The following is a 57,671-nucleotide window of genomic DNA, read 5'->3' as shown; positions in this document are numbered from 1 at the left end:
TCAGACTGCGTTTCAGATTACCGCGCTGGCGCTGGGCCTTAGCCTGATTACCGTGCTGGCAGTATTACGTACCGATCTGCTGGATCGCTGGCAGCAGCAATTGCCGGAAGGTACGCCAAACCAGTTTGTCTATGGTTTACCACCGTTTGATATGCCAGAGTTTCAGGCGCAACTTGAACAGCAGGGCTGGCACAGTACGCCGCTGTACCCAAATGTGCGCGGGCGGCTGGTGGCCAAAAACGATCAGCCCTTTGCAGAAGCGCTAATCCAGCACAATAATTCGCTCCGACGTGAACTGAACCTGACCCAGGCCGAACGCTTTCCGGCCGATAACCTAATTGTGGCCGGACAGGAACAGTTTAGTCAGGTCGGGCAGGTTTCGGTTGAAGCCAATACTGCGCAAGAACTGGGCATTGAGATTGGCGATACGCTGACCTTTAGTTTGCCAGAAGGCTTGTTGCAGGCCAAAGTCATTAATCTGCGCAGCGTGGAATGGGAAAGCTTTAGTCCGAATTTCTTCTTTATTTTTTCACCGCAAACCATGGATGAAAATGCCGGCAGCTATCTGGGCAGTTTCTATGTGCCGGAGCAGGACCGGCCGGCACTGGTGCAGCTGATCCAGCAGTTTTCCAATACCGTATTTATTGATGTCAGTCTGATTCTGGAAGAGATTAAACGGATTGTGAATGTGTTGGTACAGATTATTACCATTCTGGCAGTGTTGGTGGCCGTGTCCGGGATTCTGGTGCTGATTGCCTGTTTAAACCTGCTGATGGATGAGCGGAAACGTGAAGTGGCCTTGCTGCGTTCTTTTGGTAGTTCCAAGCAGAAACTAAAACGGATGATGAGTCTGGAAATTGGCCTGATTGGCGGAATTGCCGGAGTGGTGGCCTGTCTGTTTGCCGAGGTGATTAGTGCGATTGCCAGTTACCGGATGGAACTGGCAATTCAGCCACACTGGGAAATCTGGCTAATCTTGCCGGTTGTAATGACTTTATTGTGTGCTTTAATTGGGCGTTATCGGCTTAGTTATTTATCGGATATTCCGCCTTTGCAAAGTCTGCGAGAGATGAATCAATAAGTTTCATCTCTGCATTAAAATGGTGGGGTATGCGTTACAGCTGCAATTGCTGGCGCATCATCTGTAGAATTTTCTGCCACAGCGGGGCAAGCATCTGTACCTGTTGCAGACAGTACTGATAAAACAGCCAGCTGATGATGGCGGCGCCGGTCAGCGCCAGCAGTGAAAACAGCGCTGACTTGTGCAGCTTCTGGCCGATGTACCAAAGTGCTGCCAAGGCTGCACCCATCACCATGCCGCCAATATGTGCGGCATTGTTAATTCCGCTAATCATAAAGCCCATAAACAGGTTCAGGCCCATCACCAGTAACAGGGTTTTCTTATCCAGCAGAAAACGCTGTTTTGGCAGGCGTGGCAATAATGATAAAACCGTCAGGGAAGCACCCAAACCCATCACCGCACCGGATGCACCAGCGCTCACACTTGGCAGTAAATCCGGGCTGGTCAGGCCATGCACGAGAATCTGTAAGGAATCCTGAATCTGTAAATAGCCACTGAGCAGGCTGCCCATCAGTCCGGCCAGTACATACAGGCCTAAAAAATACGGCCGGCCAAAAAGCTGTTCGGCCACGCTGCCAAAAATATACAGGGCCCACATATTCAGCATCAGGTGAATCATGCCAAAATGGAAAAACATGCTGCTGAACAGACGCTGCGGCTGTTCGAGAAAGGTCAGGGGAGCATAGTCGGCGCCCCAGAGAATCGCATCTCGGGTGCTGGGCTGGCTGGCATCGACACCGGTCAGGATTTGCCAGGCAAATACACCAATATTGAGGGCAATCAACAGGGCCGTCAGCCACCATAAATGCGTTTCGGGTTTACGGTGAATCAGCGGCGGTGAATATTCAGACATGCTATTTTTATACAATGATGATTTATTTCGTTATAAGCTTAACACGAAAAATTCACGTCTCAGGAGCCCCAAGCTGACATGAAAGCTTTTATTGTCCGTACCTTATTAATTCTTGTCAGTCTGTTTTTATTGATCCAGTTGTGGATTTTCTCGAGTCTGGCCTGGTGGCGAACCCAGCCGGTACAAAGTACCATGATGATGCGCCTGGACTACTGGTCAGATACTTCCCAGCCTATCCGGCATGAATGGCGTGACTATGACCAGATCAGTGAATATCTGAAAAAAGCCGTGGTCGCTGCCGAAGATGGCAAGTTTATGCAGCATCATGGCTTTGACTGGGAAGGTATTCAGCATGCACTAGAACGTAATAAAGATCAGGGTCAGGTGGTGGCTGGCGGTTCGACCATTTCCCAGCAGCTGGCGAAAAACCTGTTTTTATTTAACCAGCGTTCGTTTTTGCGTAAAGGTCAGGAAGCCATTGCGACCTGGATGATGGAACGCATGTGGAGCAAGCAGCGGATTCTGGAAGTGTATTTAAACTCGGTAGAGTTTGGCGACAATATTTACGGTATTGAGGCGGCGACCCAGCATTATTTTGGCAAGTCTTCACGCAGCCTCAGCCGTGAAGAAGCGATTTTTCTGGCTGCGATTTTGCCGAATCCAAAATATTATCAGGACAACCGTTCCGGTCGTGGTTTGGAGCCGCGTAAACGTATGATCCGTAAATACATGCGTTACAGCGAGATTCCTTGAGTTGTAAAATTGAAAAAAAGCCCACAGCAGTGGGCTTTTTTTATGAAATTGTCACAAAATTGAAGCATACTTATGAATAGTGAATACTTGAGAAAAAGTCATAGGGTGCATATGAATACGGCAGCGAGCGCGACCCCTGCGCAAATAGACTATACCTATAATGATCGATACATCAATCGTGAGCTTTCTATCCTTGATTTCCATTTGCGCGTGCTGGAGCAGGCAGTCGATCCTTTGCATCCGTTGCTGGAACGTATGAACTTTTTACTCATCTTTTCACGTAACTTAGATGAGTTTTTTGAAATTCGTGTTGCAGGCGTCATGGAGCAGCTGGATCTGGGCAATGAAAGCCGTAGCCCGGATGGTCTGACTCCAAAACAGGTGCTGGAGCAGATTTCACAAACTGCGCATACTGCCATTGAGCGCCAATACCGTATTTTAAACCAGGAAATTCTGCCTAAACTGCGTGAAGAAGACATCTGTTTCTTGCGCCGTGGTGAACTAACGCCAGCCCAATCGGCCTGGGTGAAAAAATATTTCCAGGAACAGGTGGCACCGGTCTTAACCCCAATCAGCCTGGACCCGGCCCATCCATTCCCGCGTCTGGTCAATAAAAGCCTGAACTTTATTGTAACGCTGGAAGGGAAAGACGCTTTCGGTCGTCAGATTGACTTGGCCGTGGTGCCAGCACCGCGCTCTTTACCACGTGTGGTGCGTTTACCAGATGAACTGACCGGTGGTAAAGAACATCACGTGATGCTGTCTGCAATTATTCATGAGCATGTATCGGACCTGTTCCCGGGCATGACTGCGACTGGCTGTTATCAGTTCCGTGTCACCCGTAATGCCGATTTGGCCTTAAACGAAGATGTCGAAGATCTGGCCAAAGCGCTGAAAGGCGAGCTGAACTCCCGCCGTTTTGGCCGCGCGGTGCGTCTGGAAGTGACCCAGAACTGTCCGCAACCGATTTATGAATATCTGCTGAATGAGTTCGATCTGCATGAAGATCAGCTCTATAAAGTGGATGGCCCGGTGAATCTGGCGCGTTTATTGTCTAACTTTAAACGTCCACATTTACGTTATGACTCACATACGCCAGTGATTCCGAAAGTGTTGAAAAAATCCGAGAATATTTTTTCGGCCATGCAAAAGCAGGATATCTTGCTGCATCATCCGTTTGAATCCTTTGCCCCGGTGATTAACCTGCTGCGTGAAGCGGCGCGTGACCCGCAGGTACTGGCAATTAAACAGACCCTGTACCGTAGTGGTGCCGATTCTGAAATCGTACAAGTCTTAGCGGAAGCGGCGCGTAATGGTAAAGAAGTGACCGCGGTCATTGAGCTGCGTGCGCGTTTTGATGAAGAATCCAACATTGCTGTGGCCAACGTGCTGCAAGAAGCTGGCGCGGTGGTGGTCTATGGCATTGTCGGTTATAAAACCCATGCCAAAATGATTCTGGTGGTGCGCCGTGAAAACAACAAGCTGGTGCGTTATGTGCATTTGGGCACCGGTAACTATCATGCCGGTAACGCGCGGATTTATACCGACTACGGCTTGCTCACCACCGACAAGGAACTCTGTGAAGATGTACACCGTATTTTCCAGGAACTGACCGGCATGGGCAAAATGGCCAAGCTGAAAAAGCTGTTACATGCGCCGTTTACCCTGCATACCCAGCTGATCAACTTTATTGATGATGAAATTGCCAATGCTAAAGCCGGTAAACCAGCACAAATTATTGTGAAGGTGAATGCCTTAACTGAAATGCAGCTGATCAATAAACTGTATGAAGCTTCCCAGGCTGGCGTGCAGATTGACCTGATTATCCGTTCGATTTGCTGCCTGCGTCCGGGCTTGCCGGGGTTGTCGGAAAATATCCGGGTACGTTCCATTGTCGGCCGATTCCTGGAACATACCCGCGTGTATTACTTCAGCAATAATGGTGATGCACGTATTTACTGTTCAAGTGCTGACTGGATGGACCGTAACCTGTTTAACCGGGTTGAAGCCTGCTTCCCGATTGAAGATCCGGCACTGAAAAAACGTATTTATCAGCAAGGTCTGCAAATTTATCTGCAAGATAACCAGCAGGCGTGGCTACTGCAGGGAGATGGTACCTGGATTCGTGCGCAGGCCGCAGAAGGTGAGCCGGCTTCCAATGCACAGCGCACCCTGATCGAGATGATTCAGTAAGCGAAGCAAGCCTGACATTTAAAGAATGTCAGGCTTTTATCCGCTAAAAAAATAAGGAGCTGATGCTCCTTATTTTTATGGGTATTGAAGAACTTAGCTGTGCGAGATTTTTTGCAGAATTTGCAATAACACATCAAATTCGCTTTGCAGCGGAGTACTCTTACGCGTTACTAAGGCCAGGGTACGGGTAGGTGCCGCGTCAATCTGTTTCACCACCAGCTCTGAATTGGCCTGAATCATATTGGTATGAATGGCAATTTCAGGCAGTAAGGTAAAGCCGAGGTTGGCTGATACCATTTCCACCAGAGTTGGTAGTGAGCTGGCTTTTAAACGATGATCATTTTTACGCTCGCCAATCGGGCAGGCACTTAAGGCATGATCACGCAAGCAGTGGCCTTCTTCCAGCAGCATCAGGCGAGACAGGTCCAGATCTTCTAAAGATTTGGCCTGAGCCGAGTGTGCATCGGATTTATGGTGGACCAGTACCAGATTTTCTTTGGCAATTTCAGCAACTTTCAGACTGCGGGTATCAAACGGTAGCGCCAGTAACACCATATCCAGGTTACCGTGTTCCAGTTTTTCTACAATTTTTTCACTTTGTGCTTCATGCAGGTGTAACTGGATTTTTGGCAGTTGCTTATGCACTTCATCTAACAGCTGCGACAAAATGAACGGTGCAATGGTTGGAATTACACCTAAATGCAGGTCGCCGGTTAAGGGCTCGCTCATTTCACGGCTTAGACGCATCAAGTCCTGCGCATCAGCCAATAGAACACGCGCTCGGGCTACAACTTGTTCACCGAGAGGAGTCAAACGTACATTCTGGCGATCGCGTTCAACCAATACGCCACCCAATAAGCGCTCTAACTCCATGATTCCGCCCGACAATGTCGATTGAGTCACGAATGAACGGCGCGCCGCTTCTGTAAAATGCAACGTTTCAGACAGTGTAACGAGGTATGACAGCTGTCTTAAGGATGGTAATGCAGCCATAGTGTCCTAATGCTTATAATTTAAAGTGATGAGCAAATAATTCGCTAAGATATGGAATGAAATGCGGAGGGATATCATGCCCCATTCCTTCAATTAATTCAAATTTAGCGTCAGGTATTGCTTTCGCAACAGCCTTACCATGTGCAGGTGGAAGTAAGCGGTCACGAGAACCATGAACAACCAGCGTGGGCTGTTGGATCTGCTTGTCCAGACTGCGCAATGAGCCTGTACATAATATTGCTAAAAACTGCTGAAGTACACCCGCTGGATGGTAACTTCGCTGATATAATTTACGGGCGGTCTGTACCGCTTCCATTTCATTCAGATAACCTGGCGAACCAATCACTTTAAACAGTTTCAGGCTGTGGTTAATAATGCCTTCTTCATCATTGGATGCCGGCTTGCCCACTAGGCTGAACAGCTGTTTCGGGAAAGGAGGCGGTAGGAAAGGCTGGTTGTTGCTGGTAAACAATAGTGCCAGTTTTCTGACCTTGTCCGGATAGCGGGCCGCCAGAATCTGTGCAATCATGCCGCCCATTGAAGCGCCAATCACATCAACCTGTTCCAGCTCCAGTTTATCAATCAGCAGGGCCACATCATCGGCCATATCATACAGGTTATAAGGCGCCCCCTGATTTTCTAAACCCAAGGCAAAACGGCCCATCAGTTTTAGGGTATTCAGGCGCTCGCCCTGATGGCGTACTTTAGAGGACAGGCCAATATCGCGGTTATCAAAACGGATGACCCGAAAGCCTTGGTCAATGAGTGACTTGCAGAAAAAGTCTGGCCAATACAGCAGCTGTGCACCCAGTCCCATGACCAGTAAAATGGTCGGATTGCCAATTTCGCCGCCCATTTCGACATGCAATTCAATGCCATTGCCCAAGTCGACTTTGGTTTCGTGCATAAAACTGCTGTAAGGTGAAACATTTAACCGCAAACTATTCATTCTTATATTCCTTTCTTCAAGGTGAGCGCGCACCCCTGATGGATTAAAGCGCTAAACTGCCGCTGGAATCAAGTCAGGAACAAGTTTACTTAAAGCCAGGCGCTGTTTGCCGGCTGTTGGCCCGAGCAGCACAAAGCCGCGTAAGGTGGCAGAGCTGTCAAAGGCTTTGGCAATCATGCCATCGTCCAGTTCTTCATTTTGCCAGGTCACTTCCACATCTACCGGGGCCGGTAACACGGTTAATGGTGCCGCCGGGGTTTTCACTGCAACCGGCATAGCCGGGTAGTGCACTTGTGTGGTTTCACCATTTAAGGTTTTGGCCAGGGCACGTGCCTGCTGCATGATTGGCATGACATACGGCAATAAAGTCCCGTTGACTTCAGCGCAGTCGCCCACTGCATAAATATCAGCCAGGTTGGTTTCTAGTAAGCCATTGGTGAGCACGCCGCGACTGGTATGAATGCCAGCTTCTTTGGCTAAAGTAATATTCGGCTGTAAACCGACGGCGGACAGTACCACATCAGCGCTCAGGCTACGGCCATCGGCCAGTGTCACCAGATAATCACCCTTATCCAGTTTCGATACTTTATCGACCGTGGTGCCCAAGACAAAATGAATCCCAGTTTCTTCCAGGTTCTGTTTAAATGCAGTGGCAATAAATTCAGGCAATAAACGGCCCAGCGGTTGAGGTGCCAGATCAATCACCGTGACTTGATGCTCGGTATTTTGCAGGTCATTGGCAAATTCACAGCCAATCAGGCCCGCGCCTAAAATCACCACACGTTTATCCTGACGCGCTGCCAGCTGTTCGCGGAAGGCTTTATAGTCATTTAAATTATTGACCACGTGAATATCATCACTGCCATCACCTGAAATGGCCAGACGAATCGGGTTGGCACCGACTGCCAGGACCAGTTTGGCATAGGCTTGCTGGCTTTCGACGCTATCTTTCTCTAAAGTCAGCAGATGCTGCTCGGCATCAATGGCTTTGACCCAGGTATGCACTTCAATACGCATATTCAGCTGCGAGCCCATTTTCGCGGCATCCCCCAGCGCAATCTGTTCGGGTGCTTTTTTGCCGGCCAGAGCATTGGAGAGGGTGGGTTTTGCATAGTTGATTGCATCATCTGCGCAAATCATGACCAGTTCCTGTTCAGGGTTCAGTTTGCGAAATTCACGGGCGACTGTATAGCCAGCCATACCAGAACCAATGATGACAATCGGATGCATTATTTTCTCCATAAAAGGTTGAGCATAAGTTTCAAGACATAAAAAAAGACCATGCAGTTATGGTCTTCGAGGCGTACTTAGATTTCGACCATTTCAAAATCGACTTTAGATACGCCACAGTCCGGGCAGGTCCAGTCATCTGGAATATCTTCCCATTTGGTGCCCGCGACGATGCCATCTTGCGGCCAGCCTTCTGCCTCGTCATAAATCCATCCACAAACGATGCATTGATACTTTTTCATTTGACTCTCCAAAAGCCGATCTTCAATAAACCTGACCGGCAAAAAATTCCCTAACCAGCATGACTCAGTTGATATGATTTTAACACTTCATATTCGCTTAAATTTTTACGCAGTTATGAGGTTAAAGTAAAGTAAATATCGGAGTCTAATGCTTCATTTCTAAAGCTGAATGGCTAAGAAGGACAAAATTTATCTTTAAAATCTCAAACATTGCATAGTGTCGGACAATATGCACACTAAAAACCAGCGCAAATCTTTTCAAAATATATGAGAGATCACCTAAATTTCGACTAAAGTCGGACAGCTATTTTTGCTTAAATAGGCTATTCTATAATTAGGATAATCTATATTGGTTATTTAGTATAAAAATACCAATAATAAAAACAATGATTTACTAATTTTAATCGGGTTTTATTTAAACCTGAAGGGCGGACTTTGGCTGGTCTTCGCGGTCAAGACGCTGTAAAATTCACCTATTCTTTTTAATCTCTCTACGATCTCCTTATGAGCAAGCTGTCTACAACGTTGTGGTCTCACATTCGTACTGTCCAAAACTTTCCTAAAGCCGGTATTTGTTTTTATGACTTGACCCCTTTATTCATGAAAAATATTGGTCCGTTGACAGATGCTTTAATTGAAAGTATTCCTGCAGAAAAACTGGCTGAAGTAGATAGCTTTATTGCGGTAGAAGCACGTGGTTTTGTGCTGGCCAGCCTGTTGGCACAGCGTACTGGCAAGGGCTTATTGCTGGTGCGTAAAGCCGGTAAATTACCACCACCGGTAGTGGGTGTGGGTTATAGCCTGGAATACGGTCTGGACCGTCTGGAAATGGCGGCGGATGTCACCGGTCAGAAAGTTATTATTGTGGATGATGTATTAGCGACTGGCGGTACCTTAAAAGCAGTGAAACAACTGGCGGAAAAATGTCAGCATGAAATTCTGGGTGCGAGCATTTTCCTGGATTTACCAGATTTACACGCAGATTTGGGTCTGAACATCTGGTCGGTACTGGATGAACGCTCTAAGCCGATGGAAGCAGTTGCTTAAGTCTGAGCACTACCCTGTGAAACATAGAAAGCCTTGCCGAGTGCAAGGCTTTTTTATTTGTGCAGTGATTGCTGTTCCAGTTGCCAGATTAAAGGATTGATATTTTCCGGACACACCAGTCGATGATGACCGCCTTTAAAAGCATGAATTGGCATGTAATTTTCCAGCTGGGTTTGTACCCAGTGCATGTCCAGCTGTTCATCGCCGAGTTCCAGATAGGCCAGCTGCGGAATATCATGGTCCAGTTCCTGTTCGGAAATCTGCGGATAGTCCGGTCGAAAGTCGGGCTGTAAACTCGGATTGGCAATGACACAGGGAATACCATGCAGCGCCGACATCTTTAAGGCCCAATAGCCGCCGAGGCTATGTCCGACAATAATTTCAGGCTGGATTTTAACAATAATATCGTTATAGAAACTGGCCACCGTCTGGTAGTTCAGATTGCGATAATCCACGGTAATACAGTATTTTTTATCTGCGCAGATGGCATGAAACTTACTCGATTCACGTGAGGAATCCAGCCCATGCAGAAATAGGATTTTCGAGGTGCATCTATTCATTGTTTTCATTCACACTCAAGCATCTATTGAATAGTTGAAAAGTTCCCTTTTCAATTAATTTCTCCTGCTTATTGTAAGAGTGGTGGCGCAAGAAAGAAGTTAGCTATTGGTCTAACAGTTCAGCAAAAGGCGAGGTGCTGTTTAGCAGAGGTTTAGAAAATGAAAAAAATGGCTTAGGATTCAGCAGAGCATACGAAAAGCCAAATAAATCTGCTATGCTATTGCACTTCATTTTTTAGTAATTTTCGAGGCAGAGATGACGCAACCAAACGCTCAGTCGACTTCTGAACCCACTATTTCCGAAAACGATTTAATTGCACAGCGTCATGCCAAGTTAAAGCAAATCCAAGAAAAGGCTCAGGAAAGCAACAGCAGCCCATGGCCGAACACCTTCAAGCGTGAACATTACGCGCAAGATTTACAAGAACAGTTTGCCGACAAATCTAAAGAAGAAATTGAAGGCGGCGATAAGGTGTATGTGTCGGTGGCTGGCCGTGTCATGCTCAACCGTGGTTCGTTTATCGTAATTCAGGACATGACCGGTCGTATCCAGCTGTATGTGGCCCGTAAAGAACTTAGCCCTGAAACCTTGGAAACCATTAAAGGTTTGGACCTGGGCGATATTATTGCTGTTAAAGGTTATATCGGCCGTTCAGGCAAAGGCGATTTATATGTGCATATCGAGCACTTTGAATTGCTGACCAAATCGCTGCGTCCATTACCAGACAAGTTCCATGGCCTGACCGATACTGAAGTGAAGTATCGTAAGCGTTATCTGGACCTGATTGTAAACGAAGAAACCCGTAAGACTTTTGAAATTCGTGCCAAAGTGGTATCGGGCATCCGTGCGTTTTTAACTGAAAAACGTTTCATGGAAGTTGAAACCCCAATGATGCACGTGATTCCAGGTGGTGCATCGGCGCGTCCATTTGAAACCCATCACAATGCGCTGGATATGCCATTGTTCCTGCGTATTGCGCCAGAACTTTATTTAAAACGTCTGGTGGTGGGCGGATTTGAACGCGTGTTCGAAATTAACCGTAACTTCCGTAACGAAGGTGTATCGACCCGTCATAACCCGGAATTCACCATGATTGAATTCTATCAGGCTTATGCAGACTACAAAGATTTGATGGAATTGACCGAGCAGATGCTGGAGAAACTGGCCATCGACATCTTGGGTTCGACCGATGTGCCGTATGGCGATGAAGTGTATAGCTTCAAAGGTCCGTTCAAGAAAATCTCGATGTTTGATGCGATTCTTGAGCACAACCCGCAATTCACGCCTGAAAACGTCAATGACCGTGAATTTCTGGCCAACTTCGTACAAAACGAACTGAAAGAGCAGGTAAAACCGGGCTTTGGTTTAGGCAAGCTGCAAACCATCGTGTTTGAAGAAACGGTTGAAACTCAACTGCGTCAGCCAACCTTCATTACTGAATACCCCGCAGAAACCTCACCGCTGGCTCGCCGTAATGATGAGAACCCGCACATCACTGACCGTTTTGAATTCTTCATTGGTGGTCGTGAGCTGGCAAACGGCTTCTCAGAGTTAAATGATCCAATTGATCAGGCGGAGCGTTTCCAGGCACAGGTGGCTGAGAAAGATGCTGGTGATGATGAAGCGATGCACTACGATGCAGACTTCGTTGAAGCACTGGAATATGGCTTGCCACCTACAGCAGGTGAAGGGATCGGGATTGACCGTCTGGTGATGTTATTCGCCAATGCACCAAGTATCCGTGATGTGATTTTGTTCCCGCATATGCGTCACAAGAACTAAAATCTGCTACATCAAATAACCCGCGAATCTCGCGGGTTATTTTTTTGTTTGAGTATCATCAAGCTATACGTAAAGCACAGATCAGAAGAATCGCTTAGATTAAACTGGTCTGAATACGCACTTTCATGTTCAGGCTTTGCTGCACAATAAAGGATTTCATCCACTGCACCTGTTCACCCATTGGATTGGTTTTGACTGCGGTGTCGAGGAAGGCCAGTTCCGGGCGCTGGAACAGTTGCTGTTCAATGGCCTGTTCCAGCTGGCTTGAGGTGGAGGCCAGTGGCATGCTGACCAGATAAAAGGCCTTTGGATAATTATAAAAGGCATACATCAGGTTAAAGGCTTTCTGGTCACCTTTTAAATTGCCGGCACCAATTTCATAACCGCGATCCTGATTACTGTGGGTCAGACCAATCAAAAACTCGATATTATGGTCCGAAAGTCGTAGACCAAATTGCAGCCCGATCTGATCGGCACTGAACTCGTGCTGGACAAAGGTATTTAGTGCAGAACCATCTTCATCAAACGCTTCCTGCAACACCAGCATGTGCTGCTGATGCTGATACAGAAAGCCGGCAAGCTGCGCCTGTTCCAGCTGGGCTTTTAAGGTGGCTAAATCGTAATGACTATAAGGCATGGGAGCAATCAGAAAAAATTAAAATTTGTTTTATTTTAGGTGTTTCACTTGGAAAATGAAGCGATCTATTAGAGCTTTTAACAATAACTCAATAGATAGAAGTGAGCATAAAAACGGCGACTGGAAAATAGTGATCAGGCTAAAAATAAGCGATGCTGTGCAGGGTATGAGTAAACTTTGATAGCAATATCAGTAATCCTGTATATGACGTTTTTGCATATTAATATAATAAAACAAGCAATAGTACAGATAACTAAATCTCTATAATGAATATAAATTTTATAAAGTGTAATAAGTACACGTTGATTTAAGCTGGTGTTGTCCATGTCATTAAATGAGGAAAGACTTACTCATCTGAAACAGCTTGAAGCTGAGAGTATTCATATCATCCGTGAAGTTGCTGCCGAGTTTGAAAATCCGGTTATGCTGTACTCGATTGGTAAAGATTCTGCGGTGATGCTGCATCTTGCCTTGAAAGCCTTCTATCCTGCAAAACTTCCATTCCCTCTGTTACATGTCGATACAGGCTGGAAATTCAAAGATATGATTGAATTCCGCGACAACATGGCCAAGAAACATGGTTTTGATCTGATTGTGCATCAGAACCAGGAAGGCCGTGACGCCGGAATCAATCCATTTGATCATGGTAGCTCAAAATACACCGACATCATGAAAACCCAGGGGCTGAAACAGGCGCTTGATAAATACGGTTTTGATGCTGCATTTGGTGGTGCGCGCCGTGACGAAGAAAAATCACGTGCCAAAGAGCGTGTCTATTCTTTCCGTGATTCCAAACACCGTTGGGACCCGAAAAACCAGCGTCCAGAACTGTGGAATCTTTATAACGGTAAGGTCAACAAGGGCGAAAGTATTCGTGTGTTCCCATTGTCGAACTGGACCGAGCTGGACATCTGGCAATACATTTATCTCGAGCAGATTCCAATTGTTCCATTGTACTTTGCTGCTGAACGTCCAGTGGTAGAACGTAGTGGTACACTCATTATGGTTGATGATGAGCGTATGCGTTTACATGAAGGCGAAGTACCACAAATGAAATCGGTACGTTTCCGTACACTTGGCTGTTACCCACTGACCGGTGCAGTTGAGTCAGGCGCAGATACCTTGCCTGAAATTATTCAGGAAATGTTGCTGGCCACCAGCTCGGAACGTCAGGGTCGTATGATTGACCATGATGAAGCCGGCTCGATGGAGAAGAAGAAGCAAGAGGGCTACTTCTAATTTCTCCCGACCTCTCTTTAGACAAGAGAGGAAATTCCCTCTGGGTAAAAGGGGGATACAGGGAGATTAAACCGGTTTCTAAAGAATTTGTGGAGTTTGAGCAATGTCTCATCAATCAGAACTCATTAGCCAAGATATTTTGGCCTATTTAAAACAGCACGAAAATAAAGACTTATTGCGTTTCCTGACCTGCGGTAACGTCGATGATGGTAAATCGACCTTAATTGGTCGTCTGCTTTATGATTCAAAACTGATTTATGAAGATCAGTTGCAAGCGGTAACCCGTGACTCGAAAAAAGTCGGGACGACAGGGGATGCACCTGACCTGGCTTTACTGGTCGATGGCCTGCAGGCAGAACGTGAGCAGGGTATTACCATTGATGTGGCGTATCGCTATTTCTCGACTGAAAAGCGTAAGTTCATCATTGCCGATACCCCGGGACATGAGCAATATACCCGTAACATGGCCACTGGTGCATCAACTGCGGATCTGGCGATTATTTTAATTGATGCACGTTATGGCGTGCAGACCCAAACCCGTCGTCATACCTTTATTGCCAGCCTGCTGGGTATTAAGAACATTATTGTTGCCATCAACAAAATGGACCTGGTGGAATTCTCTGAAGCGCGCTTTAATGAAATTCAGGCGCAATATAACGAGTTCGTGAACCAGCTTGGTGACCGTAAACCGGCCAATATCATTTTCACGCCAATTTCTGCCCTGAATGGCGATAACGTGGTGAACAAGTCGGCCAATACTCCGTGGTACAGCGGCGAAACTTTGATGGAAACGCTGGAAAACGTGGAAATTAGCCGGACTTCAGGTAAAAACGAATTCCGCTTCCCGGTGCAATATGTCAACCGTCCAAACCTCGACTTCCGTGGTTTTGCTGGCACCATTGCTTCGGGCGACATCCGTGTGGGTGATGAAATTGTCGCGTTGCCATCAGGCAAACGTTCTACCGTCAAAGACATTGTAACTTTTGATGGCAATTTGGAACGTGCTTTTGCCGGTCAGGCGGTTACCCTTACCCTGAATGATGAAATTGATATTTCACGCGGTAACCTGCTGGTCAAAGCGGGCGATCAACCGGAAATTTCACGTTCTGCACGCGCAACTGTGGTGTGGATGAATGATCAGCCACTGGTCAAAGGCAAGCTGTACAACATTAAGCTGGGTACACAAACTGTTCCTGCCAAAATTGCTGAGATTAACTACCGTGTAAACGTGAATACGCTGGAAAAAACCCAGGTAGAGCAGCTGGAACTGAACGCGATTGCTGATGTTCAGATCGAGTTTGATGCGCCAATGGTATTTGACCGTTATCAGGACAGCCGTTATACCGGCTCGTTTATTTTCATTGACCGTTTAAGCAACGTGACCGTTGGTGCGGGTATGGTGGAAGCGGCGGTAGAATGGACTGCGCATGATGAACCTGTGACTGCGGAAGATCGTGCTGCCCGTTTAGGTCAAAAACCTGCTGCGGTGACTGTCACTGCACAAGCACTGGAAAATGCACAAGCGCTGGAAAGCCTGCTGATTCAGCAAGGTGTAGTTGCAATTGCAAAAGCGGGTCTGAATGCTGCTCAAGTGGCATTACTTCGTGAAACTGGTGTTGTGGTGGTCACCGATGTTGCTGAAGGCACTGACGTAAGCTATGGCACCGAAGCCGTTGAAGAACTGGCTGAGAAAATTGTGGAGCTGGTTCGTCTATAAGACTGGACTGGTTTAAAAACCCGTCTGATTGGCGGGTTTTTTTTATTGTGTAGAAGAAAATTATATTGATATGTTTTTTAAATAAGTCCAAAGTGATAAATTAAATATTAATTAAAAAATAAGTTTAAAATTTGAGCATAAAATGAAAATTGTTATATTTTTACTAGTGTCTTGTGTATTGGTATCTTGTAGTAAAACAAAACAACAAGTATTGAATGAACTTAATAGTAATGTTGAAGAACATTGTGTTCACTTTTCAGATGGTGCTTTTTGGGGGTGGTATGGTGCAATCGCTTCTATTAAAAGAGGTATAACTGAACCAAATTTAGAGTTGTATGAGTCGTTTGGGCGTAGTTTTACATCAAAAACTAAACTTGAGCAGGGTGGTTTAACCGTAGAAGAACAAGTGGAAATTAGAAAGGAAGACGATAGTAGGATTAAAGGCTTTAATTATGGATTCAGAGAAGCTATCGATTATATGGAGAAAACGAAAGACATTAATATGACATCTATAATGAGAAAATATAGTAGCTCAAATATGACAGAGGTATATAAGAGAAGTTGTATAAATACTAATCTAGAGCTTAACAGAAAGAGGGTTGATTTAGAATTTGTAAATTGAGATTTGAATTTTAATTGTCGTAATTCTGTTTCAAGAGACTGTAAATTAAATTATGTAATTGCCTGAATTTGCTATGTTTATATTCACATCGGAGTCAGGTAATATGATGAACGAACAAAAACTAAAAGACCTTGCAGTAGAATTTGCTAAAGGAATCAAAAAGCGTAAAGTGTTTCCAACATATGATTCTGTACGTAAAGTAATTTATTTGGCGATTGATACAGCATCTAAAAAGTGGAATATGCCTATTCGCGATTGGCGTTTAGCTATTAGCCGTTTTATTATTGAATTTGGTGACCGCCTAAGTGATCACCTTTAATTTATGAAAAGCAATTACACAAAATTATTTACAGGCTCAAGCACATGCACCATTTGCCCAATCATCAACTATCTCGAAGAACAACAATATACCCAAGTCCAAATCACTGAGGACGAGCGTAAGCAGTATCACATTACGCAAAAAGGGCTAGACCAACTCCAATATCAGCAATAAGCCTTAAACAGAGTGTTATGTCGCTTGAATGCACGTCATCACATCCCAAACGATGCTGAATACGTGTTGACATTAAAAATTGCTATGGAAAGCCTAAAAGGTGTGTTACGTGAGAACTTACAACGTGCACCTCTGAGCCCTGAACACATCAGCCAAATTGCCAAAGAAATACAGCAAGCCGCTGTAAACATCAAAAAGCTTGCAAAGAGCGAGGAGAAAGCAAGAACACATTTAAATTTCACCCGAAACATATGACTTGGCTGATGGCTCTTTGTCTCTCATGTATTATGAGTAGTGCAATTTCATGTTTTAACCTTCTGTTGAATAAAGGTTTGGTCGACGGATTTTTCTCTATTTGGATGTACGCTTGGTGGTTATCGTGGCTTATGGCTTTCCGTTTGATTTTAGGAGTGTTGCCATTGGTACGTAACACACTACTGAAATTTTCAGATGTGCCGAAGTAGGAGACAAGTCATCATTTCATAGCATGATGGAAGTACCTCATACATAAGTCCGATGTAGCTTCATTTCGCATGCTAACTATGTTCAAATAAGTCCAAGATATATGAAATACAGAGATTAGGGAAAGAAATCATGTCGCAAGCGACGATGCAGCAGGTCATTATTACAGAACCAGGCGGCCCGGAAAAACTGGCCTATGAAAGTGTGGCTATTCCGACACCAGCAGCCAATGAGGTGCTGGTTAAGGTTCATGCCTTTGGTTTAAACCGCCCGGATATCTTGCAGCGCCAAGGCCTCTATCCAATGCCGAAAGGGGTAACGCCTGTGCCGGGGCTGGAAGTGGCCGGTGAAGTGGTAGCGGTAGGCGAAGAGGTCAGCAAATTTAAAGTCGGCGATAAAGTTTGTGGCCTGACCAATGGCGGTGGCTATGCAGAATATTGTGTGGTTCCGGAAAGCCAGACCCTGACCATTCCTGAAGGCTTGAGTTTTGTACAAGCTGCGGCTATTCCGGAAACCTTCTTTACCGTATGGGCCAACGTGTTCCAGATGGGGCAAGCCAAGGCTGGCGAAACAGTACTGGTCCATGGGGGTAGCAGCGGTATTGGTACCACAGCGCTGATGTTATGTAATGCGCTGGGCATGAAAACCTTTGCCACTGTCGGTTCAGATGAAAAAGTACAGGCTATCTCCCATCTGACCACCGCCATTAACTACAAGACACAAGATTTTGAGCAGGTGATTAATGAACAGACTGACAATGGCGGCGTCGATGTTATTTTAGATATCGTTGGTGCACCTTATCTGGAACGTAACCTGAACCTGTTACGCCGTGATGGTCGTCTGGTTTATATCGCGTTCTTGGGCGGTGCCAAAGCCAAAGATGTGAAACTTGGCCCGATTATGATGAAGCGCCTGACCATTACCGGTTCGACCATGCGTGCGCGTAATACTGCAGAAAAAGCTGAAATTGCCCAAGGCTTGCAAGACACAGTGTGGCCATTATTGAGCAAAGGTGAATGTCTGCCGATGATTTTTAAAACCTTTAAATTTGATCAGATCCAGGAAGCGCATGCGGCCATGGATACCGGTGATCATATTGGCAAGGTTGTGGTAGAAATTATTTAATTCGGCATCTAAAAAAGACCGGCTATAGCCGGTCTTTTTTATGCTTATCTCAAGTTAGTACATTGACGTTTATTACTTAAACTGTACAAGTTTTACTAAAAATTAAAATATATGTGATGTATTTGACACAACCTGTCGAAACTGTGTTGTACATTAGCCCACATCCAAAACAGACATCATAAAAATAAACTGGATATTTCAATGAAGAGACAGAGGGCAGAATCATGAGAATTTCATCTACAGCATATACCACCACCCAGAATATACGTGCTTTAAGGCGCATTCATCGGGCCATTATCCGTCAAAAAATAGGTCTGGCAGATATCCACCGGGTGTATAGTGCCATGCTGCATTTAGAGCGTTATGTTGATCGCCTAGATCAGAATAAGCCTTAAGTCTAAGCTGAATGCAGTCTTGTGATACGTATTTTGATTTACTTTTACATTAAATGTATTTAAAGTCTTGGTCTAATTATTTATATGATTTTTATTTAATAAATTTTAATTTACGGCTATTTAATTGATAGAAAAAACAGTGCCTTAAAACAGCACCATGAGGGTATCATGAAGTGTGTTACTTCAACACATGAACGACTGGCCGAACGGCTGGTCAGTATTTTAACCAAACTCAATGTAGGGCATCAGCTGAGTATTCCGGAACTGGCCCAGGAATTTAAAGTCAGCACCCGCACCATTGAACGTGACTTTGATCGGCTGAATGCCTATCTACCTTTATTGCAGGACAAACGCAGCAAAAAATACTATCTTGATGCTTCCTATTTGGGACGGTTTAAACTTCAGGATATCCAGAACTTTGCCCAGTTGTCGGGCATTAGCGATCTTTATCCCTCGCTGGATATTTCGTTCCTGCGTGAGCTGATGGATCATCGTGCCAATCTGGTGTTTTCCGCCAAGGGCTATGATTATGAAGACAGCAGCCAATATGCCGAACATTTTAAAACCCTGACCCAGGCCATTCAGCAGCGTCAGTACATTGGCTTTATCTATAAAAACAAGTCCCGTCGGGTGCAGCCTTATCGCCTGATTCATCATCATGGTAACTGGTAACTGGTATCTGGCTGCGGTGCATTCGGATACCTTAAAAGTGTATCGCCTGAGCCTGATTGAGCAGATTGAACTCAACTATGAACTGGACCCGTTTGAGCATGATCCGGCTATTCTGCAACAGTTGGAAGATGAAGAAGGTATCTGGTTTGGTCATGAACAGCAGGAAGTGCATTTATCGGTTGCGGCAGATGCCGCGCTGTATTTTAAACAGCGCCGGCTGTTTCCAAAGCAGCAGATTCTGGAAGAAAAGCCATGTGGCAGCCTGTTGATTTCCTGCCAGATTCGCCATCATATTCAGCTTTATCCGCTGGTACGCTACTGGATTCCCTATGTCAAAATTGTAGCGCCGCTGCATTTACAAACCGAGCTGGAGCAGAGCCTTAGCCATTATCTGCATTAATTCGTATTGTGGGTATGCATTTGAGTTTTGATGACCATTAAGACTGGCCTCTTATTCCTGCCATAATTGCTACGGAATCTGTCGAGCTTTAAGTGAAATTATGCGAAAATAGCGTTTTACTTTTTGCCCAAGGCTATTTCATGATTGACCAGTCTCCTGAATCTTTAAGCGATATTGAAATTATAGACATCCTTCAGAGTATGAAGAATGATGTGCTCAATAGCGAAGCCAAAGAGATTATCCGCAAAGGCGGAAAAGTGGGACGTCAGGAAGCGCATAAACAGGCCTTGGTGGCATTACATCAATCTTTTGAAGAAAAATTTGTTGAAGCGGTGACGCTGGCATTGAGCCTGAATGAAGCCCAGGCCAAAAAAATCCGCTATAAAAAAGACCGGATTCGTATTTTAAAAGCCCGTCAGATTGATTATCTGGCCATTGATGGCGCAGAAACCGCCCAGGTGCTGGCACAAATTGCACAAGCCATTGTCCGTGAAGATGCGATTGTGACCCATGACCTGCACAATATTTTCCCGTTCTGGAAAGAAGGTTGGCCAATGGTGCAGTTCGACAGCGCCTATAAAATTCTGGAAGATGATATTGCCATTCACTATCAGGCGGTGCTGGATGAATTGCTGCGTCAGTTTTAAGTGAATTGCTGCATGAAAAAAACCTTCTAGAGTCTAGAAGGTTTTTTTATCGCTCTTGATTAGAGAAAGATAGATTATTCCTGTTCCGGCGGTTGGTTATTTTCCAGTAAACGTGTCACCAACAGCTGGTCAATTTTAAAATGATCGACATCGACAACTTCAAATTTATAACCGCCATATAACACGGTATCGGCTGGACGCGGAATCTTGCGCAGTTGATACATCATAAAACCGGCCAGAGTTTCATAGTTTTCTTCATCGGGCATCTCTTCAATTTCAAGCGCATGTTTCATGTCTTCAATTGGAGTACTGCCATCAATCAGCCATGAATTATTATCACGTTTAATAATCTGCTGTTCTTCTTCAATAGGGGTTACCCAGTCGCCCATTACGGTAATCATAATATCGGACAGGGTAATGACGCCGACCACCAGTGCATATTCATTAATCACCACCGCAAATTTTTCTTTGGTCGAGCGGAAGCGGTCCAGCACTTCAGACAGAGTCAGGGTATCGGGGATGGTGAGTACATTACGAATGGTTGATTCATTCAGCTGGTTAATTTTCTGGTTATTCAGAATCCGCACCAGAATGTCTTTGGCATCGACATAGCCAATCACCTGATCAATATTTTCATTACAGACCAGAAATTTGGAATAGGGAAATTCGGCCAGTTTCTGGCGAATGCTGTCTTCGGCTTCATTTAGGGTAAAGTACACCACATTTTCACGCGTGGTCATGCTGGATGGGACATTACGTTCTTCCAGTTCAAACACGTTTTCAATAAAGTGATGTTCCTGTTTTTGCAACACACCCGCTTGGGCGCCGGCATCCATCACTGCGGAAATATCATCAAAGGTAATATTGTCATCGCGGATGGTATTGACCTTAAATAGCCGGAACAGCATATTGGCGATGGCATTAATAAACCAGGCCAGTGGTTTGCAGACGGTAATAAACACCTGCACCGGATTGATCACGGAAATGGAAATTTTCTCTGGTGCAATCATGGCCAGGCGTTTCGGCATCAGGTCGGCAAACAGAATAAATAAAGAGGTGACCAAGGTAAAAGACAGCGCAAAGCTAAGGGTTTCGGCCCACGGTCCGGTATAGAAACGGGTGACAAAATCGTAGAAATACGGGCGAAAAGCACCTTCACCTAAAATACCGCCTAAAATGGCAATCGCATTCAAGCCAATTTGCGAGGCGGCAAAAAAGTCTGCCGAGTTTTCCTGTAAATCCAGCACTTTTTGCGCACGTTCATCTCCGGCTTCAGCCAGAATTTTTAATTTGACCTTACGCGCACCGGCCAGAGCGATCTCGGTCAGTGATAAAAAACCTGCTCCTGCAATCAGTATGAAAATAATAACAATGTTCTGGAAGAGGCTCACGAATCCACCTGCGGATTTTTATTCTGAATATTTTTAACGTCAAAAACATCGAGTAGTGCACCGGGCACTACTCATGTTCATCTTAGTATAAGGTTTAAAAAGAGAGATTTATGAGCGTTTTTTGTCAAAATTGAGAAAATTGTGAGTTATTCATTAAAAACTCACGGTTTTCTTCTTCAATCATTTGACGGGCCACATACAGAATCAGCTGGCGTAACCAGCGATGCGCCGGATGATGATGCAGTAACGGACACCAGGCCATCTTCAATTCAAATTCCGGAATATAAAACGGCGGGTCTTTAATCAGCAGATTCTGGCTTTTGGCCTGTAAACGGGCAATTCGGGTCGGTAAGGTAGCTACCAGATCCACATTGGATGCCAAGAGTGCCGGCATCTGATAATGACGGGTAAATACCGAAATCTTGCGTTTTTGACCAATCCGCTCCAGTGCCTGATCAATCCAGCCTAATCCGGCCTGTTTTTCAGGATTAACGCCAAAGCCAACGCCCATACCGGTTTTAGAGACCCAGATATGCTGTGCATCTAAATAGCTTTTGAGGTTCAGGTTACTGGCCGCCGGGTGTTTCTGATTGAGTAGACAGGAAAAACTGTCACGCCAGACCAGTACCTGGTGGAAACTTTGCGGAATTTCATTAAAGCGGTTGATGGCTAGGTCTACCTTGCCTTGTTCCATGTCACGATAGGAGACATCACTTGGGGTCAGAAAGTCGAGCACCACATTTGGCGCTTCAGAACGCAAGGCTTTGACCAGACGCGGCACCAGAGTGGCTTCGGCATAGTCTGAAGTCATAATCCGGAATACGCGATTAGAGGTATACGGGCGGAACTCGGTACGGGGTTCCAGAATCATGGATAAATCGGACAGGGCATCACGAATACGCGGTTGTAATTCAAGTGCGCGTTCGGTCGGGGTCATCCCTTCAGATGAACGGATGAGCAGGGGATCATTAAATAAGTTACGTAGACGACGTAAAATGTTACTCATGGCGGGTTGGGTAACGCCCAATTGTTCAGCTGCTCGAGTGACATTTTTTTCGCGAAGTAATACGTCCAGGTAAATTAGTAGGTTGAGATCGACCCGCTCCAGATTCATAAAAAAAATACCGAAAATAAACCCAAGAAATTATTTGGATTATGCCATAAGCCTGAAGGCTTGGGTAGAACAATTACCGAAAAAGCCTGTTCCCTGATCGGATCAATTCCTGCATATTTACCGGGTTTTTCGGCCCAATTCGCGCGGGGTTTAAGCGGCTTAAATCAGCGCGTGTCGGGTTGATTCAAACCTCATCGCATCCACCTGCAGAAATGCTTGAGTTGAGCGACTCAATACAAGCATGGTCTTCTTCTATTCACTGTCAGGTTGGCTCTACCAGGCTAAAAATAAGCCGGATATTGCCTTGATTTTGTACGGAAAAAGCCGTACCCGACTTAAGTATAATGAATATAAAAAAAGCAAATGGTGTGTTTTTTAATCGGTTATTTGAATTGTAAAATAAAATTTATTTAATAAAAATCAAATATTTGTTTTGTAATATAAATTTTCGGATACGACTTTGATCTACATATTTTTTAAATAAATAGTGAAGATTCTTTGAGGATATTGGATTAATTTTCTAACTCACTCTAATCTGTACTCAACACGACGAAGTGCTCTAAATCTGAACACATCCAGAGGTATGATTTTAGTCATTTCGTTGGAGAAAATCCTAAAATTAATACAGGAAAATATCATGACTACATACCAAACAGCGATTGATGCAATCCGCGAATTGAAAGCGAAATTCGGTAACACTTGGGCAGACATCAGTCCTGAAGATGCTGCGCGTATGCAGATGCAAAACCGTTTCAAAACTGGTTTAGACATTGCTAAATATACAGCTGCGATTATGCGTCGTGATATGGCTGAATACGATGCAGACAGCAGCAAGTATACTCAATCATTAGGTTGCTGGCACGGTTTCGTTGCGCAACAAAAAATGATTGCGAACAAAAAATACTTCGGTACAACCTCTAAGCGTTATATCTACCTGTCTGGCTGGATGGTTGCTGCACTTCGTTCAGAATTCGGTCCACTTCCTGACCAATCTATGCACGAAAAAACTTCTGTTCCTGCATTGATCGAAGAAATCTACACTTTCTTACGTCAAGCTGACGCAAAAGAATTAAACGATTTGTTCCGTGCACTGAAAAAAGCACAAGACGCAGGTGATACTGCTAAAGCAGCTGAAATCACTGCTCAAATCGACAACTTTGAAACTCACGTTGTGCCAATTATTGCGGACATCGACGCTGGTTTCGGTAACGAAGAAGCAACTTACTTACTTGCGAAGAAAATGATCGAAGCGGGTGCTTGTGCTCTACAAATCGAAAACCAAGTTTCTGACGCTAAACAATGTGGTCACCAAGCTGGTAAAGTAACTGTTCCACACGAAGACTTCATCGCTAAAATCCACGCTTTACGTTATGCGTTCTTAGAAATGGGTCTTGACGACGGTATCATCGTTGCACGTACTGACTCTGAAGGCGCTGACTTGACTCAAAAAATCCCAGTGGTTAAAGAGCCAGGCGACATCGCTTCTCAATACATCAGCTACTTAGACACTCAAGAAATTGACATCTCTGAAGCGAAAGAAGACGAAATTCTGATCAAGCGTGATGGTAAATTACACCGTCCTAAGCGTTTAGCTTCTGGCTTGTATCAATTCCGTGAAGGCACTCAAATTGACCGCGTTGTACTTGACTGTGTAACTAGCTTACAAAACGGTGCTGACCTTCTTTGGATCGAAACTGCGACTCCAAACGTAGAAGAAATTGCACACATGGTTAACCGTGTGAAAGAAGTTGTTCCAAATGCGAAGCTTGTTTATAACAACTCTCCATCGTTCAACTGGACTTTAAACTTCCGTCAACAAGCTTACGACCGTTGGGTTGCTGAAGGTAAAGACGTTTCTGCTTACGACCGTGCTAAATTAATGAGCGCTGAGTACGACAACACTGAATTAGCTGCTGATGCTGATGAAAAAGTTCGTACATTCCAAGCAGATGCTTCTCGTGAAGCAGGTGTGTTCCACCACTTGATCACACTTCCGACTTACCACACTGCTGCGCTTTCTACTCATGAGCTTGCAGAAGGTTACTTCGGTTCTGAAGGTATGTTGGCTTATGTTGCTGGCGTACAACGTAAAGAAATCCGTGGTGGTATCTCTTGCGTGAAACACCAAGCAATGGCTGGTTCTGACATCGGTGACGATCACAAAGAAATCTTCTCTGGTGACAACGCACTTAAAGCTGCGGACGAAGCTAAAAACACTATGAACCAATTCAACGGCTAATCGTTAGACGGTTTAGAAAAAACCCTGCATCTGCAGGGTTTTTTTATGCTTGAATAAAAAGAATAAATAAGAAAGAAAAAAGAAGATCAGTACAGCAAGATAAAAAGAAACGGCAGAATAGAAAATGAAAGAAAAAAGAAAAGCTATTTCACCTTAATATAGTCCGCCACCGCATTGTCCGGATAATTAAAGCTGATTTTATTGTAGCGGGTGTGCTGGGCCGGAATAGGTTCTAAAAAGCTTTCATCAACCAGCGCGTTATATTCCTGATAGTTTTGATCGACCAGAATAATATCGCTGACTTTCAGTTTTAGCGGCTGATCTGACTGGTTATGAATACGCATATAGTAGTCATGCGCTTTGACGGTATCGGTAATATCGCGAAAGCTTAAGCTATCAATATGTTCGGCCTGAATGTTGGCATGTTTCAGCGCATTGCTGACTTCAATGGTCGCAACACGTTCCAGTTTTAGTGCTGGCTGTTTGGATGAGGCATCTACAAGTTCCAGCCCGTTTGCTGTGGGCTGCAATTGTTGAATCTGCTGATCGGTACTGATTAATTGGGCAGTCTGTTCATTGGTATAGCTGACCTGACCTTGTGTATTCTGGCTACGCTGACGGCGAGCATAGATACGGGTATCTTGCAGGCTGTAGCTCTGATCCGGATGAATCTTTAACTCAAGAATACGCTGCTGGCAATCATCACAGTCAAGGATGGTTTTGTAGTGACCGGCCAGCGGCTCCGGCTGTGGTGCTGCTGTTTCAGCAGCAGGCATCAAGCTGTCTTGCGGTTGGGTTTCAGTTTGGGCCTGGGCATTGCTCATGGTACTGCTTTTTTCAGCTTGCCCACCGCAACCACTTAAACACAAGGACAAGGTGCTAATTGCAAGAAGAGGACGAGATAACATGGCAACAGATCAATCTTTGGATAAGGTATTAAACATAAACTTTTCGGGCATATTCGCCTAGAGCAGAGGGCTAAATTGAGCCGCTGTTTTGTAGCAAATTTTATCGCGGGCAAAAAACCGTTTTGAAACAAGAAAAGCCACCAAAGTGGTGACTTTTAGCGATGCTAGATCTTGTGCTTTATTGCAGGTCTTTTTGCAGACGATAATTCTGGCTGGCATCAATATTGTCGCCATTATTGACATCACGCGCTTCAATAAAGTTTTCACCGACAAAGAATTTACGGTTATTGGCAGCCTGATCCAGAATAATAACGGCAGGATCATTCGGGTCAAATTCAAATGTACCGGTAATTTTGGACTCCTGACCATTGGCGCGGCCTAGGAATTCCTCATTCAGCTCATAAGTTTTATCCATTTTTAGCTCAAGCTCGGTTTCAATGCCTTGACAGTCGCTACACGGCAAGACCCCTTTATATTCTCCCGGCCAGTCCAGTGCGGTGGCGGCTGTATCATTGGCGCTCATGTCAGTGGCTGCGGCAGGCGAGGTGGTTTCTGCATCGCGGGCGGTTTCAGGGGTTTTATTGTTATCACAGGCGGCCAGTAACAGCGCCGTGAGGGCAAGGCTCAGAATTTTTATTTTCACCGATCAATCTCCTGACAGGACAGATAGGGTCAGCATAGCCTGATTGTAAAAATTGCCCTGTTGGGTTTCTGTGAGTATTTATTTTCAGTTCCTCGCATCCGGTTTATCCACGAAAAAAATGAAAGATTGGCAGGAATGGCGATTGACGGTTTGGCTAATTTTATACATTTATATATTAATTGCTTAAATATTCAGCAATCTGCTCTTTTTTAAATCTGTTGAGTTGTTAAACTTCGCGCAATTTTTATTGTGTGGATTGTGCTTGTGTTTGAGAAGTTGGCAGAACAGAGCTTGGGGTTGATGGGCTGGGAAATTGACAATCACTGGCCGCTGGATTTGGACCAGTGTGTGATGATTGCCGCGCCGCATACCAGTAACTGGGATGCACTATATGCACGTTTGGCGCTTAAAGCCTTGGGCGTGAATGTTCGCCTGACCATTAAAGACAGTTATATGAAGTTTCCGTTTGGGCCTTTTGTCCGTGCAATGGGCGGAATTGGCATTGACCGTCGTCCGAAGGCAGCCGGTGAGCAGCGTCCGAGCATGGTGCAGCTGATGAGTGATTTGTTCAAGCAGCATCCCAAGCTGGTGATGCTGGTTACGCCAGAAGGTACACGTGCCAAACAGGAACAGTGGAAAACCGGTTTTTACCATGTGGCAGTAACGGCTGGCGTGCCGATTGCATTGGCCTATATGGACTACGCCCAGAAAAAATGTGGGGTGGGTAAAATTGTCTATCCATCGGGAGATATGGAAAAAGACATGGCAGAAATCATGGCGTTTTATGCCAGCATTGCCGCCAAATTCCCGAAACAGTTTAGTGTCGATACCCGTTACTATGCAGAACCGGCTGAATAATCGTTCATCGTTAAAAAAAGAAGACAGGGCATCGACCCTGTCTTTTCATTTATGCACTTTCAATATCAACATTGGCCGTACATCAAGATGTGAGAGATTGAAGCTTCTCTCTGATTGATCCGCTGTTTTGTGTGATCAAACTTCTAAATATCTAATTTTGATTTAAGGCTGTTCTGCTTTGGGGAAAATCCCGCCCAACGATTGGCAGGCTGCGGTATAAAGCTGATATTGCTGCTGCACAATTTCATCCACCGCCAGGCTGGATTGCTGTTCACCTTCCCGATACTGTTCCACATAACGGCTGGCTTTTTGCCGGGCGGCAACCAGTGCATGTTCGTGATAGCTGTTAATGGCACTATGTGTCATTAGCGCGGTTTCAATATTGTGGCATTCAAATTGCGCCAGCAATTGTTCAGCGCGTTTTAATTCTTGGGAGTTACCGAACATACAGGCGCTCAGCAGGGTGCAGCAGGCCAAAGCAAACAGGGGTTTCATGTTAGCAAAATAGTGAAGAGAGGATAGGCCATAGTCTAGCGAATTCAGCCCACCTCTAGCATGACAAACCGGTTTAACTGCTTAAAAATTAGTTTATTGTGATAAAAGTCACACAAAACTGCAGTTAACCTTTGACCAGACCGCCATCGACAATCAGGTTTTGCCCGGTGACTGCACGCGAATACGGTGACAGGAACATCATAATGGCAGCAGCAAATTCTTCCGGGGTGGTAACGCGGCGTAGTGGCGTCGAGGCAGCAATTAAATCAAATACCGCATCTGGCGTGGCTTTGCTGGCATCGGTGGTTTGGAGCAGCCCGCCAGACAACATATTCACGTTAATACCATATTGGCCCAGATCATGCGCTGCAGTACGGGTAAAGGCCAACAGTGCGGCTTTGGCGGTGGTGTAGTCATGATAAGGCACCACCGGATTCTGCACGAGGTTGGTACCAATATTCACAATACGGCCAAATCCCGCAGTTTTCATATCCTCAAGCGCTGCTTGGGTGGTATTGAGGGCAGCCACAACTGCACCATCAAACTGTTGCTGCATGATGGCCGGCGTCAGATCTTCGACTTTGGGACGGGCATCACCATTAAACTCAAAGTTAATTAAGGCATTGTTGATGACACTATGAATGGCCTGACCAAAATGCGCCTTGGCTGCGGCAAAGAGAGCCTGCACCTGGGCTTTGTCAGTGACATCGGCCTGATAGGCAAAGACCTGCTCAGGATACTGTTGCACCAGTTGCTCAGCAGCAGCGGCACTGTTTAAATAATTTACCACTACACGCGCCCCTTGCGCCAATAAGGTTCGGGTAATTGCCAGGCCTAAACCGCGTGCGCCGCCAGTCACTAAAACAATTTGATCACGAATTTGCATATTGCTCACATCCTCATTCCCTATGCAGATGCACCATAGCAAGAAATGGCAGTCAGCCAAAGCGAAATCTGCGCCGATAGAAACTGGTGCAGTTATTGCTTAATGCCAGGACATAGACTTCAAAAAGATACGAATTGAGCAAAATGAATCAGCTGGTGGCAACAGAAGTGAAGCCTGCGGTGCAATATTGGTTTGCACAGCTCGAACTTGGCTTTAAAGGCGCAGAAAATCGCACCGTATTGGAACATCGTAAACATCATGGTCCTGTTCGGGTGCAAAAAATGCTGTGGCCGGAAAAAACCGGGGTGTGCCACGCCATTATTGTGCATCCACCGGCAGGCATTGCCGGGGGGGATCATTTAACCTTTCAGATGTCGGCAGAGCAGGCCGCACATGCCTTGGTGACCACGCCGGGTGCAGGAAAATGGTACAAGACCAATCAAAAACAGGCTTTCCAACATATTGATATTACAGTTAAAGATGCCTCTATTTTTGAATGGCTACCACAAGAAACCATGCTCTTTAATGGTGCACATGCCAATTCTGAAACCAGAGTTATTTTGGAGGATGCCGCCAGTTTTATTGGTTGGGATATGTTGGTACTGGGCCGTCAGGCGCGCCATGAAACATTTATCGAGGGCAGTTATCAAAATCGATTTCAGCTGTACCGGAACAATAAATTACTGGTCACTGACCGTTTGAGTTTTAGTGGCAATGACCGCTGGCTCAGCTCCTGTTTGGGAATGAACGGTCATGTAGTCATGGCTAGCTTCTGGGCAGTGCCGCCAGAAAAATTCCGCTCAAAATTCTATTTAGATCAGCAGATTGATCAAATCCGTGAGCTGATTATGCGCATGGATATTAAGGTGACGTTAACCCTGCTGGATGATGTGGTGACAGCACGTTATCTGGGGGATGACGTACGCCAGTGTCATGATGCCTTTGCCGCAATACGTGCCAAGCTGCGCCGTGACTGGTTTGATTTAGATGAAGAATTTCCGAGGATTTGGCGGACATAAAATGAAGTTCTCCCTCCCAATGGGAGGGAGCTAGAGGGAGGGTAAATACATTGGGTTTATTACCTCTCCCTAACCCTCTCCTGAAAGGAGAGGGAATATCATTTTTTAGCACACATTTTGCATTACACCCTTTAGAACAAACTTAGGAACGAGATATGGAACTCAATCTCACTGAAAAAGACAAAATGCTAATTTTTACTGCGGGCTTGGTGGCCGAACGCCGTAAAGCACGTGGGCTAAAACTGAACTATCCCGAGGCGATTGCCTATATTTCTGCCGCGTTGTTAGAAGGCGCGCGTGATGGCATGAGCGTGAGTGAGCTAATGCATTACGGCACCACATTATTAAAACGTGAAGATGTGATGGACGGCATTCCGGAAATGATTGCTGAAGTCCAAGTCGAAGCGACATTTCCAGATGGCTCAAAACTGGTCACGGTTCATCAGCCAATTATTTAGGAGAAGCGCATGATTCCGGGTGAAATTTTTACCCCAGACTCAGACATTGAAATGAATGTCGGACGTCAGACCTTAAAAATGACTGTCAGTAATATCGGAGATCGTCCGATTCAAGTCGGTTCACATTTTCATTTTTATGAGGCCAATGATGCTTTGCAATTTAACCGTGAAGCGGCACGAGGTTTTCGTTTAAATATTGCCGCAGGCACAGCGGTACGTTTTGAGCCGGGTCAAAGCCGGGATATTGAACTGGTGGCTTTAGCCGGTAAACGCGAAGTCTATGGCTTTGCCGGTCGTGTCATGGGTCCATTGGATTAAGGAAAAATTAAAATGAAAATGTCACGCCGTGCCTATGCGGAAATGTTTGGTCCAACGGTGGGTGATCGGGTTCGTTTGGCCGATACCGAACTGTTTATTGAAGTGGAACAAGACCTCACCACTTATGGTGAAGAAGTTAAATTTGGTGGTGGTAAAGTCATTCGTGATGGAATGGGGCAGTCACAACTTTTGGCTGATGATGTTGCCGATACCGTCATTACCAATGCTTTAATTGTAGATTGGTGGGGCATTGTTAAAGCTGATGTCGGTTTAAAGAACGGCCGTATCTGGAAAATTGGTAAAGCCGGCAACCCTGATATTCAGCCGGATATTACCATTCCACTTGGTGCTGCTACTGAAGTGATTGCAGGTGAAGGACAAATTTTAACAGCAGGTGGTGTGGATACCCATATTCATTGGATTTGCCCACAACAAGTGGAAACTGCACTCATGTCAGGCGTCACCACCATGATTGGTGGCGGTACAGGTCCTGCAGCAGGCACATCGGCAACGACGGTGACTCCGGGTCCTTGGCATATTTCCACCATGCTGCAAGCCATTGACGATTTACCCATGAATATTGGTTTATTGGGTAAAGGTAACCTCAGTCAGCCTGAACCGATTGCCGAGCAAATTCGTGCAGGTGTAGTGGGTTTAAAACTGCATGAAGATTGGGGCTCGACACCTGCGGCGATTGATAACTGTTTGACTGTGGCAGATGAATTTGACGTGCAAGTCGCAATTCATACCGACACTTTAAATGAAAGTGGTTTCTTGGAAGAAACGTTGGCGGCATTTAAAAACCGTACCATTCACACTTATCATACCGAAGGTGCCGGTGGTGGACATGCGCCTGATATTTTAAAAGCCATTGGTCAGCCGAATGTATTGCCATCGTCGACCAATCCAACCCGTCCTTATACCATCAACACCATTGATGAACATTTGGATATGTTGATGGTCTGTCACCATTTAGACCCTGCCATTTCGGAAGATGTGGCGTTTGCGGAAAGTCGTATTCGCCGTGAAACCATTGCTGCGGAAGATATTTTGCAAGACTTAGGCGCAATTGCCATGATGTCATCGGATTCGCAAGCGATGGGGCGTGTTGGAGAAGTGGTGATACGCACATGGCAAACCGCACATAAAATGAAAGTGCAGCGTGGACCTTTAGAGGGTGACAATGCCACGCATGATAATAACCGCGTAAAACGTTATATCGCTAAATATACGATTAACCCGGCAATTACCCATGGTTTAAGTCATGAAATTGGCTCGGTGGAAGTTGGTAAACTGGCCGATTTAGTGTTGTGGAAGCCCGCATTTTTTGGTGTTAAACCTTCGATGATCATTAAAGGCGGGATGATTGCGGCTGCACCTATGGGTGATATTAATGCCTCGATTCCAACGCCGCAGCCAGTGCATTATCGTCCGATGTTTGGTGCCAATGCCCGTGGTGTGCATAACACCTGTATTACCTTCTTGTCGCAAGTGGCAATTGAGGCAGGTGTGCATGAAAAACTGGGGCTGAAAAAGTTAATTAGCCCATGTAAAGGTACATGGGATATTCAGAAAAAGGATATGAAGCTGAATACCTACTGTCCTGTAATGGAAGTTGATCCTGAAATCTATGAAGTTCGGGCGGATGGGAAGTTACTGACTTGTGAGCCTGCGGAAGTGTTACCGATGGCGCAAAGGTATTTCTTATTTTAATTGACCTCTCCCTGACCCTCTCCTAAAAGGAGAGGGAAAGAAGTCATTAATTTAATTGCAGCTACGTTCCTTCTCCCTTTGGGAGAAGGTTAGGATGAGGGGATTAATTTATATTAAGATACATGTAAAATTATAAATTATAAGATGAAAAAATAGGAAAGCTCTTGAATAAAACACATGAAAAAATTTTATTTGGTGCAATTCAAGAAACATTGAAGCCCAGTTATCAAAAACAATTTATAGATATTAAGTGCGATGATCATTATTACTATATTTATAAACATTTAAGTTTTGACCGTGATCTTTACGTTCTGAATTTATTTAAAAAATTACAACTGAAATTTACGCCACCTGATAATTTCAATGACCCTTATGATTGCATGGCTGAGATTAAATTTGAGGATGTTCCTGACGCACAACATGAAATATTACAAAAACACTTCTCTGATGCCATACGTTCAAATTTATCAGTAACTTGTTTTAATAATAATCCACTTAATATGTTGATGTGGTCTCATTATGCTCAGAGCCATAAAGGTTTTTTAGTCGAATTTAAAATCCCTCATCCGACTATTGAATGGGTTCATGCTGCATTTCAAATTCACTCCGTTATATATCAAGATGAATTTCCTAAATTCCCGTTATTAATGTCTGATCCTCTAAGATTCTTTAGACCAGAGTTTAGTGCTGAAATGTTAGGTTTCGTAAGTAATCAGTATTTGGTCAAAGCTAAAGACTGGGAATATGAGAAAGAGTTTAGAGTTTTGGCACATGACTATGATAAAAATAATTTTGATTCATTATTAAAAATTATTCCTTCAAAGTATATTTCGTCAGTGATTTTAGGTGCAAAACTCACAGATGAAGATGCTAATAAATTCAAATTGTTGGAAGCAATTTCATATTTTAATACAACATATAAAGAGCAAGTGAAGGTTTATCAGGCTGAGTTAAAACCAAATAGCTTTAAAATTTTTGTAAAAGATCATCCTATATTGGATAGGAAAACTAAAACTTTAAAAGATTTCTTATTTTCTTAAATGCACCAAGAAAACTCATAATTGGCATAAAAAATGCTTACTTTTGATGCGTAAATTTACAGATGTTTTGCTTTGAAATTGAAAAACATAAGCCAAAGCAAAACATCTTCGTGACAAAAGGAACAGCATGAACATCTACACTCAACGAATAGAACACATTTCAGAGGGAAGCACTTTTGAAACCGTCGAACTCAGTTTTGACACCCGCCAAAAGAGCCGATTTCGTGCAACATTAAAATCAGGCGCCGATATTGGTGCAGACCTGCCGCGTACCGGCATTTTGCGTAGCGGCTCATTTATTGCCACTGAACAAGGCGATGTACTCCGGGTCGATGCGAAACCTGAACACCTGATGCAAGTGGTCGCCCAAACCGATTTCGATTTATTGAAAGCGGCGTATCACCTCGGCAACCGCCATGTACCGCTGATGCTCACGCCAACTGCACTGTATTTTGAACCAGATCATGTGCTGGCTGAAATGGTCATTGGACTGGGGCTGACTGTGAGTGAAGTCGAGCATCCCTTTGAACCAGAAAGCGGGGCATACGCACAGCACAGTCATGATCATCGTTTAAGCCCGATCAAGGCTATTCACGCCCATGCCCATCACTAATGCAGCGCAACTGCTCAAACTGCTGACTCTGTCTTCGACAGCGTTACCGGTCGGAGCGTATTGCTATTCGCAAGGGGTAGAAAGTGCGATTGATCAGGGCCTGATTCAAGATGAAAGCAGTAGCATCGCCTACTTTGAAGAAGTCTTGGAGATGCTACTGGTACGTTTTGAACTACCGGTCTTAAAACGGCTGATGCAATTTTATGATGATGACACACAGTTTGATCATTGGGCGCAGATTTATCGTGCCAGTCGGGAAAGCCGTGAACTTTTAGCAGAATCACAGCAGCTGGCATTTTCTCTTAATGCATGGATTAAAGATGTGCTGAAAATGCCGGTGACGGTGAAAAAACAGCTAGGTTTTGTGCCGGTTTATGCCCAGCTCTGCGGCCAGTTGGGTCTCAATGACGCAGATGTATTAACCGCTTATACCTTTACTGTGCTGGAAAATCAGGTGCTGGCGGCGGTGAAAACTGTCCCGCTGGGGCAGATGAGTGGGCAACGGATTTTATGGTATTTACATGAGCAGGTTCCGGCAGCCATCGAAAAAGCCTTAACGCTGGAAGATGAGCAGCTCAGTAGCGCCTTACCCAATTACGCCATGCTGAGTATGGCGCATGAAACTCAGTATTCACGCTTATTTAGATCTTAAAAAATCCTTAATTTCTCTTTTAGAGGAATTAAAAAATTAATCAATATTCCCTCTCCCTATGGGAGAGGGTAAGGGAGAGGGAAATTACCTCACCCTTGCACAGTATTACTGCTCATCTCCTAGAAGGAGAGGGCATTTATAAGGAAAATCAACATGACAGAACGTTCTCCATTACGTGTCGGCATCGGTGGTCCAGTCGGTTCAGGTAAAACTGCACTTACTCTCAATTTATGTCAGGCCTTGCGCCAGCGCTATAACATGGCGGTGGTCACCAATGACATTTATACCAAGGAAGACTCCAACTTTCTTACCCGCAACGAAGCCATGAGCCCAGACCGGATTGTCGGTGTCGAAACAGGTGGCTGTCCGCACACTGCCATCCGTGAAGATGCTTCGATTAACCTGGCAGCGATTGACGACTTGTGTGAAAAGTTCGATGGCTTGGAATTGATCATTATTGAAAGTGGTGGCGATAACTTGGCAGCAACCTTTAGTCCGGAATTATCCGATCTGACTTTATATGTGATTGATGTGGCCGGTGGTGAAAAAATTCCACGTAAAGGTGGGCCGGGCATTACCAAATCTGATTTGCTGATTATTAACAAAACCGATTTAGCCCCGATGGTCGGCGCCAGTCTGGAAGTAATGGATCAGGATGCCAAGCGCATGCGTGGTGATAAACCATTTTTATTTTCCAATATGAAAACCAAAGATGGTTTGGAGCAGATTATTGAGTTTATTGAAAAACAGGGCCTGTTTAAAAACTAAATAGCCTAAGCAATATCTCTATTTTTCCCTGATTCTAAAAAGATGGCTATGGCTGTCTTTTTTCTTGTGAGCATTTAACATTTGCACTGCTTGAATATCGAGTCAAAAGCTCATCTTTCTGAACCAATTTTGATCTCCACTTGCAAATAGTAGATCAGGCAGGGCAGATAAAACCTTAACTCGGCAGAAACTCGGCCAGTCTTTTCTTTTATCCACCAGAAAAATAGCCTAGATATGGATGAAATATGAACTTGCACATACAGGAACGCAACAAAAAATTGCCAGTAAATTCATGCTGATTGCTGAAAATGCAGCCATCTGAACAGGGGATAAATTGCATGAAAAAGCTGGCTTTTGTGTCGCTGGTGGCGGTGGCGCTTACCGGGTGTGTGGTCACGCCGTATGAGAATGGTCCACGACATAGCGTTTATACCGGTTATGATCGAGGCTATTCAAACTATCCATATACCGTGTCGCGTTGGGAACATGAACGCCGTCCGGTGTATATTCAGCAGCGTCCATCGGTTAAGCCAGTGAATCGACCGCATGCTCAACGTCCGCATGGGCAAAAACCGGGTCAGGCCAATCGTCCTGCACATAAACCGACACAGAGTAAACCTGCACAAAGCAAACCGGTAAAGCCAAATCGTCCGGTGGCCAACAAGCCGCCCGTGAAGAAGCCACAGGTGAGTAATCCAGCTAAGGCCAAACCAGTGACGGCTTTGCCGCCGACTTCTGGAGTGCAGCGTCCATTACGACCGGGCGTATAAATCAAAAAGGATTCCATCTGGAATCCTTTTTTTATAACCGTTCAATCAAACGTTAAAGTGATTTCTGATACAGTCCGGCGCGGACTGTACCGGCTTTGGTTTCCTTGATTTGCTGCCAGGAGGCCGGCAGTTTTAGCTGGTTTAGATCACGGTCGGCCTCGACATAAATCAAGCCTTTATCCTGAATTAATGGATCAGCCAATTGTGCCAGCTGTTCCCATAAATCCAGGTTATAAGGCGGATCAAGAAACACCAGATCATAGCTGTCTTTCAGGCTGGCCAGCGCCTGCTGTGCAGTACTGATTTTTAACTGGGCGCGGGCTTTGGTGACTTTTAACAGTTCTAGGTTCTGGGTCAGGAACTGGGCTTGAGTGCGGTCCGGTTCAATCATGGTGACCTGTGCAGCACCACGTGATAGCGCTTCAAAGGAAAGCGCCCCCGAGCCGGCACACAGGTCCAGCACTTTGGCATTTTGCACATCCCACATCAGCCAGTTAAACAGGGTTTCACGCACCCGGTCCGGCGTCGGGCGTAAACCGTCAATACTGGCAAAGGCCAACTGGCGACGTTTCCAGTCTCCACCAATAATTCGTAGCTGGTTTTTCATGGTTTAGTTACTCTCTATTGTGGCAGATGGGGCAGCGGCCGGTGTTGCTGGCGCAGATGCAGCAGTATCCTGAGCCGGAGTGGTGGTGCTACGAGCACCTTCGGCACTTGGCAGTTCACTTGGCTTTAAACCGGCGGTCATCAGGCCACCACTAATTTGGGCCGCAGATGGGCGAATCGGATTCTTGTCTTTGTTGAGTAGCCAGTAATCCAGAATTGGACGGGCCAGGGCAGTGGCAGCACTCCCACCACGGCCATTTTCCAGAATCACCGCAATGGCAATTTCAGGTTTTTCTGCCGGAGCGAAGCCGACAAATAAACCGTGGTCAAGCTGGCGATCGGTGAGCAGTGCTTCATTATAGCGTTTGCCCTGGGCAATACTTTTGACCTGCGCGGTCCCGGTTTTTCCGGCAATTGAATATTGCAGGCCGCCTTTAATGCCTTTACCGGTGCCTGATTGAATGACATCCACCATGGCATCGCGCATTTTAATCCAGTCTTCGTCGGTCCCGTTAAATTCAATGCGGCCATTGGTACCATTATGCACCTTAAATGGACGCGCACCGCGGCTTTCACGCAGCACGTGTGGCGTGACTTTAAAGCCCTGGTTGGCGGTAATGGCAGTGGCCATGGCCAGTTGTAATGGCGTCGCGGTAAAGGCGCCCTGACCAATACTGACGGAAATGGTTTCGCCGCGCATCCATTTGGCATTGCGGGTACGCATCTTCCATTCCGGACTTGGATATAGGCCGGTGCTTTCACTTGGTAAATCGACACCAGTGCGCTCACTAAAACCAAACTGGCGCATCCAGTCATTCATCTTTTCAATGCCCATCCGGTAGGATAGTACATAGAAATAGGTATCACAGGACACCACCTGAGCAGTGTGCATATTGACAATGCCATGCCCCGATTTTTTATGGTCACGGAAACGGTGGCTATCGCCCGGTAAGGTGAAATAGCCATAATCCTGAATCGCAGTGCTCCAGTCGACCAGACCATAATGAATCCCGCCTAAACCAAACATTGGCTTAATGATCGAGCCGGGCGGATACACCCCTTGCACGGCACGGTTATACAGCGGCTGGTCAATATTGTCACGCAGGGCGGCATAGTTGGTATGGCTGATGCCGGTGACAAAGAGGTTCGGGTTAAAGCTGGGGCTCGACACCAGCGCCAGAATTTCCCCGGTACGTGGATCAAGCGCGACAATCGCACCACGGCGGCCAGCCAGCTGTTCAGAGGCCACCACTTGCAGGCCATAATCTAAGGACAGGTATAGATCATTACCGCGAACCGGATCTTTACGGCCCAAATGACGCAGTACATTACCGTGTGCATCGGCCTCGACCGATTCATTACCCGGTACGCCGTGCAGTAAATGCTCATATGATTTTTCTACGCCAATTTTACCAATCAGGTTGGTGCCGGCGTAGGCATCTTTATCAATCTCTTTCAGCTCTTTGTCATTGATCCGGCCCACATAACCAATCACATGCGCAAACAGCTCACCATGTGGATAGTAACGGGTCATCTGGGTTTCAATATTCACCCCGGGAAACTGGAATTTTACTTCACTGAAACGGGCAATATCGGTTTCGTTCAGATTCAGTTTAATGGAGACCCGTTCAGTTTTACGCGCGGTTTTAATCCGGCTCTGGAAGCGTTCAATATCTTCTTCAGTCAGTTCCAGAATCGGGGTCAGCCGTTCGATGGTGGCATCAATATCTTCGACATCGGCCCGGCTTAAGGTCGCGGTAAAGACCGGATAGTTATCGGCCAGCAACACCCCATTACGGTCATAGATATAACCGCGTGCGGGCGCTAAGGGTTGCAGGCGAATCCGGTTTTTGTCAGATGCGGTGGCAAACTCATCAAAGCTACTGATTTGCAGATAGGCATAACGTACCACCAGCAGCAGTAAAAAGAAACTGACCAGCCCGATAGAGATGAATACCCGATTGCGAAAAATGCGCTTTTCTTGCTGAACGTTTTTTAAAGGAAAGTGCTGTTTCATATGCAATCGGCTTAAACAGATCAAGGAGATGAGAATAGGGCTGTTATTCTAGCCGATAACACAGCGCTTTGCGTATGCCTGCATGACCGATTCGACACAAATAATGTGATTTAGGTTTTTGACTTTTGCGACAATAAAAAGATCGGCTGCTGTATATAAGAATCCGGGTAAATCTGCTACAGTCAAAAAAATAAAACAGGATTGTTTTACAATTAGAATTAAGGAACTTGGTGAAAATAATGAAAAAAGTATATTCCTTAGTGGCATGTATTGCACTGTGCAATGTGGCCTATGCCGAAGAATCTTCTTTTTTCCCACAGGCAAAATTGACCGGGGAAGATACAAAAACCTGGAATATCGGGGCAGGAATTACACAAAAATTACTTCATTTAAATGCAGAATGGGTCAATCCCTACGGCATTGCCTATGCCAAAGCTGGGGCATTTTTAAATGGGGATCATGAACCGGGTGGACAAATTGGCTTTCGCTTGCCATATCATTTCACCGGTAAAGATAAAAATGGTTATTATATCGGAGCTTATGCGGGTCATCTTGAATCCAAAGTGGTCGACCAGAAAGAGAAAGCACGTCTGGGCGCTGGTGTAGATCTTGCTTATGTCTTGCTGAGCCGTGAACGGATCAGTACCTTTAGTGTGGGGATTGGTGCAGGTGAAAAACTGGAAGATCGGGCCGGTCGGGTGATTGCAGAAACCGAGCCAAAACTACAATTTTCCTATACTTTAAGTGTGGGTTTATAGCCAGAATAGCGAGTTAAATGCTTTTAGAATCCGGTAATTAGAAATAAATATGGAAAATATGCATGCTTGAGTACATCAATCAGTTGTGGCAAACCTTTTTGAATCGCCCGGATTTTTGGGCTGTGCTCAGCATTATCCCTGTCACCGCTTTTGTGACCTGGGCCCACGTGTGGATGGCACTGAAAATGGTGTTCTATCCCATTAATTTCTGGGGCTTTCATCTGGGGCCGTTGCCGGTGGGCTGGCAGGGGATTGTGCCGAGAAAAGCCGGGCGTATTTCAGGCATTATTACCGACAATACCTTGTCTAAACTGGGCTCATTGCGCGAATTTCTGGATGCCATGGACCCGGAAGATATGGCACGGATTATTGGCGAGCAGGTCGGTTTCGAGCTGGAGCATTTAATTGATGAGGTGATGATCGATCGCAATGCTGTGCTGTGGGAGAACCTGCCGTATTCAATTAAACGCCGCATTTATGCCCAGGCACATAAACAGCTGCCTGCGGTGCTACGTGAACTGGTCACTGAACTGACTTTGAATGTCGAGTCACTGGTGGATATGCGCGAAATGGTGGTACGCCAGATGGAAGGCGACCGCCGTTTAATGGTGCGCATGTTCCTGAAAGTGGGCCAGAAAGAAATTAACTTTATCTGGCATATCAGTGCGTTAATCGGGATGTTCTTTGGTATATTCCAGATGATTGTCTGGTTTATTGTGCCGTGGCACTGGACCGTACCATTCTGGGCCGCCATCTGGGGCTTTTTAACCAACTGGATTGCGATCTGGATGGTGTTCAACCCGATTGAACCGCATTATGTGAAGTATCCACAATTTTTTACGCGAACACAGAGTCGCAAATTTCCGTGGATTAAACCTGTTATTCCGCGCATTGGCACCTATAATGTTCAGGGTGCCTTTATGAAGCGCCAGGAAGAGGTGTCTGATGTATTTGCCAGTGTGGTCACCGAAGATTTAATTACTTTAAAATCCATTATGACCGAAATGATGTATGGCAGTAAAAAAGACAAGACCCGTCGGATTGTTAAACGCCATATTAATGAAATTATGGAAACCCCACTGGTCAGAACCTCTTTACAATTGTCTTTAGGGCCAAAAGAATACGCAAAACTCAAGACAGACTTGATCGATCGCTCAATTGAAATTACGATGGTGCCTGTATGCGACCCAGCCTTTAATGCGAGCCGTGCACAGAAAATCTATCAAATGTTTAGAGAACGTATTCTTGAACTTACACCAAGAGAGTTTCAAAATTTATTGCGTCCTGCCTTTCAGGAAGATGAATGGATCTTGATTGTATTGGGAGGGGTAACCGGTTTTATTGCTGGTTTAATACATTTGTTTGTCGCTTTCTTATAATTGGATGCTGGACAGCATGTCGAACCTGAGTTCGTCATGAACAAAGTGTCATGTACATTGTTAAAAATGAGGATGTTTTTTTATGCGCATTATCTTACTCGGACCACCTGGAGCAGGTAAAGGTACACAAGCTCAGTTGATCTGTAAGCGCTACAATATCCCACAAATTTCAACCGGTGATATGCTCCGTGCTGCGATTCGTGAAGGTACTGAATTAGGTCTACAGGCTAAAAACGTAATGGAAAGCGGTGGTCTGGTTTCAGATGAATTGATCATCGGTTTAGTGAAAGAGCGTATTGCTCAACCTGATTGTGCCAATGGCTGCATTTTTGATGGTTTCCCGCGTACTATTCCACAAGCGGAAGCGCTGGAAAAAGAAGGCATCAACATTGATCACGTGATTGAAATTGATGTACCGGACGAAGAAATCGTACAGCGTCTGTCTGGTCGCCGTCAGCACCCGGCTTCTGGTCGTGTTTATCACATCGTTTACAATCCGCCAAAAGTGGAAGGTAAAGATGATGAAACGGGTGAAGATCTGGTACAACGTCCAGATGACCAGGAAGAAACCATTCGTAAGCGTTTAGCGTCTTACCACACTGAAACTGAGCAACTGGTTGGTTTCTACCAAGGCCGCGCAGCGACAGGTGAAAATGCACCGACGTATGACAAACTTAACGGTCTACGTCCAATTGAAGATGTACAAGCGGATCTGTTCGCAATTTTAGATCAGGCAAAATAATCACCCGCTGATTGTTTTGACTTTAAGGGAGTCCTCGGTCATAGTAGGGCTCCTTTTTTATTTGCGTGCGTATAAGGAAACTGCCTCGGTGAAAATTGGTGTGTTAATTTTAATGGTGCTGTTCCTGGCCATGTTGGTGGGTCTGTTTTATATCAGCTATAAAATGCTGCTGAAAGTGCGTCAGGAAGAACGTGCTGAAAATGCCAACCAGCCACAGCAACGTCAATTGCATCCTAAATTGCAGGCGCAATTAGAGCAGCAGAAAAAAGCGCAAGATAAAGACGCACAAGACTAAGCGGCTTTTGGTCGCCCGGCTTAGGTCAGCATTATTGAATGATCTACCTCGAATATGCAGCGCAGGTCATCTTCAAGTATAAAAAAAGCTGAATTCAGGATTCAGCTTCAATATTTTTGACTGCAATCTGGCGCGCAGCTCCAAACTCAAACCGGTCTGGCCAGTTACAGACATCGGCCACTACACATTCATAGCATTTAGGCTTGCGGGCAATACAGCAATAGCGGCCATGCAGAATTAGCCAGTGATGTGCATCAACGATAAATTCTTTCGGAATCACTTTCACCAGACGGTGCTCCACTTCCAGCACATTTTTACCCACGGCTAAACCGGTCCGGTTGCCGACACGGAAAATATGCGTGTCGACTGCCATGGTCGGTTGACCAAACGCTGTGTTCAGCACCACATTGGCTGTTTTACGCCCCACACCCGGCAAGGCTTCCAGATCGGCCCGATTTTCCGGTACCTGGCTGTTATGCTTTTCAATCAGGATTTTACAGGCCTTAATCACATTTTCCGCTTTGGAATTATATAGGCCAATGGTCTTGATATAGTCCTTTAGCCCATCAACCCCCAGTGCATAAATCGCTTCCGGAGTATTCGCTACTGGAAATAATTTGTCTGTGGCTTTGTTCACGCTAACATCGGTGGCCTGCGCCGATAAGGTCACTGCCACCAGCAATTCAAACGGTGAGGAGAAATTCAGTTCGGTGGTTGGATGCGGACGCTGTTCACGCAAGCGCTCAAAAAAGGTATAGACCTGCTTTCGGGTCAAGTTTTTTACCGGTTTGACTGCGCTGCTCATGAATTAGGCCTCTCCCTGTAAGTGCTGTAATTGTTGCTGAAGCTGCGCCAGTTGCGCGCGCTTGTTGGCATCTTCACGCACACTCAGCTGTTTTTCTAATTTTTTGATCTGGGTTCTGAGCTTGGCCAGCTCGATGGTGGTTTTGGCATCGTGGGTGACAGCCGGATGATCGGCTTTTTCAACCATCTGGATTTCCGGTACGGCATCGGTCTGCTGCGAGAACTGGGCGAACAGCGCGGTATCAATCTCAGCACGCACCACGGGCCCTTTACGGTGCAGGCGGCGCAGCTCTTCACGCTGAATGTGCGCATAATAGCGCTGGCGTAAATCCTTCTGCTCGCTCATCCGTTCCGCGTCTGTGGGTACGGGTTTGACATCTTCAACCAGATCAATACAGTCCACCGGGCAGGGTGGAATACACAGTTCACAGCCGGTACACAGGTCGGTCAGAATGCTGTGCATCAGTTTGCCGGAACCTAAAATGGCATCGACCGGGCAGGCATTAATACATTTGGTACAGCCAATACATTCATCTTCACGAATCACCGCTTTCATACGCTGCGGACGGCCATCGGACTGAATGGGCCAGACACTGGCTTCGGCGGTTAAGCGTTCTCTGCCCAGCAGTTTGGCCAGCGCATCGGCAACCGGTTGACCGCCCGGTACACATTTATTGGCGGCTTCACCTTCGGCAATCGACTTTGCATAGGGTAAACATCCATCCCGATGTCCACATAAACCGCATTGGGTTTGAGGAAGCAAGGCATCAATATTCTGGATGAGAGCAATTTGCGAATTCATGTAAAAACCACGGCTGCGAAGGGCGCAGAGAAAGCGAACAATAAACCTGAGCCGCAGATTCTAGCATGTTTTCAAGCATTAAGCTTGTGTACAAAGTTGGACCATAATCTGCTTTATTTTTGGGCAAAATGGCCAATTTTAAATACATATTTGCTTACAAAAAATGGAATAATTTTTCAATTTTGATCAATCTAATTTATTGAAAATATGGATTAAATAAAGTTTTTTGAAAAAAACTATTGTAGATTGTTAACAAAAGATATTTAATATTTTGCGCCAAAATAAATCATTGATTGAAATTTTGCCCAATTTTGATCCAACATTCTGCTGAGGATTAAGCGTTGAAATATAACAGCCTTAACGATTTCCTAGATTACGTTAAAACACGTGATGCCTATCAACCAGAGTTTCTACAAGCAGTAGAAGAGGTGATGACCAGCCTGTGGCCATTCATTGAAAAGAATCCTCAATACGCTGCACATGGTCTGTTAGAGCGTTTAGTCGAGCCAGAACGTGCGATCCAGTTCCGCGTTTCCTGGGTAGATGATCAGGGTCAAACTCATGTGAACCGTGCGTTCCGTGTTCAATACAACTCGGCAATTGGTCCATTCAAAGGTGGTATGCGTTTTCACCCGTCAGTGAACTTGTCTATCCTGAAATTCTTAGGTTTTGAACAGACTTTCAAAAATGCCTTAACTACTTTGCCAATGGGCGGCGGTAAAGGCGGTTCAGACTTTGACCCTAAAGGTAAATCTGAAGGCGAAATCATGCGTTTCTGCCAGGCGTTAATGATCGAGCTTTATCGTCATTTAGGTTCAGACACAGATATCCCGGCGGGTGATATTGGTGTAGGTGGCCGTGAAGTTGGCTATATGGCCGGTATGATGAAAAAGCTGAGCAATGACACTTCATGTGTGTTCACGGGCAAAGGCTTAACATTTGGTGGTTCTTTGGCACGTCCAGAAGCAACAGGTTACGGTACAGTTTATTTCGCTGAGGAAATGCTGAAAACTCGTGGCGACAGCTTCAAAGACAAAGTCGTAGCAATCTCTGGTTCAGGTAACGTCGCGCAATACGCTGCTGAAAAAGCCATGTTCCTGGGCGCGAAAGTGGTTTCACTGTCTGACTCTAACGGTACTGTGTATGTGAAAGATGGTTTCACAGACGAATTGCTGAAAGAAGTGATGGATCTGAAAAACATCAAACGTGGCCGTATCTCTGAATTTGCGTCTAAACACGGTTTTGAATACTTGGAAGGCAAACGTCCTTGGGGTATCAAGTGTGACATCGCGCTGCCATGTGCAACTCAAAACGAGTTAAACAGTGAAGATGCTGAGGTATTACTGGCTAACGGTGCAATCTGTGTGGCTGAAGGTGCCAACATGCCGTCTACTTTAGACGCAGTTGAGAAATTCGTTGAGGCGAAAATTCTGTATGCACCAGGTAAAGCATCAAATGCTGGTGGTGTAGCGACTTCTGGTCTGGAAATGTCTCAAAACGCATTACGTTTGGGCTGGACGTTTGAAGAAGTAGATGAGCGTTTACACGCAATCATGAAAGAAATTCACCGTAACTGCGTGAAATACGGTACTCAGGAAGATGGTACTGTTAACTACGTAGACGGCGCAAACATTGCAGGCTTCGTAAAAGTTGCTGATGCAATGCTGGCTCAAGGCGTATACTAAGTTTTAACTGCGTATAAGCTGAAAAAACCGAGGCACTGACCTCGGTTTTTTTTATGGGTTATTTTTTAAGATCTGCTGTTAATTGATCCGGCCAGTTTCAACCGTCATATCGTGTACATAGGCATATTTGGATTGATCAGCCGCCGGGTTTTTCAGTTCATAACGCTTGACCCGAATAATCTGGCGTTCATTCGGATTGTGCTGAAAGCCTTCAATTTGGTCATAGAATAAAGTCCAGTCCTGATCAACTTGGGTTTTCAGACCCTGTTCATTGTATTTGACTTCGCGTACCTGCAAGCAGGTTTGTGGAGCAACGCCGGTACAGGCTTTGGTTTCCGGGGAAATTTCCAGGAAGATGGTTTCACCGGCCGACTGGTATTTGGTTTCCGGCGTCATTTTGCCCTGAAAAGTATGTTGCTGGCCATCTGCAGCGGTCAAGATTAAGCTCGGTTGTTGCGTATTTTTCATGTCCAGCTGCACGCTGACAGGTTTTTGGAACAGGGCAGCAGCAAAACGTTCCTGCTGCATGGCGCTGGCTTCACAGGCCATTTCAGTACTGATTAACATACCGACCTGCAACTGGTTGTTGTTAATCTGCCAGTTACCGCCCATCTGGTTACAGCTGGTGCCAATACTTAAACGGCCATTGTCATTAAAATTCAGGGTCAAGGGTTTGGCTGTGCCGGTATCTAAAGACCATTGGTAAGCGCTGACAATCTTATCGGCATTTTGTTGTTGTAATACAGACACTGCAAGATCTCCCGCACGTTGCAGATCACTACTCTGGCAAGCGGCCAAGCTTAAAGGGAAAAGTAAAATAGCTAAATATTTGAGTTTCATTTTATAAATAAAGCACTTATCGGAAATTTATCAGAATATAACCGATTTGCTATTTAAAAAAATGGATACATTTGCCCCTTTCCGGTTGCAAAATGTATCCATAAATAATTTTTTGTTAATAAATAATAAAAAGTTATGTTTGGTCGCGCTAGATTTTAGTCAAAACGGTAAATATCCATACCCAGTGCACCCATGGTAAAACTGCTATGCACAATACTAAAACGATGACCGGTGCCCATGCTAAAAAACAGGGGTGCCAGATGTTCGATAGTGGGATGGTTGCGATTGACATACGGAATGGTCGGCCAGTCCAGTACCGCATCATAGTCCTGATGCGCCAGTTTGCTGACCACATAATTACGGAAAGTCGAAGCCCATTCCGGCACCGCGCTGTGCTGGTTGTCCCAAGATAACTCTCTTAAATTATGGGTAATACTGCCTGAACCAATCAGCAGAATTTGGCGTTCTCGTAACACTGCCAAAGTCTGGCCAATCTTGTACAGATCTGCAGCCTGCAGATGCATCGGCAACGACACTTCAATTACCGGAATGTCCGCTTCAGGATACATATGCAGCAATGGCATCCATACCCCATGATCGCGCGGGCGGGTGCTGTTGGCATGCGCATTAAAACCGGCATTGGCCAGCAGCTGTAATACCTCTTCGGCCAGCTCAGGTTGTCCGGGCGCCGGATAGCGAATCTGGTACAGCTCTTCCGGGAAGCCGCGGAAATCATGCCAGGTTTCTGGACGAATACCGGTGTTGACTTCAAGACTGCGACTTTCCCAATGCGCAGACATCACCACAATCGCCTGCGGTTTCGGCAGATTGGTGCTTAAACGGACAAGTGCCGGCCCGACCTGTTCGGGATTGAGCGCGAGCATAGGCGAACCATGCGATATAAATAAGCCGGGAAGGGTCTGTAAATTCATAATGAAAGCCTATGTCACGATTCTGGTCCTATCATGTCAAAGCGACATGCTTTATTAAACCGGGTCGGGTTCAACAGAATGTTCTAAATACGAAACAATGGGTAGGGTTTTCTTAACCCGCCCGATGATAAGGATGATTATGGTTAATGCTCATGGCCCGGTACAGCTGTTCAATCAGCATCACTCGCACCAGTGGATGTGGCAGGGTCAGTTTAGATAAAGACCAGTGCCATGCTGCAGCTTTACGCACTGCTTCCGAATGACCATCCGGGCCGCCAATGGCCAGGGCAATATCATTGCCTTCCAGCATCCAGCCTTTCATGGTTTCAGCCAGTTTTTCGGTGCTGAATTCACGCCCACCCACTTCCAGTGCAATCAGGGTTTCATTGGCTTTCAGAGCATTTAAGATGCTATCACCTTCAATCTGCCGGTATTTTAAAATATCGGCTTCTGAATCATTTTTGCCACGTTTGGCCATCGGCAATTCAATAATCTGGGTTTGTACAAAAGGCTGTATACGTTTGAAATAATCTTCAAAACCAGTCAGTACCCAAGCCGGCATTTTTTGACCAATGGTCAGAATACGGATTTTCATAATAAAACAGGCAAGAAAATGAAAAGTAATTATAACCTTGAAAGCCGCTTGTGCAGGAGAAAAGACACAATTTGAAATTGTAATCTGTATGCTGCTGTTGCTTTAATGAGCCACAGGACAATAAAACCTGCTTTTGTATGGAACAATAATAAATGTGGTTATTTCAACAGATTAAAAACGGTTTAGGGATATTGGGTTGTACTTTGCTGCTGGGCTGGATGCAGCCGCTATCCGCCGCCATTTCATTATATGAACCGGCTGATCCGCAAAATTTGAAAGTCTATTTGCAGCAGATTATCGGGCCGCCGGGTGTGTACCGCAATCATAAAAATATTGAAGAATTGAACCGGGTTTCGGCCTGGATTAAAGAGCAGATGCGTTTATTCGGCATTCCATGCCAGTACCAGACTTATCCGGTGAATGGAAAAAGTTATCGCAATGTGGTCTGTCATTTAAAGGTTGGCCGTTCAGATCGGGTGATTTTAGGTGCGCATTATGATGTGCATGGTAACCAGAAGGGCGCTGATGACAATGCTTCCGGTGTGGCCGGATTAATTGAAATAGCGCGTATTTTAAGCCAGGAAAAAACCAAGCTGCCGCATAATGTCGAGTTTGTTTTTTATACCCTGCAAGAAGCACCGTATTATCAGACCGAGTTTATGGGCAGTCAGGTACATGCCAAATCTATTCTGGCCGAAAAAGAGCATATTCAGGCAGTCTATGTGCTGGAAATGATTGGCTACTATGATTCGCGTTTAATCCAGCAGTATCCGATGGGATTAAAATGGATTTATCCAAGTCATGGCAATTATATTGCCGCGATCAGTAATTTTCAGTCCAATGCGCTGGGTGAGCAATACTGTCAACAGATGCGCCTGTTAGATAAATTGCAGTGTGAACGGCTGGTGATGCCGGCGTTTGTCAGTGCAGCCGGTTTCTCGGATCATCGCAGTTATTGGCAGCATGATATTCCGGCGCTACTGATTACCGATACTTCGCATTATCGTAATCCGAATTATCATACCGAAAAGGATACGCTGGATACTTTAAATGTCACCAAAATGGGCCAGGTGATTGATGGGCTGATTCATCAACTGCTCGGGGCAACGCCATAAGCGGCCATAAAAAACGCAGCCCTGAAATAGAGTAGGACTGCGGTCAAACAGGCCATTCATCTGGAGTTTGAATGGCCATACGATGAGCAGGAATAAAAAAAGAAACTTACAGCAATATGCTCTGTATTATTATAGATGGAGATGAACGGAAATTTTTCAAGTGGAACATTTCATCACCCGAAAACAACAAAAGAGAGCCGAAGCTCTCTTTTGTGGAGAAGATATGAAGGCACCACTTAGTGACGTGCAGCCTTACCCTCTTCTACCGGTTTTACAATCGGTGCTTTCACCAGTGGTTTTGGCATTGAGGTTAATGCCAGCGGTAAAATCTCATCAATGGATTTCACTGCTTTAATTTCCAGACCGTCTTTGACGTTATCCGGAATTTCCGCCAGGTCACGGACGTTTTCCTGTGGAATAAACACCAGTTTAATACCACCACGGTGTGCGGCTAACAGTTTCTCTTTCAAGCCACCAATGCGCATAGCACGACCACGCAAGCTGGTTTCACCAGTCATGGCAATATCCGGACGGATTGGAATACCGGTAAAGGCTGATACCAGCGCGGTAGTTAGCGCCAGACCTGCCGATGGACCATCTTTTGGTGTTGCACCTTCAGGTAAATGCACGTGTACATCAGTTTCAGCAAAGACTGAAGATTCAATGCCCAAAGAGTCGGCACGGGTACGCACTACTGTCATGGCTGCTTTAATCGACTCCTGCATGACATCACCGAGTGAACCGGTGGTAATGAAAGTACCTTTGCCTTTCATGGTCGCCACTTCAATGGTCAGTAATTCACCGCCCACAGAGGTCCAGGCCAAGCCATTCACGCGACCCACTTCTGCTTCTTCTTCCGCCATGCCGAAGTCGAATTTGTGTGGACCCAAGTAGTCTGGCAAGTTGCCCGCGTTGACCTCAACCTGCAGGTTTTTGGCTTTTTTGCTGACCGCTTCTTTGACCACTTTACGTGCAATTTTGGACACTTCACGTTCCAGGCTACGCACACCGGCTTCACGGGTATAACGACGTACGATGTCACGAATTGCTTCTTCATGTACGGTCAGTTCTTTGCCACGTAAACCGTTATTCTTGATGGCTTTTGGCACCAGATAACGATCGGCAATATTCACTTTTTCTTCTTCGGTATAACCCGGAAGACGAATCACTTCCATACGGTCCAGAAGCGCTTCGGGAATATTCATGCTGTTGGCAGTACAGATAAACATCACTTCAGACAGGTCCAGGTCCAGATCTAAATAGTGATCATTGAACTTGTTGTTTTGTGATGGATCGAGTACTTCCAGCATCGCCGAGGCAGGATCGCCACGGTAGTCTTGCGCCATCTTGTCAATTTCGTCGAGCAGGAACAGCGGGTTCTTGACGCCAACTTTGGTTAAAGACTGCACAATTTTACCCGGCATTGCACCAATATAGGTACGACGGTGACCACGGATTTCCGCTTCATCACGGACCCCGCCTAGCGCCATGCGCACAAATTCACGGCCAGTGGCTTTGGCAATTGATTCACCCAAAGAGGTTTTACCAACACCCGGAGGACCCACCAGACACAGAATCGGGCCACGCAGTTTTTTCACGCGTGATTGAACTGCCAGATATTCCACAATGCGTTCTTTGACTTCGTCCAGACCATAGTGATCGGCATCCAGAATTTCCTGCGCTTTATTCAGGTTGATGCTGACTTTGCTGGCCTTGTTCCACGGCGTATCCAGAATTACTTCAAGATAGTTACGGACCACCGCCGCTTCACTCGACGCCGGTTGCATGGCTTTTAACTTGCGCAGTTCAGATTCGGCTTTTTTACGCACGTGTTCTGGTAAATCAGCTTCGGCCAAACGTTTTTCAATTTCCGCAACGTCATCTTCCGCACCGCCATTCATATCGGAAAGTTCGCGCTGAATGACTTTCATTTTTTCATTCAGGAAGTATTCGCGCTGGTTTTTTTCCATCTGGCGTTTGACAGAATCATGCAGGGTTTGCTCAATCTGCTGTTCTTCAGACTGTTGCAGCAAATAGGTCATGAGTTCCTGTAAATGTGCTTCAAACTCGTCGTGTTCCAGGAATTTCTGTTTCACTTCGATATTCAGTGGAACGCGGGTCGCCACAAAAAACAGCAATTGCAGCAGGTCATCAATTTTGTTGACCGCAGCAATCAGTTCACGCGCATTACGTAATTTTGCTTCGGCATATTGTGCAAACAGGGCACGCAATTCGAGCACACGTGTGGCCTGAACCTCACTGTCTACCGCAACCGTCATTGGGCTTAACTGATGTTCTGCTTTTAGATGGTCCTCTTCTTCGATAATTTCGACCAGCTTCGAGCGATGCAGACCTTCAATCAGGACTTTGATGCAGTTCTCATCATTTTCGTGATTCACAACTTGCACAATCTTCGCGACAGTACCGTATTGATATAAATTGTCGTGATCAATTTCTTCTGTAAGCGAATCTTTTTGCGCAACTACAAATACTAGATTGTCACTGTTACGAGCCACATCAACTGCATTGATCGATTTTTCACGACCTACAAATAGCGCAATTTGCATGTGCGGATAAACCACCACGTCACGTAGCGCTAAAAGCGGTAATACACTTGGAACCTGAGGCTCTAAGGTTTGTTCATTCATAATAATTTCAGACATGGGCACTCCTAATGAGTGACAACGGTGTTGCCATGTTTTTTATAGTGATGGGTAATTTAAAAATTACAAGGGCCGAAGCCTATAAATTGTTAGAAATTTAGCTAAGTTGATGATTTTAATTCATTGTTAATGATTATAAATCGCAAACTTGCGCTGAAAAGAATACTGGAAATGTGGACTGATCAGGGCATCTAACGGCTGATCCCAGGCCTCACGCGCCAAAGGGACATCCACAATCTGGAAATCATGACACAGCCCGACCCGCAGCGGTGTGGTCGGGGCGCTGGCCAGCGTTTTATCATAATAGCCGCCGCCCATCCCAATCCGGGTTCCGTGCCGGTCACAGGCCAGTAAAGGCATCAAGAGCAGATCAAGTTCGGAGACATGCTGGCCACGACTGGCCATCGGTTCCTGCATACCCAAACGATGGTAGGCAAAGCGTTTATTACGATATTGACCTTGCTGGATACGCACCCAGACCAGCCGGTCATTCATATTACAGATCATTGGTAAATACACCTGTTTACCTTGGGCAAAACAGAGTTCAATGATTTTAGTGGTATGAATTTCACCAAAGGCATGTAAATACACGCCAATTTTCTGAGCCTGCCGATACGCCGGCCATGCACGTAACCGCTGCAATACCTGCTGCTCAGCCTGACGTTGCTGAAAGCGGTTTAACTGGCGGCGTTGTTTGCGCAGCTGTTTACGGAGCTGGATCAGGTCGTGGGTCACAGAGCAGGGCATAAAAACAAGTGGTGCCCGCAGTTTAATCCTTTCTGCACAACTTGCAAAGGGAGCAGGACCGTTACAGATTTTCACTAATAAGATGTATTGCAAAAACCGGAGCTTATTGATGCTCGATCTGCAAGATCAAATGGGCTTCCGTCGGATTTTACAGCAAGCGGATAGATTTCTAGGGCCTGTTGTCTTTATGCTGATGCAGTGTTGATACGTGAGTATGACAAGAACAAATTAAAAATGAACACATGGTTAGGAAAACAATAACATGGACTATAAAAATACCCTGCGTAAATATCTGCTGCCGGCCGTTTGTGCTGTCACGGCACTCAGCGCTAGCGTTGCTCAGGCAGCCTCTACAGAAATGCCTGCACCGGCCAATTCCAAACAGGTTTTCTTTGTGGGCAATAACTGGGATGGAACGGTCACAGTGATTCGTCCTTCCGGTGATTTTGGCAAGATTGGGGTGGTGAATATGATTCCGGACCGCAAACAGCGGCTGCTGGAAATTCATTTAAATCCAATCAAGCTAATTGCCTATACCTACATTCAGCAAACCGCGGGCGAGGGCAATGACCAGCTGGTCGATGATATGTACTCCACTCCAGATGGCCAGTCAATTGTGGCCTCGCGGCCAAGCTTTGCCGATGTGGTGTCAATTAATATCAAAACCGGAAAAATTAACTGGCGCACACCGGTAGAAGGCTTCCGTGCGGATCATATGGCGGTATCACCAGATGGTCAGCGTGTGGCGGTGTCAGCTTCTTCTGGTAATGTGGTGCATGTCTTGGACATTCATACCGGTAAAGAGCTGGGCCGTTTTGCAACGGGCGATAAGCCCCATGAAAACATCTATTTTGCCAATGGCAGCAAAATTCTGAACTCGGCGATTGGGAATGTGGAAACCTCACTCGATGCACAGTGGCAGGATTTCACCAAGGGCAAACGCTATATTACCATCGCCGATGCCAATACCTATAAGGTGCTGAAAAAAATTGATTTGCGTCCGGCTTTAGATGCTTTTGGACGTAAAGACCTGTCGAACTCGGTACGTCCGATGGTGTTCAGTAAAGATGAAAGCAAGCTCTATGCGCAGGTATCTTTCTTTAATGGTCTGGTCGAATATGATTTAAATCAGGACAAGATTACTCGCATCGCCCAGCTGCCGGGCAGTAGCACTATTCCTAAAGACCGGACCAAATGGGTCAATGACTCGCGCCATCATGGTTTATCCATTAGTGCCGATGGGGAAAAGCTCTGTGTAGCAGGCACCATGGATGACTATGCCACTATTGTGGACCGGCGCACCTTACAGGCCACTCAGCTCATTCCGGCCGGTAAACCGTATTGGGCTACGCGCAGTCCAGATGGCAGAAGCTGTGTAATTTCAGAAAGTGAAACTGATGTAGTGACCGTGATTGATTTTGCAACGGGCAATAAAGTGCTGAGTGTGCCAGTGGGGAACCATCCGCAACGGGTTCGTGTTGGTTATGTGCCAGCCGACTGGTCGACGCCTTAATGGTTGAGCTGTGAGGAGGAGTCAGACAGCAGCAGGAATGCGCTGGCTGATTCTGCTCGTTGATTATGCCTATGAAAAAAATCAATCTTGGATTGTGGCTTGGAATTGGCCTGTTGGTGCTGTTAACCGGATTGATCTTGTGGTTTTTCCGGCCAGTATCGCAACAGGCTGTTGCTAAACCCAAGCCAGTTTCATCCTCTGTTACTGCTGTGAATCCAGCGGTAGATGTAAGTCAGGCAGAGCCGAATGTTTCTGAATCGGTAGTGGAGACCAGTACAGAGCATTCACCTGAATTGTTGGCACGCCGTGAGCAGTTATATCGGCAATTTGCTGAAATCAGTACTGGCTTTGGGCAGGGGCAAAAGCCGGAGTTGCGCGCCGTTAGTCAATTGCTGGCAGAGCAGAAAGCGCTGGTGGCAGCAAACGTTGTGCAAAAACCAGAAGCCATCAGCCTGCTGGATTTTTTACAGCAGATATTACCTGAAATGAGTCATGAAATTGAGCAGAATAAAAGGGAAATTGAAGGGATTAAATAGCAAGAAAAGTTACATATTTATTAAGATGGTAATAGAGATAAGATTAAGACTTTTCAACCGCACCACAGCATCTCTCATCTTCCGCAAGAGCAGCGTGGCTATTTGTTAGTACAACTAAAAATGGTCAAATTAAAACCTTAATTTTAGATGTCAAAATATAAAATTATGATAAAGTGATACATATCACGCTTTTTTGTCTGGTTTGGGGTTAGTGTTGCTGAAGCGTTTACTTTTATCACTAAGGCTAAATCTGCGTAAACTGATTCTGTACTCGACCATTTTAAGTGTGTCGGGCTTATTCGTGGTGAGCTTGTTTATTTTGAATTATGTGATTAAAGATCAGTTAATTCAAAACTCGCTATCAGTAAATGAAAAATATGCAGAAAAAATAGCGGTCAGCGCCAACCAGCACTTTAGTGATATGCTTAAAGAGCTGGAATATAGCGCCAAACAATTAGAACAGGATATTAATAATCCGGAATTAACCTATGCCGAAGTGAAGCGGCTCAAATATCAGTCAGATAATTTTAACAGCATTTTACTGGTCGATCCTCAACAGCAGATGCTGGCCTATGCACCCAAAAGTTTAGCTTTAAGTTTTCAGCAAACCTATAGCACGCCCGGAATTATTGAGTCCTTACAGCAGAAAAAAACCTATATTTCATCGCCTTACTGGTCGGTAAAGGGCAATCTGGTCATTCTGATGTCACAGCCAATTTATCATCAGCAGCAGTATCTGGGCATGATTAGCGGGACCATTTATCTACAACAGAAAAATGTCATTAATGACATGCTCTCGACCCAATATGATTATAAAAATAGTCATCTGTATGTACTGGATCAGGATGACCGGATTATTTTCCATCCCGATGAAAATCGTATTGGCGAAAAAATTATCAATAATAGCGGACTGGCTTATATTCGACAGCATCAGAAAGGTTCCATTCAGCTGACCAACAGTTTGGGTGTCGATAATCTTGCCGGTTTTGCCCATATTCCCAGTGTCAACTGGATCGTGATTTCACAGCAACCAACAGATGCCTTGCTGGCACAAGCGCATACTTTACTGTTCAAAGTATCGGTGGGCATTTTTATTTTCTATCTGTTTATCTTTTTGCTGGTCTGGTGGATTTCCAACTTTATTTCATCGCCTTTAAACCGCTTGGCCAAAATGGCCAGTATGCTGAATCAGCATGATATTCAGGATAAAATTAAAAAAGTCGATCCCTGGTATTTTGAGGTCTTAAAATTCAGAACCTCGTTATTACTTAGCTCGGAAAATTTTAGAAACCGGATTACGGAGCTGAAACAGCATGTCAATACCGACCCCTTGACCGGTTTATATAATCGCCGTGGTATGGAGGTGTTTTTAAAGGAGCTGGTCAATACCCAGACCGCATTTGCGGCCTTGGCCATTGATATTGATTTTTTTAAGAAAATTAATGATCAGTATGGGCATGATCAAGGTGACGTGGTACTAAAAACGCTCGCGCAAATAATGCAAACTAATTTTAGGGAACATGATATTTGCTGTCGTAGTGGTGGCGAAGAATTTTTGGTACTGATGACCACGGCAGATCCGCTTGTAGCACATAAAGCCGCTGAACGACTCAGACTAACCATGCAAGACAACCAGATTAACCAGATGGGACAAATCACGATTTCTATTGGCATCGCGTTCTGGCCAAAAGATGCCGTCGATGTGGCTGCAGTACTAAAAATTGCAGATAATAAACTTTATGAAGCAAAACATAGTGGGCGGAATTGCATCCGTTCTACAGTCAAGTCGTCTGCTTAAAAATTTTGCTGAACTGCAATCTTGTGAAGATGTTAATCAAATCGATCTTACTGATTTAATTCGGGATGGCGTTCTTTTAAGATGGGTTGTATCTACAAGAGGGCTTAACGGTTAGTTGGAAGCTTTAAAAGATTAGAGCGAGAGAATCATTACTTATAAAAAAGAGGAAATATAGAAATTCTGAGGACTGAATAGAGGATAAATCAGCTAAACCCTCCGACGGTGCCGCTGCATGTGTCGTTACCCTGAACCCGATGAGTTCAAAGCTGGTTGCATGAATTAAGCAATATTAGAATGTATTGAACAATAAAAATAAATCCATAACAAATTAATTTTCATAAATATTTTTGCTAATACGCTATCTAAATATAGAAAACGATTTTAAGCAATATTTTTACAGTATACACTGGGTATACATGGAATTTAAGCTGTATTTTTTGCATTGAGGTATACACTGGGTATACATTTTATAGAATAAAAAAAGGCCTATATGGCCTTTGATAAAATTGAGTATTAATTGGATTGGGAGGTATTCATATACCTATTTTTAACTAAAAACTCTATTACATCTCTTTTTGTGTAACCAACTTTTCTAGGCCCTACTTTAACAAAAGGAATTCCATTACCTTGGCATCGTTTAGCCTGAAGCCATGAGAGTGACATATCGCATACTAATGCGACTACTTCGGGTGAGAACACTGCATCCTCGGGAAGATTCCAAAATTGATGAATTGAGCTCAAACGTTGCTCTTCTGACATACGAGCAATACGATCTAATCTTTGTTTCATTAAATTTTTTATTTCCTATAACAGTTTTGCTATTTAGATATATCTGGAGAAATATCTTGTGATGGCTAAAACGTAACACATGATTTTTTTTTAAAACTCGTTTCGTTTAAAAATTCAAAAAAATGGTTATTAATAAAATTTATGAAATAAAAAAAATCACATCTATGCTTGCTGAATTAATCATTTAAGCCTGCTTGTTATGTACAAGATTTGGTACTTAAACCCCAAATGTCATGAGTTAAGTACCAAATTTGGTATCTTAAGCATCAACTTAAAAATGATTTTTATTTTTTCAAAAAGGGTTGGAGCACATCTAAAAGACTCTCACCATTTTTACGATGGATTATTTGTGCAGACATCCCCAATTTTTTTGGTCCATCCACATCAGCTAGTTGGGTATCGCCAATGAACAATACTTCATTGGGTTGGCACTTTAATTGATTTAAAAAATATCGATATATCGTTGGATCAGGTTTATTTGCACCGACCTTAAAGCTCCATGCATAAGCATCTAAAGGCGGGAGTATGCTTTGTGCTCTTTCACCATAAGGCGTCGCTGCATTGGAACAGATTGCCAATTTATACCCTAAATTTTTAAGCTCAATGAGCGTGGGAATTGAATCTTCAAAAGCATGCATATGTTTTAAATCATGTTGAAGATCGTCGTTCATTTCAGCTAACAAGGGGACAGGGAGTTGATAGCCAAGATAAGAAGCGATTGTTTCAAAATCGCCATCTAGCGACATGATCGTCGCAGCATCATTTGGTTGTGGTTTACGCCCTTGCTGTTTAAGCCATTTCATCATTTTTTTATAAGGTGATTGGCTATTTTTAATTTCAATTAGCGTACCAAATACATCAAAGGCTACTGCTTTATAAGGTCGTTTACTCACTATTCTTATCTCATTAAAAGTTTAAGCATATGGTCTAGCGTTTTATATCAACTCTTTTATTCATCAAAATTTAAGTCAGAATCATTTAAAGAGGAGGGCGAACTGAACTTTTCTGCTTTATTTGATTAACTTAAATTCAAACCTATCTGTTCAGGTGAATGCCAAAGCATTTTTAAGTGTCCTA

Annotated in this window: 57 protein-coding genes and 2 pseudogenes (1 of these 59 running past the window's edge); 35 read left to right on the top strand and 24 right to left on the bottom strand. The window is 45.1% G+C overall.

The annotated features are described in order from the left end of the window. On the top strand, positions 1-1,081 hold the end of the coding sequence (locus tag ACPEPR_RS10910) for an ABC transporter permease (protein WP_423562424.1). It extends 1,403 nt beyond the left edge of the window; the window shows 1,081 of its 2,484 coding nt (coding positions 1,404-2,484); its start codon lies off the left edge, out of view; it ends in the stop codon at positions 1,079-1,081. A 34-nt stretch (positions 1,082-1,115) separates the two neighbouring features. On the opposite strand, the gene ACPEPR_RS10905 is transcribed toward ACPEPR_RS10910, so the two are convergent. Beyond that, the gene (locus ACPEPR_RS10905) at positions 1,116-1,934 is read right to left on the bottom strand and encodes a rhomboid family intramembrane serine protease (protein WP_423562423.1); all 819 of its coding nucleotides are present in this window, start codon (positions 1,932-1,934) and stop codon (positions 1,116-1,118) included. 78 nt (positions 1,935-2,012) lie between these two features. On the opposite strand from ACPEPR_RS10905, the gene mtgA reads away from it, so the two are divergent. Then, complete coding sequence (gene mtgA / locus ACPEPR_RS10900; protein WP_045796058.1) at positions 2,013-2,687, top strand: monofunctional biosynthetic peptidoglycan transglycosylase; 675 nt, start codon at positions 2,013-2,015, stop codon at positions 2,685-2,687. Positions 2,688-2,798: 111 nt separating this feature from the next. Continuing rightward, a complete protein-coding gene (ppk1, locus tag ACPEPR_RS10895) occupies positions 2,799-4,880 on the top strand; it encodes a polyphosphate kinase 1 (RefSeq protein WP_160242937.1) in 2,082 nt (693 codons plus the stop codon). Positions 4,881-4,973: 93 nt separating this feature from the next. On the opposite strand, the gene oxyR is transcribed toward ppk1, so the two are convergent. From oxyR to rubA, 4 genes are all read right to left on the bottom strand, one after another. After that, positions 4,974-5,873, bottom strand: a complete 900-nt coding sequence (oxyR, locus tag ACPEPR_RS10890; RefSeq protein WP_005179377.1) for a LysR family transcriptional regulator OxyR — start codon at positions 5,871-5,873, stop codon at positions 4,974-4,976. A 13-nt stretch (positions 5,874-5,886) separates the two neighbouring features. Then, positions 5,887-6,822: an alpha/beta fold hydrolase gene (locus ACPEPR_RS10885; RefSeq protein ID WP_045796061.1), complete on the bottom strand. Its 936-nt coding sequence runs from the start codon at positions 6,820-6,822 to the stop codon at positions 5,887-5,889. A 51-nt stretch (positions 6,823-6,873) separates the two neighbouring features. Continuing rightward, complete coding sequence (locus tag ACPEPR_RS10880; RefSeq protein WP_423562422.1) at positions 6,874-8,052, bottom strand: NAD(P)/FAD-dependent oxidoreductase; 1,179 nt, start codon at positions 8,050-8,052, stop codon at positions 6,874-6,876. 77 nt (positions 8,053-8,129) lie between these two features. Then, positions 8,130-8,294, bottom strand: a complete 165-nt coding sequence (gene rubA, locus ACPEPR_RS10875) for a rubredoxin RubA (protein WP_005179369.1) — start codon at positions 8,292-8,294, stop codon at positions 8,130-8,132. Positions 8,295-8,798: 504 nt separating this feature from the next. On the opposite strand from rubA, the gene ACPEPR_RS10870 reads away from it, so the two are divergent. Beyond that, the gene (locus ACPEPR_RS10870) at positions 8,799-9,341 is read left to right on the top strand and encodes an adenine phosphoribosyltransferase (RefSeq protein ID WP_168396777.1); all 543 of its coding nucleotides are present in this window, start codon (positions 8,799-8,801) and stop codon (positions 9,339-9,341) included. A gap of 53 nt (positions 9,342-9,394) precedes the next feature. Here the strand turns inward: ACPEPR_RS10870 and ACPEPR_RS10865 are convergent, their stop codons facing one another. Then, positions 9,395-9,901 (bottom strand): YqiA/YcfP family alpha/beta fold hydrolase, encoded by a 507-nt coding sequence (locus ACPEPR_RS10865; protein ID WP_034598188.1) that lies wholly within the window; start codon positions 9,899-9,901, stop codon positions 9,395-9,397. A gap of 256 nt (positions 9,902-10,157) precedes the next feature. Between ACPEPR_RS10865 and lysS the strand changes: the two genes are divergently transcribed. Next, on the top strand, positions 10,158-11,684 hold the full coding sequence (gene lysS / locus ACPEPR_RS10860) for a lysine--tRNA ligase (protein ID WP_005179355.1): 1,527 nt from the start codon (positions 10,158-10,160) through the stop codon (positions 11,682-11,684). Positions 11,685-11,778: 94 nt separating this feature from the next. Here lysS and ACPEPR_RS10855 read toward each other — a convergent pair whose 3' ends face one another. Beyond that, a complete protein-coding gene (locus ACPEPR_RS10855) occupies positions 11,779-12,321 on the bottom strand; it encodes a hypothetical protein (protein ID WP_016659284.1) in 543 nt (180 codons plus the stop codon). Between the two features lie 324 nt (positions 12,322-12,645). On the opposite strand from ACPEPR_RS10855, the gene cysD reads away from it, so the two are divergent. The 10 genes and pseudogenes from cysD (at position 12,646) to ACPEPR_RS10805 (ending at position 20,093) form a co-directional block, all read left to right on the top strand. Further along, positions 12,646-13,560, top strand: coding sequence for a sulfate adenylyltransferase subunit CysD (gene cysD, locus ACPEPR_RS10850; RefSeq protein ID WP_005179347.1), 915 nt, complete (start codon positions 12,646-12,648; stop codon positions 13,558-13,560). Between the two features lie 103 nt (positions 13,561-13,663). Beyond that, complete coding sequence (gene cysN, locus ACPEPR_RS10845) at positions 13,664-15,277, top strand: sulfate adenylyltransferase subunit CysN (RefSeq protein WP_168405551.1); 1,614 nt, start codon at positions 13,664-13,666, stop codon at positions 15,275-15,277. 142 nt (positions 15,278-15,419) lie between these two features. Continuing rightward, on the top strand, positions 15,420-15,899 hold the full coding sequence (locus tag ACPEPR_RS10840) for a hypothetical protein (RefSeq protein ID WP_423562421.1): 480 nt from the start codon (positions 15,420-15,422) through the stop codon (positions 15,897-15,899). 154 nt (positions 15,900-16,053) lie between these two features. Beyond that, positions 16,054-16,218 (top strand): annotated as a pseudogene (locus ACPEPR_RS10835) (IS256 family transposase); the annotation flags it as partial. Positions 16,219-16,416: 198 nt separating this feature from the next. Beyond that, the gene (locus ACPEPR_RS10830) at positions 16,417-16,647 is read left to right on the top strand and encodes a hypothetical protein (protein WP_423562420.1); all 231 of its coding nucleotides are present in this window, start codon (positions 16,417-16,419) and stop codon (positions 16,645-16,647) included. Beyond that, positions 16,644-16,856 (top strand): DUF2798 domain-containing protein, encoded by a 213-nt coding sequence (locus tag ACPEPR_RS10825; RefSeq protein WP_423562419.1) that lies wholly within the window; start codon positions 16,644-16,646, stop codon positions 16,854-16,856. The genes ACPEPR_RS10830 and ACPEPR_RS10825 overlap by 4 nt, the downstream gene beginning before the upstream one ends. 130 nt (positions 16,857-16,986) lie before the next feature. Beyond that, positions 16,987-17,979, top strand: coding sequence for an NAD(P)H-quinone oxidoreductase (locus tag ACPEPR_RS10820; RefSeq protein WP_104500854.1), 993 nt, complete (start codon positions 16,987-16,989; stop codon positions 17,977-17,979). A gap of 224 nt (positions 17,980-18,203) precedes the next feature. Continuing rightward, positions 18,204-18,374, top strand: a complete 171-nt coding sequence (locus ACPEPR_RS10815; protein ID WP_005179332.1) for a hypothetical protein — start codon at positions 18,204-18,206, stop codon at positions 18,372-18,374. Positions 18,375-18,542: 168 nt separating this feature from the next. After that, positions 18,543-19,446, top strand: a pseudogene (locus tag ACPEPR_RS10810) (helix-turn-helix transcriptional regulator). A 140-nt stretch (positions 19,447-19,586) separates the two neighbouring features. Further along, positions 19,587-20,093 (top strand): hypothetical protein, encoded by a 507-nt coding sequence (locus ACPEPR_RS10805; protein ID WP_016659280.1) that lies wholly within the window; start codon positions 19,587-19,589, stop codon positions 20,091-20,093. Positions 20,094-20,167: 74 nt separating this feature from the next. On the opposite strand, the gene ACPEPR_RS10800 is transcribed toward ACPEPR_RS10805, so the two are convergent. Continuing rightward, positions 20,168-21,484 (bottom strand): hemolysin family protein, encoded by a 1,317-nt coding sequence (locus ACPEPR_RS10800; RefSeq protein ID WP_005179329.1) that lies wholly within the window; start codon positions 21,482-21,484, stop codon positions 20,168-20,170. A gap of 124 nt (positions 21,485-21,608) precedes the next feature. Then, a complete protein-coding gene (locus ACPEPR_RS10795) occupies positions 21,609-22,598 on the bottom strand; it encodes a LysR family transcriptional regulator (RefSeq protein ID WP_075167072.1) in 990 nt (329 codons plus the stop codon). A gap of 637 nt (positions 22,599-23,235) precedes the next feature. Between ACPEPR_RS10795 and ACPEPR_RS10790 the strand changes: the two genes are divergently transcribed. Continuing rightward, on the top strand, positions 23,236-24,837 hold the full coding sequence (locus tag ACPEPR_RS10790; protein WP_168397548.1) for an isocitrate lyase: 1,602 nt from the start codon (positions 23,236-23,238) through the stop codon (positions 24,835-24,837). A gap of 143 nt (positions 24,838-24,980) precedes the next feature. Here ACPEPR_RS10790 and ACPEPR_RS10785 read toward each other — a convergent pair whose 3' ends face one another. Both ACPEPR_RS10785 and ACPEPR_RS10780 read right to left on the bottom strand, forming a co-directional pair. After that, positions 24,981-25,745: a copper resistance protein NlpE N-terminal domain-containing protein gene (locus tag ACPEPR_RS10785; RefSeq protein ID WP_168405553.1), complete on the bottom strand. Its 765-nt coding sequence runs from the start codon at positions 25,743-25,745 to the stop codon at positions 24,981-24,983. 178 nt (positions 25,746-25,923) lie between these two features. Next, positions 25,924-26,388: a copper resistance protein NlpE gene (locus tag ACPEPR_RS10780; protein WP_160241119.1), complete on the bottom strand. Its 465-nt coding sequence runs from the start codon at positions 26,386-26,388 to the stop codon at positions 25,924-25,926. A 264-nt stretch (positions 26,389-26,652) separates the two neighbouring features. On the opposite strand from ACPEPR_RS10780, the gene ACPEPR_RS10775 reads away from it, so the two are divergent. Then, positions 26,653-27,246: a 1-acyl-sn-glycerol-3-phosphate acyltransferase gene (locus ACPEPR_RS10775; protein ID WP_171526423.1), complete on the top strand. Its 594-nt coding sequence runs from the start codon at positions 26,653-26,655 to the stop codon at positions 27,244-27,246. 162 nt (positions 27,247-27,408) lie between these two features. Here the strand turns inward: ACPEPR_RS10775 and ACPEPR_RS10770 are convergent, their stop codons facing one another. Further along, a complete protein-coding gene (locus tag ACPEPR_RS10770) occupies positions 27,409-27,741 on the bottom strand; it encodes a hypothetical protein (protein WP_005179319.1) in 333 nt (110 codons plus the stop codon). Between the two features lie 124 nt (positions 27,742-27,865). Next, positions 27,866-28,627 (bottom strand): 3-oxoacyl-ACP reductase, encoded by a 762-nt coding sequence (locus ACPEPR_RS10765; protein ID WP_168405554.1) that lies wholly within the window; start codon positions 28,625-28,627, stop codon positions 27,866-27,868. A 143-nt stretch (positions 28,628-28,770) separates the two neighbouring features. Between ACPEPR_RS10765 and ACPEPR_RS10760 the strand changes: the two genes are divergently transcribed. The 9 genes from ACPEPR_RS10760 to ACPEPR_RS10720 all read left to right on the top strand — a co-directional run bounded on the left by ACPEPR_RS10760 (position 28,771) and on the right by ACPEPR_RS10720 (position 35,978). Continuing rightward, on the top strand, positions 28,771-29,646 hold the full coding sequence (locus tag ACPEPR_RS10760; RefSeq protein WP_423562430.1) for an urease accessory protein UreD: 876 nt from the start codon (positions 28,771-28,773) through the stop codon (positions 29,644-29,646). 155 nt (positions 29,647-29,801) lie between these two features. Next, positions 29,802-30,104, top strand: a complete 303-nt coding sequence (ureA, locus tag ACPEPR_RS10755; RefSeq protein ID WP_423562418.1) for an urease subunit gamma — start codon at positions 29,802-29,804, stop codon at positions 30,102-30,104. A gap of 9 nt (positions 30,105-30,113) precedes the next feature. Beyond that, positions 30,114-30,422, top strand: a complete 309-nt coding sequence (locus ACPEPR_RS10750) for an urease subunit beta (protein ID WP_180006733.1) — start codon at positions 30,114-30,116, stop codon at positions 30,420-30,422. Positions 30,423-30,434: 12 nt separating this feature from the next. Further along, entirely contained in the window at positions 30,435-32,135 is a 1,701-nt protein-coding gene (gene ureC, locus ACPEPR_RS10745; RefSeq protein WP_423562417.1) for an urease subunit alpha, read from the top strand. 164 nt (positions 32,136-32,299) lie between these two features. Further along, complete coding sequence (locus tag ACPEPR_RS10740) at positions 32,300-33,175, top strand: DUF2971 domain-containing protein (RefSeq protein WP_423562416.1); 876 nt, start codon at positions 32,300-32,302, stop codon at positions 33,173-33,175. A 127-nt stretch (positions 33,176-33,302) separates the two neighbouring features. Beyond that, the gene (ureE, locus tag ACPEPR_RS10735; protein WP_104487343.1) at positions 33,303-33,788 is read left to right on the top strand and encodes an urease accessory protein UreE; all 486 of its coding nucleotides are present in this window, start codon (positions 33,303-33,305) and stop codon (positions 33,786-33,788) included. Next, on the top strand, positions 33,775-34,440 hold the full coding sequence (locus ACPEPR_RS10730) for an urease accessory protein UreF (protein WP_005179301.1): 666 nt from the start codon (positions 33,775-33,777) through the stop codon (positions 34,438-34,440). The genes ureE and ACPEPR_RS10730 overlap by 14 nt, the downstream gene beginning before the upstream one ends. A gap of 153 nt (positions 34,441-34,593) precedes the next feature. Next, positions 34,594-35,208 carry an urease accessory protein UreG gene (gene ureG / locus ACPEPR_RS10725; protein WP_005179298.1) on the top strand — a complete coding sequence of 205 codons (615 nt, stop codon included), beginning with the start codon at positions 34,594-34,596 and terminating at the stop codon, positions 35,206-35,208. A gap of 338 nt (positions 35,209-35,546) precedes the next feature. Then, entirely contained in the window at positions 35,547-35,978 is a 432-nt protein-coding gene (locus ACPEPR_RS10720; RefSeq protein WP_163145584.1) for a hypothetical protein, read from the top strand. Between the two features lie 52 nt (positions 35,979-36,030). On the opposite strand, the gene rsmD is transcribed toward ACPEPR_RS10720, so the two are convergent. Both rsmD and mrdA read right to left on the bottom strand, forming a co-directional pair. After that, positions 36,031-36,585, bottom strand: a complete 555-nt coding sequence (rsmD, locus tag ACPEPR_RS10715; RefSeq protein WP_160241127.1) for a 16S rRNA (guanine(966)-N(2))-methyltransferase RsmD — start codon at positions 36,583-36,585, stop codon at positions 36,031-36,033. 3 nt (positions 36,586-36,588) lie between these two features. Beyond that, the gene (gene mrdA / locus ACPEPR_RS10710) at positions 36,589-38,601 is read right to left on the bottom strand and encodes a penicillin-binding protein 2 (RefSeq protein WP_423562415.1); all 2,013 of its coding nucleotides are present in this window, start codon (positions 38,599-38,601) and stop codon (positions 36,589-36,591) included. 239 nt (positions 38,602-38,840) lie between these two features. On the opposite strand from mrdA, the gene ACPEPR_RS10705 reads away from it, so the two are divergent. The 4 genes from ACPEPR_RS10705 (at position 38,841) to ACPEPR_RS10690 (ending at position 41,775) form a co-directional block, all read left to right on the top strand. Next, entirely contained in the window at positions 38,841-39,359 is a 519-nt protein-coding gene (locus tag ACPEPR_RS10705; RefSeq protein WP_104484164.1) for a hypothetical protein, read from the top strand. A gap of 62 nt (positions 39,360-39,421) precedes the next feature. Continuing rightward, on the top strand, positions 39,422-40,738 hold the full coding sequence (locus ACPEPR_RS10700; protein WP_005179289.1) for a hypothetical protein: 1,317 nt from the start codon (positions 39,422-39,424) through the stop codon (positions 40,736-40,738). Between the two features lie 82 nt (positions 40,739-40,820). Further along, complete coding sequence (adk, locus tag ACPEPR_RS10695; protein WP_005179287.1) at positions 40,821-41,480, top strand: adenylate kinase; 660 nt, start codon at positions 40,821-40,823, stop codon at positions 41,478-41,480. Between the two features lie 88 nt (positions 41,481-41,568). Further along, positions 41,569-41,775 carry a hypothetical protein gene (locus tag ACPEPR_RS10690; RefSeq protein WP_104487352.1) on the top strand — a complete coding sequence of 69 codons (207 nt, stop codon included), beginning with the start codon at positions 41,569-41,571 and terminating at the stop codon, positions 41,773-41,775. A 94-nt stretch (positions 41,776-41,869) separates the two neighbouring features. On the opposite strand, the gene nth is transcribed toward ACPEPR_RS10690, so the two are convergent. After that, complete coding sequence (gene nth, locus ACPEPR_RS10685; protein ID WP_005179284.1) at positions 41,870-42,580, bottom strand: endonuclease III; 711 nt, start codon at positions 42,578-42,580, stop codon at positions 41,870-41,872. A 3-nt stretch (positions 42,581-42,583) separates the two neighbouring features. After that, positions 42,584-43,381: an RnfABCDGE type electron transport complex subunit B gene (locus ACPEPR_RS10680; RefSeq protein ID WP_104470011.1), complete on the bottom strand. Its 798-nt coding sequence runs from the start codon at positions 43,379-43,381 to the stop codon at positions 42,584-42,586. Between the two features lie 341 nt (positions 43,382-43,722). Here ACPEPR_RS10680 and gdhA point away from each other — a divergent pair, with 341 nt between their 5' ends. Continuing rightward, positions 43,723-45,066 carry an NADP-specific glutamate dehydrogenase gene (gene gdhA / locus ACPEPR_RS10675; protein WP_160232379.1) on the top strand — a complete coding sequence of 448 codons (1,344 nt, stop codon included), beginning with the start codon at positions 43,723-43,725 and terminating at the stop codon, positions 45,064-45,066. A 78-nt stretch (positions 45,067-45,144) separates the two neighbouring features. Here gdhA and ACPEPR_RS10670 read toward each other — a convergent pair whose 3' ends face one another. The 3 genes from ACPEPR_RS10670 to rlmH all read right to left on the bottom strand — a co-directional run bounded on the left by ACPEPR_RS10670 (position 45,145) and on the right by rlmH (position 47,433). Beyond that, a complete protein-coding gene (locus ACPEPR_RS10670; RefSeq protein WP_168405560.1) occupies positions 45,145-45,906 on the bottom strand; it encodes an META and DUF4377 domain-containing protein in 762 nt (253 codons plus the stop codon). Positions 45,907-46,061: 155 nt separating this feature from the next. Continuing rightward, positions 46,062-46,838, bottom strand: a complete 777-nt coding sequence (locus ACPEPR_RS10665) for a dioxygenase (RefSeq protein WP_423562414.1) — start codon at positions 46,836-46,838, stop codon at positions 46,062-46,064. 112 nt (positions 46,839-46,950) lie between these two features. After that, entirely contained in the window at positions 46,951-47,433 is a 483-nt protein-coding gene (gene rlmH / locus ACPEPR_RS10660; RefSeq protein WP_005179274.1) for a 23S rRNA (pseudouridine(1915)-N(3))-methyltransferase RlmH, read from the bottom strand. A gap of 152 nt (positions 47,434-47,585) precedes the next feature. On the opposite strand from rlmH, the gene ACPEPR_RS10655 reads away from it, so the two are divergent. After that, complete coding sequence (locus ACPEPR_RS10655; protein ID WP_005179272.1) at positions 47,586-48,548, top strand: M28 family peptidase; 963 nt, start codon at positions 47,586-47,588, stop codon at positions 48,546-48,548. Positions 48,549-48,784: 236 nt separating this feature from the next. Here ACPEPR_RS10655 and lon read toward each other — a convergent pair whose 3' ends face one another. Next, positions 48,785-51,211 (bottom strand): endopeptidase La, encoded by a 2,427-nt coding sequence (gene lon, locus ACPEPR_RS10650; RefSeq protein ID WP_016659256.1) that lies wholly within the window; start codon positions 51,209-51,211, stop codon positions 48,785-48,787. A 126-nt stretch (positions 51,212-51,337) separates the two neighbouring features. Next, positions 51,338-51,958 carry a 5-formyltetrahydrofolate cyclo-ligase gene (locus ACPEPR_RS10645; RefSeq protein ID WP_016659255.1) on the bottom strand — a complete coding sequence of 207 codons (621 nt, stop codon included), beginning with the start codon at positions 51,956-51,958 and terminating at the stop codon, positions 51,338-51,340. 262 nt (positions 51,959-52,220) lie between these two features. Here ACPEPR_RS10645 and ACPEPR_RS10640 point away from each other — a divergent pair, with 262 nt between their 5' ends. From ACPEPR_RS10640 to ACPEPR_RS10630, 3 genes are all read left to right on the top strand, one after another. Further along, entirely contained in the window at positions 52,221-53,471 is a 1,251-nt protein-coding gene (locus tag ACPEPR_RS10640) for a YncE family protein (protein WP_104484165.1), read from the top strand. A gap of 71 nt (positions 53,472-53,542) precedes the next feature. Further along, entirely contained in the window at positions 53,543-54,007 is a 465-nt protein-coding gene (locus ACPEPR_RS10635; protein ID WP_180036469.1) for a hypothetical protein, read from the top strand. A 217-nt stretch (positions 54,008-54,224) separates the two neighbouring features. Further along, on the top strand, positions 54,225-55,805 hold the full coding sequence (locus ACPEPR_RS10630; RefSeq protein WP_160241792.1) for a sensor domain-containing diguanylate cyclase: 1,581 nt from the start codon (positions 54,225-54,227) through the stop codon (positions 55,803-55,805). 513 nt (positions 55,806-56,318) lie between these two features. Here the strand turns inward: ACPEPR_RS10630 and ACPEPR_RS10625 are convergent. Continuing rightward, positions 56,319-56,594, bottom strand: a complete 276-nt coding sequence (locus ACPEPR_RS10625; RefSeq protein WP_321121075.1) for a DNA-binding protein — start codon at positions 56,592-56,594, stop codon at positions 56,319-56,321. A 284-nt stretch (positions 56,595-56,878) separates the two neighbouring features. Next, entirely contained in the window at positions 56,879-57,487 is a 609-nt protein-coding gene (locus ACPEPR_RS10620) for an HAD family hydrolase (protein WP_423562413.1), read from the bottom strand. Positions 57,488-57,671 lie beyond the last annotated feature (184 nt).

The sequence above is a fragment of the Acinetobacter sp. AND/436 genome, from assembly GCF_049546925.1.
Lineage (GTDB): Bacteria > Pseudomonadota > Gammaproteobacteria > Pseudomonadales > Moraxellaceae > Acinetobacter > Acinetobacter indicus.
Note: the sequence above shows the minus strand (reverse complement) of the source record. Positions and strands in the feature narration are given on the sequence as shown.

Bases quoted from the DNA above. Each gene is read 5' to 3' on its own strand.
- ACPEPR_RS10905 (WP_423562423.1), bottom strand. From the start codon at position 1,934: ATGTCTGAATATTCACCGCCGCTGATTCACCGTAAACCCGAAACGCAT.
- mtgA (WP_045796058.1), top strand. From the start codon at position 2,013: ATGAAAGCTTTTATTGTCCGTACCTTATTAATTCTTGTCAGTCTGTTT.
- ppk1 (WP_160242937.1), top strand. From the start codon at position 2,799: ATGAATACGGCAGCGAGCGCGACCCCTGCGCAAATAGACTATACCTAT.
- oxyR (WP_005179377.1), bottom strand. From the start codon at position 5,873: ATGGCTGCATTACCATCCTTAAGACAGCTGTCATACCTCGTTACACTG.
- ACPEPR_RS10885 (WP_045796061.1), bottom strand. From the start codon at position 6,822: ATGAATAGTTTGCGGTTAAATGTTTCACCTTACAGCAGTTTTATGCAC.
- ACPEPR_RS10880 (WP_423562422.1), bottom strand. From the start codon at position 8,052: ATGCATCCGATTGTCATCATTGGTTCTGGTATGGCTGGCTATACAGTC.
- rubA (WP_005179369.1), bottom strand. From the start codon at position 8,294: ATGAAAAAGTATCAATGCATCGTTTGTGGATGGATTTATGACGAGGCA.
- ACPEPR_RS10870 (WP_168396777.1), top strand. From the start codon at position 8,799: ATGAGCAAGCTGTCTACAACGTTGTGGTCTCACATTCGTACTGTCCAA.
- ACPEPR_RS10865 (WP_034598188.1), bottom strand. From the start codon at position 9,901: ATGAATAGATGCACCTCGAAAATCCTATTTCTGCATGGGCTGGATTCC.
- lysS (WP_005179355.1), top strand. From the start codon at position 10,158: ATGACGCAACCAAACGCTCAGTCGACTTCTGAACCCACTATTTCCGAA.
- ACPEPR_RS10855 (WP_016659284.1), bottom strand. From the start codon at position 12,321: ATGCCTTATAGTCATTACGATTTAGCCACCTTAAAAGCCCAGCTGGAA.
- cysD (WP_005179347.1), top strand. From the start codon at position 12,646: ATGTCATTAAATGAGGAAAGACTTACTCATCTGAAACAGCTTGAAGCT.
- cysN (WP_168405551.1), top strand. From the start codon at position 13,664: ATGTCTCATCAATCAGAACTCATTAGCCAAGATATTTTGGCCTATTTA.
- ACPEPR_RS10840 (WP_423562421.1), top strand. From the start codon at position 15,420: ATGAAAATTGTTATATTTTTACTAGTGTCTTGTGTATTGGTATCTTGT.
- ACPEPR_RS10825 (WP_423562419.1), top strand. From the start codon at position 16,644: ATGACTTGGCTGATGGCTCTTTGTCTCTCATGTATTATGAGTAGTGCA.
- ACPEPR_RS10820 (WP_104500854.1), top strand. From the start codon at position 16,987: ATGTCGCAAGCGACGATGCAGCAGGTCATTATTACAGAACCAGGCGGC.
- ACPEPR_RS10815 (WP_005179332.1), top strand. From the start codon at position 18,204: ATGAGAATTTCATCTACAGCATATACCACCACCCAGAATATACGTGCT.
- ACPEPR_RS10805 (WP_016659280.1), top strand. From the start codon at position 19,587: ATGATTGACCAGTCTCCTGAATCTTTAAGCGATATTGAAATTATAGAC.
- ACPEPR_RS10795 (WP_075167072.1), bottom strand. From the start codon at position 22,598: ATGAATCTGGAGCGGGTCGATCTCAACCTACTAATTTACCTGGACGTA.
- ACPEPR_RS10790 (WP_168397548.1), top strand. From the start codon at position 23,236: ATGACTACATACCAAACAGCGATTGATGCAATCCGCGAATTGAAAGCG.
- ACPEPR_RS10785 (WP_168405553.1), bottom strand. From the start codon at position 25,745: ATGTTATCTCGTCCTCTTCTTGCAATTAGCACCTTGTCCTTGTGTTTA.
- ACPEPR_RS10770 (WP_005179319.1), bottom strand. From the start codon at position 27,741: ATGAAACCCCTGTTTGCTTTGGCCTGCTGCACCCTGCTGAGCGCCTGT.
- ACPEPR_RS10765 (WP_168405554.1), bottom strand. From the start codon at position 28,627: ATGCAAATTCGTGATCAAATTGTTTTAGTGACTGGCGGCGCACGCGGT.
- ACPEPR_RS10760 (WP_423562430.1), top strand. From the start codon at position 28,771: ATGAATCAGCTGGTGGCAACAGAAGTGAAGCCTGCGGTGCAATATTGG.
- ureA (WP_423562418.1), top strand. From the start codon at position 29,802: ATGGAACTCAATCTCACTGAAAAAGACAAAATGCTAATTTTTACTGCG.
- ACPEPR_RS10750 (WP_180006733.1), top strand. From the start codon at position 30,114: ATGATTCCGGGTGAAATTTTTACCCCAGACTCAGACATTGAAATGAAT.
- ureC (WP_423562417.1), top strand. From the start codon at position 30,435: ATGAAAATGTCACGCCGTGCCTATGCGGAAATGTTTGGTCCAACGGTG.
- ureE (WP_104487343.1), top strand. From the start codon at position 33,303: ATGAACATCTACACTCAACGAATAGAACACATTTCAGAGGGAAGCACT.
- ACPEPR_RS10730 (WP_005179301.1), top strand. From the start codon at position 33,775: ATGCCCATCACTAATGCAGCGCAACTGCTCAAACTGCTGACTCTGTCT.
- ureG (WP_005179298.1), top strand. From the start codon at position 34,594: ATGACAGAACGTTCTCCATTACGTGTCGGCATCGGTGGTCCAGTCGGT.
- ACPEPR_RS10720 (WP_163145584.1), top strand. From the start codon at position 35,547: ATGAAAAAGCTGGCTTTTGTGTCGCTGGTGGCGGTGGCGCTTACCGGG.
- rsmD (WP_160241127.1), bottom strand. From the start codon at position 36,585: ATGAAAAACCAGCTACGAATTATTGGTGGAGACTGGAAACGTCGCCAG.
- mrdA (WP_423562415.1), bottom strand. From the start codon at position 38,601: ATGAAACAGCACTTTCCTTTAAAAAACGTTCAGCAAGAAAAGCGCATT.
- ACPEPR_RS10705 (WP_104484164.1), top strand. From the start codon at position 38,841: ATGAAAAAAGTATATTCCTTAGTGGCATGTATTGCACTGTGCAATGTG.
- ACPEPR_RS10700 (WP_005179289.1), top strand. From the start codon at position 39,422: ATGCTTGAGTACATCAATCAGTTGTGGCAAACCTTTTTGAATCGCCCG.
- adk (WP_005179287.1), top strand. From the start codon at position 40,821: ATGCGCATTATCTTACTCGGACCACCTGGAGCAGGTAAAGGTACACAA.
- nth (WP_005179284.1), bottom strand. From the start codon at position 42,580: ATGAGCAGCGCAGTCAAACCGGTAAAAAACTTGACCCGAAAGCAGGTC.
- ACPEPR_RS10680 (WP_104470011.1), bottom strand. From the start codon at position 43,381: ATGAATTCGCAAATTGCTCTCATCCAGAATATTGATGCCTTGCTTCCT.
- ACPEPR_RS10670 (WP_168405560.1), bottom strand. From the start codon at position 45,906: ATGAAACTCAAATATTTAGCTATTTTACTTTTCCCTTTAAGCTTGGCC.
- ACPEPR_RS10665 (WP_423562414.1), bottom strand. From the start codon at position 46,838: ATGAATTTACAGACCCTTCCCGGCTTATTTATATCGCATGGTTCGCCT.
- rlmH (WP_005179274.1), bottom strand. From the start codon at position 47,433: ATGAAAATCCGTATTCTGACCATTGGTCAAAAAATGCCGGCTTGGGTA.
- ACPEPR_RS10655 (WP_005179272.1), top strand. From the start codon at position 47,586: ATGTGGTTATTTCAACAGATTAAAAACGGTTTAGGGATATTGGGTTGT.
- lon (WP_016659256.1), bottom strand. From the start codon at position 51,211: ATGTCTGAAATTATTATGAATGAACAAACCTTAGAGCCTCAGGTTCCA.
- ACPEPR_RS10645 (WP_016659255.1), bottom strand. From the start codon at position 51,958: ATGCCCTGCTCTGTGACCCACGACCTGATCCAGCTCCGTAAACAGCTG.
- ACPEPR_RS10640 (WP_104484165.1), top strand. From the start codon at position 52,221: ATGGACTATAAAAATACCCTGCGTAAATATCTGCTGCCGGCCGTTTGT.
- ACPEPR_RS10635 (WP_180036469.1), top strand. From the start codon at position 53,543: ATGAAAAAAATCAATCTTGGATTGTGGCTTGGAATTGGCCTGTTGGTG.
- ACPEPR_RS10625 (WP_321121075.1), bottom strand. From the start codon at position 56,594: ATGAAACAAAGATTAGATCGTATTGCTCGTATGTCAGAAGAGCAACGT.